The 57,671-nt window shown below is 29.1% G+C and carries 55 protein-coding genes, 2 pseudogenes, 1 riboswitch and 1 other annotated feature (1 of these 59 running past the window's edge); of the genes and pseudogenes, 46 read left to right on the plus strand and 11 right to left on the minus strand.

The window, feature by feature from the left end:
• Positions 1-337 precede the first annotated feature (337 nt).
• Both KIB46_RS00005 and ahpC read right to left on the minus strand, forming a co-directional pair.
• Entirely contained in the window at positions 338-2,011 is a 1,674-nt protein-coding gene (locus tag KIB46_RS00005; protein WP_291669807.1) for an FAD-dependent oxidoreductase, read from the minus strand.
• 107 nt (positions 2,012-2,118) lie between these two features.
• Positions 2,119-2,682: an alkyl hydroperoxide reductase subunit C gene (gene ahpC, locus KIB46_RS00010; protein ID WP_156559522.1), complete on the minus strand. Its 564-nt coding sequence runs from the start codon at positions 2,680-2,682 to the stop codon at positions 2,119-2,121.
• Positions 2,683-2,895: 213 nt separating this feature from the next.
• Between ahpC and KIB46_RS00015 the strand changes: the two genes are divergently transcribed.
• From KIB46_RS00015 to KIB46_RS00025, 3 genes are read left to right on the plus strand one after another with little or no spacing between them, the layout of a single operon-like run.
• Positions 2,896-3,249 carry an arsenate reductase family protein gene (locus KIB46_RS00015; RefSeq protein ID WP_291669812.1) on the plus strand — a complete coding sequence of 118 codons (354 nt, stop codon included), beginning with the start codon at positions 2,896-2,898 and terminating at the stop codon, positions 3,247-3,249.
• An 8-nt stretch (positions 3,250-3,257) separates the two neighbouring features.
• Positions 3,258-4,025 carry a peroxide stress protein YaaA gene (yaaA, locus tag KIB46_RS00020; protein ID WP_291669814.1) on the plus strand — a complete coding sequence of 256 codons (768 nt, stop codon included), beginning with the start codon at positions 3,258-3,260 and terminating at the stop codon, positions 4,023-4,025.
• A gap of 12 nt (positions 4,026-4,037) precedes the next feature.
• Positions 4,038-4,424 (plus strand): DUF3783 domain-containing protein, encoded by a 387-nt coding sequence (locus KIB46_RS00025; RefSeq protein WP_291669816.1) that lies wholly within the window; start codon positions 4,038-4,040, stop codon positions 4,422-4,424.
• 58 nt (positions 4,425-4,482) lie between these two features.
• Here the strand turns inward: KIB46_RS00025 and KIB46_RS00030 are convergent, their stop codons facing one another.
• The 5 genes and pseudogenes from KIB46_RS00030 to KIB46_RS00050 all read right to left on the minus strand — a co-directional run.
• Positions 4,483-5,283: a MurR/RpiR family transcriptional regulator gene (locus tag KIB46_RS00030; RefSeq protein WP_156559530.1), complete on the minus strand. Its 801-nt coding sequence runs from the start codon at positions 5,281-5,283 to the stop codon at positions 4,483-4,485.
• A gap of 107 nt (positions 5,284-5,390) precedes the next feature.
• A complete protein-coding gene (locus tag KIB46_RS00035) occupies positions 5,391-6,035 on the minus strand; it encodes an N-acetylmannosamine-6-phosphate 2-epimerase (protein ID WP_291669818.1) in 645 nt (214 codons plus the stop codon).
• Between the two features lie 19 nt (positions 6,036-6,054).
• Positions 6,055-7,545, minus strand: a complete 1,491-nt coding sequence (locus tag KIB46_RS00040; protein WP_156559534.1) for a PTS transporter subunit EIIC — start codon at positions 7,543-7,545, stop codon at positions 6,055-6,057.
• 298 nt (positions 7,546-7,843) lie between these two features.
• Positions 7,844-8,248, minus strand: a pseudogene (locus tag KIB46_RS00045) (CotH kinase family protein); the annotation flags it as partial.
• A 126-nt stretch (positions 8,249-8,374) separates the two neighbouring features.
• Positions 8,375-8,644 (minus strand): annotated as a pseudogene (locus KIB46_RS00050) (VTC domain-containing protein); the annotation flags it as partial.
• A gap of 238 nt (positions 8,645-8,882) precedes the next feature.
• Here KIB46_RS00050 and licT point away from each other — a divergent pair.
• The 9 genes from licT (at position 8,883) to KIB46_RS00095 (ending at position 19,967) form a co-directional block, all read left to right on the plus strand.
• A complete protein-coding gene (licT, locus tag KIB46_RS00055) occupies positions 8,883-9,716 on the plus strand; it encodes a BglG family transcription antiterminator LicT (RefSeq protein WP_156559540.1) in 834 nt (277 codons plus the stop codon).
• A gap of 196 nt (positions 9,717-9,912) precedes the next feature.
• Positions 9,913-11,769: a beta-glucoside-specific PTS transporter subunit IIABC gene (locus KIB46_RS00060; protein ID WP_156559542.1), complete on the plus strand. Its 1,857-nt coding sequence runs from the start codon at positions 9,913-9,915 to the stop codon at positions 11,767-11,769.
• A gap of 18 nt (positions 11,770-11,787) precedes the next feature.
• A complete protein-coding gene (locus KIB46_RS00065) occupies positions 11,788-13,218 on the plus strand; it encodes a 6-phospho-beta-glucosidase (protein WP_291669823.1) in 1,431 nt (476 codons plus the stop codon).
• Between the two features lie 318 nt (positions 13,219-13,536).
• Positions 13,537-14,337, plus strand: a complete 801-nt coding sequence (locus KIB46_RS00070; RefSeq protein WP_156559547.1) for a DUF368 domain-containing protein — start codon at positions 13,537-13,539, stop codon at positions 14,335-14,337.
• A gap of 498 nt (positions 14,338-14,835) precedes the next feature.
• Entirely contained in the window at positions 14,836-14,973 is a 138-nt protein-coding gene (gene scfA / locus KIB46_RS00075) for a six-cysteine ranthipeptide SCIFF (RefSeq protein ID WP_003371542.1), read from the plus strand.
• A gap of 67 nt (positions 14,974-15,040) precedes the next feature.
• Complete coding sequence (gene scfB, locus KIB46_RS00080) at positions 15,041-16,405, plus strand: thioether cross-link-forming SCIFF peptide maturase (RefSeq protein WP_291669826.1); 1,365 nt, start codon at positions 15,041-15,043, stop codon at positions 16,403-16,405.
• A gap of 11 nt (positions 16,406-16,416) precedes the next feature.
• Entirely contained in the window at positions 16,417-17,643 is a 1,227-nt protein-coding gene (locus KIB46_RS00085) for a pitrilysin family protein (RefSeq protein ID WP_291669828.1), read from the plus strand.
• Entirely contained in the window at positions 17,636-19,051 is a 1,416-nt protein-coding gene (locus KIB46_RS00090; RefSeq protein WP_291669830.1) for an aminotransferase class I/II-fold pyridoxal phosphate-dependent enzyme, read from the plus strand. Before KIB46_RS00085 ends, KIB46_RS00090 begins: the two co-directional genes overlap by 8 nt.
• 73 nt (positions 19,052-19,124) lie before the next feature.
• Positions 19,125-19,967: a protein phosphatase 2C domain-containing protein gene (locus KIB46_RS00095; protein ID WP_291669832.1), complete on the plus strand. Its 843-nt coding sequence runs from the start codon at positions 19,125-19,127 to the stop codon at positions 19,965-19,967.
• A gap of 128 nt (positions 19,968-20,095) precedes the next feature.
• On the opposite strand, the gene KIB46_RS00100 is transcribed toward KIB46_RS00095, so the two are convergent.
• The gene (locus KIB46_RS00100) at positions 20,096-20,992 is read right to left on the minus strand and encodes a LysR family transcriptional regulator (protein ID WP_156559556.1); all 897 of its coding nucleotides are present in this window, start codon (positions 20,990-20,992) and stop codon (positions 20,096-20,098) included.
• Positions 20,993-21,218: 226 nt separating this feature from the next.
• On the opposite strand from KIB46_RS00100, the gene KIB46_RS00105 reads away from it, so the two are divergent.
• From KIB46_RS00105 to KIB46_RS00200, 20 genes are all read left to right on the plus strand, one after another.
• Positions 21,219-22,919: an FAD-dependent oxidoreductase gene (locus tag KIB46_RS00105; protein WP_156559558.1), complete on the plus strand. Its 1,701-nt coding sequence runs from the start codon at positions 21,219-21,221 to the stop codon at positions 22,917-22,919.
• Between the two features lie 95 nt (positions 22,920-23,014).
• Positions 23,015-24,268 carry a YeeE/YedE family protein gene (locus KIB46_RS00110; RefSeq protein WP_156559560.1) on the plus strand — a complete coding sequence of 418 codons (1,254 nt, stop codon included), beginning with the start codon at positions 23,015-23,017 and terminating at the stop codon, positions 24,266-24,268.
• Positions 24,269-24,358: 90 nt separating this feature from the next.
• Complete coding sequence (locus KIB46_RS00115) at positions 24,359-25,681, plus strand: APC family permease (RefSeq protein ID WP_291669840.1); 1,323 nt, start codon at positions 24,359-24,361, stop codon at positions 25,679-25,681.
• 139 nt (positions 25,682-25,820) lie between these two features.
• Positions 25,821-26,612 (plus strand): GDSL-type esterase/lipase family protein, encoded by a 792-nt coding sequence (locus KIB46_RS00120; protein ID WP_291669841.1) that lies wholly within the window; start codon positions 25,821-25,823, stop codon positions 26,610-26,612.
• A gap of 22 nt (positions 26,613-26,634) precedes the next feature.
• Positions 26,635-27,069, plus strand: a complete 435-nt coding sequence (locus KIB46_RS00125) for a DUF4358 domain-containing protein (protein ID WP_291669843.1) — start codon at positions 26,635-26,637, stop codon at positions 27,067-27,069.
• A gap of 14 nt (positions 27,070-27,083) precedes the next feature.
• Positions 27,084-28,484 carry an MBOAT family O-acyltransferase gene (locus KIB46_RS00130; protein WP_291669845.1) on the plus strand — a complete coding sequence of 467 codons (1,401 nt, stop codon included), beginning with the start codon at positions 27,084-27,086 and terminating at the stop codon, positions 28,482-28,484.
• 20 nt (positions 28,485-28,504) lie between these two features.
• The gene (locus tag KIB46_RS00135) at positions 28,505-29,644 is read left to right on the plus strand and encodes a DHHW family protein (protein ID WP_291669847.1); all 1,140 of its coding nucleotides are present in this window, start codon (positions 28,505-28,507) and stop codon (positions 29,642-29,644) included.
• Positions 29,645-29,987: 343 nt separating this feature from the next.
• Positions 29,988-30,413 (plus strand): GNAT family N-acetyltransferase, encoded by a 426-nt coding sequence (locus tag KIB46_RS00140; RefSeq protein WP_291681226.1) that lies wholly within the window; start codon positions 29,988-29,990, stop codon positions 30,411-30,413.
• Positions 30,414-30,895: 482 nt separating this feature from the next.
• Positions 30,896-31,630 carry a LytTR family DNA-binding domain-containing protein gene (locus KIB46_RS00145; RefSeq protein ID WP_156559572.1) on the plus strand — a complete coding sequence of 245 codons (735 nt, stop codon included), beginning with the start codon at positions 30,896-30,898 and terminating at the stop codon, positions 31,628-31,630.
• Complete coding sequence (locus KIB46_RS00150; RefSeq protein ID WP_291669850.1) at positions 31,620-32,843, plus strand: GHKL domain-containing protein; 1,224 nt, start codon at positions 31,620-31,622, stop codon at positions 32,841-32,843. The genes KIB46_RS00145 and KIB46_RS00150 overlap by 11 nt, the downstream gene beginning before the upstream one ends.
• 112 nt (positions 32,844-32,955) lie before the next feature.
• Positions 32,956-34,125 (plus strand): SAM-dependent methyltransferase, encoded by a 1,170-nt coding sequence (locus KIB46_RS00155; protein WP_156559576.1) that lies wholly within the window; start codon positions 32,956-32,958, stop codon positions 34,123-34,125.
• 221 nt (positions 34,126-34,346) lie between these two features.
• Positions 34,347-35,063, plus strand: a complete 717-nt coding sequence (locus tag KIB46_RS00160; protein ID WP_156559578.1) for an AzlC family ABC transporter permease — start codon at positions 34,347-34,349, stop codon at positions 35,061-35,063.
• Entirely contained in the window at positions 35,063-35,368 is a 306-nt protein-coding gene (locus tag KIB46_RS00165; protein WP_156559580.1) for an AzlD domain-containing protein, read from the plus strand. The genes KIB46_RS00160 and KIB46_RS00165 overlap by 1 nt, the downstream gene beginning before the upstream one ends.
• 13 nt (positions 35,369-35,381) lie before the next feature.
• Complete coding sequence (locus KIB46_RS00170) at positions 35,382-36,197, plus strand: helix-turn-helix domain-containing protein (protein WP_291669853.1); 816 nt, start codon at positions 35,382-35,384, stop codon at positions 36,195-36,197.
• A gap of 20 nt (positions 36,198-36,217) precedes the next feature.
• Entirely contained in the window at positions 36,218-37,402 is a 1,185-nt protein-coding gene (locus tag KIB46_RS00175) for a pyridoxal phosphate-dependent aminotransferase (RefSeq protein ID WP_291669855.1), read from the plus strand.
• A 274-nt stretch (positions 37,403-37,676) separates the two neighbouring features.
• Positions 37,677-38,195 carry a hypothetical protein gene (locus KIB46_RS00180; RefSeq protein WP_156559585.1) on the plus strand — a complete coding sequence of 173 codons (519 nt, stop codon included), beginning with the start codon at positions 37,677-37,679 and terminating at the stop codon, positions 38,193-38,195.
• Between the two features lie 21 nt (positions 38,196-38,216).
• Positions 38,217-38,735: a YcxB family protein gene (locus tag KIB46_RS00185; RefSeq protein ID WP_291669859.1), complete on the plus strand. Its 519-nt coding sequence runs from the start codon at positions 38,217-38,219 to the stop codon at positions 38,733-38,735.
• Between the two features lie 43 nt (positions 38,736-38,778).
• Positions 38,779-39,195 carry a hypothetical protein gene (locus tag KIB46_RS00190; RefSeq protein WP_156559589.1) on the plus strand — a complete coding sequence of 139 codons (417 nt, stop codon included), beginning with the start codon at positions 38,779-38,781 and terminating at the stop codon, positions 39,193-39,195.
• Positions 39,196-39,285: 90 nt separating this feature from the next.
• Positions 39,286-39,534: a binding site (T-box leader), on the plus strand.
• 50 nt (positions 39,535-39,584) lie between these two features.
• A complete protein-coding gene (locus KIB46_RS00195) occupies positions 39,585-40,067 on the plus strand; it encodes an Lrp/AsnC family transcriptional regulator (RefSeq protein WP_049177851.1) in 483 nt (160 codons plus the stop codon).
• Positions 40,064-41,233: an aminotransferase class I/II-fold pyridoxal phosphate-dependent enzyme gene (locus KIB46_RS00200; protein ID WP_291670002.1), complete on the plus strand. Its 1,170-nt coding sequence runs from the start codon at positions 40,064-40,066 to the stop codon at positions 41,231-41,233. Before KIB46_RS00195 ends, KIB46_RS00200 begins: the two co-directional genes overlap by 4 nt.
• A 299-nt stretch (positions 41,234-41,532) precedes the next feature.
• Here the strand turns inward: KIB46_RS00200 and KIB46_RS00205 are convergent, their stop codons facing one another.
• A complete protein-coding gene (locus KIB46_RS00205) occupies positions 41,533-42,447 on the minus strand; it encodes a prenyltransferase (RefSeq protein ID WP_156559593.1) in 915 nt (304 codons plus the stop codon).
• A gap of 150 nt (positions 42,448-42,597) precedes the next feature.
• Between KIB46_RS00205 and KIB46_RS00210 the strand changes: the two genes are divergently transcribed.
• The 10 genes from KIB46_RS00210 (at position 42,598) to KIB46_RS00255 (ending at position 52,784) form a co-directional block, all read left to right on the plus strand.
• Positions 42,598-43,527 (plus strand): ABC transporter substrate-binding protein, encoded by a 930-nt coding sequence (locus KIB46_RS00210; protein ID WP_156559595.1) that lies wholly within the window; start codon positions 42,598-42,600, stop codon positions 43,525-43,527.
• Position 43,528: 1 nt separating this feature from the next.
• Entirely contained in the window at positions 43,529-44,227 is a 699-nt protein-coding gene (locus KIB46_RS00215) for an ABC transporter ATP-binding protein (RefSeq protein ID WP_156559597.1), read from the plus strand.
• Positions 44,220-44,957 (plus strand): ABC transporter permease, encoded by a 738-nt coding sequence (locus KIB46_RS00220; RefSeq protein ID WP_156559599.1) that lies wholly within the window; start codon positions 44,220-44,222, stop codon positions 44,955-44,957. The genes KIB46_RS00215 and KIB46_RS00220 overlap by 8 nt, the downstream gene beginning before the upstream one ends.
• A gap of 108 nt (positions 44,958-45,065) precedes the next feature.
• Positions 45,066-46,346: a PTS sugar transporter subunit IIC gene (locus KIB46_RS00225; protein WP_156559601.1), complete on the plus strand. Its 1,281-nt coding sequence runs from the start codon at positions 45,066-45,068 to the stop codon at positions 46,344-46,346.
• 181 nt (positions 46,347-46,527) lie between these two features.
• Positions 46,528-46,629, plus strand: a riboswitch (purine riboswitch).
• A 133-nt stretch (positions 46,630-46,762) separates the two neighbouring features.
• Complete coding sequence (locus KIB46_RS00230; RefSeq protein ID WP_156559603.1) at positions 46,763-48,112, plus strand: nucleobase:cation symporter-2 family protein; 1,350 nt, start codon at positions 46,763-46,765, stop codon at positions 48,110-48,112.
• Positions 48,096-48,665: a xanthine phosphoribosyltransferase gene (locus KIB46_RS00235; RefSeq protein ID WP_156559605.1), complete on the plus strand. Its 570-nt coding sequence runs from the start codon at positions 48,096-48,098 to the stop codon at positions 48,663-48,665. Before KIB46_RS00230 ends, KIB46_RS00235 begins: the two co-directional genes overlap by 17 nt.
• Before the next feature lie 138 nt (positions 48,666-48,803).
• A complete protein-coding gene (locus tag KIB46_RS00240; protein WP_291669868.1) occupies positions 48,804-49,175 on the plus strand; it encodes an ACT domain-containing protein in 372 nt (123 codons plus the stop codon).
• 133 nt (positions 49,176-49,308) lie between these two features.
• Positions 49,309-50,670, plus strand: coding sequence for an MATE family efflux transporter (locus KIB46_RS00245; protein WP_156559607.1), 1,362 nt, complete (start codon positions 49,309-49,311; stop codon positions 50,668-50,670).
• Positions 50,671-50,951: 281 nt separating this feature from the next.
• On the plus strand, positions 50,952-52,460 hold the full coding sequence (locus tag KIB46_RS00250) for a DUF1846 domain-containing protein (RefSeq protein WP_156559609.1): 1,509 nt from the start codon (positions 50,952-50,954) through the stop codon (positions 52,458-52,460).
• A 174-nt stretch (positions 52,461-52,634) separates the two neighbouring features.
• The gene (locus KIB46_RS00255; protein ID WP_165438814.1) at positions 52,635-52,784 is read left to right on the plus strand and encodes a hypothetical protein; all 150 of its coding nucleotides are present in this window, start codon (positions 52,635-52,637) and stop codon (positions 52,782-52,784) included.
• A gap of 17 nt (positions 52,785-52,801) precedes the next feature.
• Here KIB46_RS00255 and KIB46_RS00260 read toward each other — a convergent pair whose 3' ends face one another.
• A complete protein-coding gene (locus KIB46_RS00260; protein ID WP_156559611.1) occupies positions 52,802-53,455 on the minus strand; it encodes a hypothetical protein in 654 nt (217 codons plus the stop codon).
• Between the two features lie 130 nt (positions 53,456-53,585).
• Here KIB46_RS00260 and KIB46_RS00265 point away from each other — a divergent pair, with 130 nt between their 5' ends.
• Complete coding sequence (locus KIB46_RS00265; RefSeq protein WP_156559613.1) at positions 53,586-54,098, plus strand: PaaI family thioesterase; 513 nt, start codon at positions 53,586-53,588, stop codon at positions 54,096-54,098.
• Positions 54,099-54,226: 128 nt separating this feature from the next.
• Here the strand turns inward: KIB46_RS00265 and KIB46_RS00270 are convergent, their stop codons facing one another.
• Positions 54,227-54,904, minus strand: a complete 678-nt coding sequence (locus KIB46_RS00270) for a L,D-transpeptidase family protein (RefSeq protein WP_291669877.1) — start codon at positions 54,902-54,904, stop codon at positions 54,227-54,229.
• Between the two features lie 130 nt (positions 54,905-55,034).
• Here KIB46_RS00270 and KIB46_RS00275 point away from each other — a divergent pair, with 130 nt between their 5' ends.
• From KIB46_RS00275 to KIB46_RS00285, 3 genes are all read left to right on the plus strand, one after another.
• Positions 55,035-55,877 (plus strand): DegV family protein, encoded by an 843-nt coding sequence (locus tag KIB46_RS00275; RefSeq protein ID WP_291669878.1) that lies wholly within the window; start codon positions 55,035-55,037, stop codon positions 55,875-55,877.
• Positions 55,878-56,108: 231 nt separating this feature from the next.
• Complete coding sequence (locus tag KIB46_RS00280; protein ID WP_291669880.1) at positions 56,109-56,822, plus strand: ABC transporter ATP-binding protein; 714 nt, start codon at positions 56,109-56,111, stop codon at positions 56,820-56,822.
• Positions 56,815-57,671 carry the 5' portion of a hypothetical protein gene (locus KIB46_RS00285; protein ID WP_291669882.1) on the plus strand. It continues 739 nt past the right edge of the window, so 857 of the gene's 1,596 nt are visible here — the first part of the coding sequence; the start codon lies at positions 56,815-56,817; the stop codon falls past the right edge of the window. Before KIB46_RS00280 ends, KIB46_RS00285 begins: the two co-directional genes overlap by 8 nt.

Genomic DNA, 57,671 nt, shown 5'->3' on the forward strand with positions numbered 1-57,671 from the left:
AGAAATTAAGCATAGGATTTTGAGAATCCTATGCTTTTGGGGTTTTACTTACAATTAAGTTTCCCGAAGGGAGCGTGGCGCAGCCACTTTTTTTATTTTGTCTAAGGTTATGCTTAATAATAATGTGTATATTTGTTTTTATATTAAAAGAGATAATAAAAAAATTTAATGAATTACCAGTAAACAGGTCAATATATTCATTTAAACTCAATTACGCTTATATATTCTTCTAAAACTTTTTAGTTTCTACTCACCGCTAAAAGCTATTTAGAACCATATCTGCAGCAGATAGGATTCAAAATACAATAAATAATAAGACTCGCTTATGCGAGTCTTATTATTTATTTATTAGATTTATTATTTCATCTATTTTTTTAGCCCCAAAGTATACATCTTTATTATTTACTATTATAGCTGGTACGCTCATAAGTTTATATTTAGTTTTTATTTCATCAAAGTTTGCTAAATCCAACATTTCTGCCTCTACATTAGGATTTTCGATTGCTATTCTTTGAGCAGATGCAACGACATCTGGACAAAGATGACAAGAAAGTGAAACACATACCTTAAGATTGATTTTATTATTAATGTTTTTTATAGCCTTTAAATTTGTAGGATCAATTGCTTGACCAGGTCCTGATAAATTATATATAGCTAATATAAATGAATTTAATTCGTGACCACCAGGAACACCGTGGAATTTAACACCACTATAATTTCTATCTTTATCTAATAATCCTACTACTGGATATTTATCAGCATTTATTTTTTCTTCGATTGACTTAGTATTACCTTTTATATAAACTTCAGCTTTTAGTTTTTCACCTAAGTCAGCCATATCAAGAACTAAATCTCTAAGCTCAATTGACTTACTATTATTAGGATCTACTATAGTTATAAGAGTAACTTCATTTTGCATTTTTGATAATATAGAAGATAATTGGTTTCTTAAAGAATCATTTAATAAATGGCTTCTTCCTGATGAAGATGGCTTTAAAATTTCTTTTTTAGGTTCTTCTTTTTGGGGCAAAATTTTTTCTTTGGTAGGTTCATCAATTATCCCTAAACGTTCTTTTTCTTCCGCAATATATTTTTCAGCATCAGTAGCAGCAATAGCGCCATCAGCTACAGCAGTAACAACTTGTCTTAATGCTTTAGGTCTTAAGTCACCAGCTGCATATATACCATTAATATTAGTTTTCATATTATCATCAGTTAATATATATCCAAAGTTATCTAAATTAACAACATTTTTAAATATTGAAGTTTGAGGAACATATCCAGCAAAAATGAATATTCCAAAAGTTCCATCTTCCTTTGGTGGATGATATTCTGATTTTTCTCCAGTTACATTATTAATTAATTTAACTGAACGTAGTAAATCATCACCAACTGCCTCTATAACTTCAGTGTTAAATTTAACATGAATTTTAGGATGGGATTTAACCTTATCTCCAATAGTTTTTGCACAAGTAAATTCAGGTTCTCTAGCTATTATAGTAACTTTCTTAGCAAATCTAGTTAGATAAATAGCTTCTTCACAAGCAGCAAATCCAGCACCTATAACCAGAACTTCAAGCCCTTTAAAGAACTCACCATCACAAGTAGCACAGTAAGCTACACCTCTTCCTCCAAATTCTTCTTCACCAGGGAAACCAAGTTTTCTTGGACTAGCTCCTGTTGCTATAATAACACTTCTACTTTGGATTTCCCCTATATTAGTTTTTAAAATTTTTACTTCTCCTGAGAAATCTACATCAGTAACTTCAGCTCTTTGAAATTTAACACCAAAGTCTTCAGCTTGCATTCTCATTTCTTCCATTAGTTCATCTCCAGAAGTTTTTCTGAGAGCAGGGTAGTTTACTATTTCAGAGGTTTTAGTTATTTGTCCTCCTGGTTGCCCTTTTTCTAATATCAATGTATTTAACTTTGCCCTACCTGCATATATACTAGCAGAAAGTCCGGCTGGACCAGCCCCTATAACGACTAAATCATATATTTTATTATTCATATTAAAATCCTCCCTTTCAAAAAATATTTAAAACTTTTTTATAAAAAATCTTAAATATTTTTTGAAATAAAAGCGTGGCTCAATTAGCCACGCTTTAGTTAAAAGAATTATAGCTTGCCTACTAAATCTAAGCTTGGTACTAAAGTTTCAGCACCTGGAGTCCACTTAGCTGGGCATACTTGGTCACCATGTTCGGCCACGAATTGAGCAGCTTGAACTTTTCTTAATAATTCTTCTGCATTTCTTCCGATTCCTAAATCATGTACTTCATAAGCTTTAATTTCTCCTTCTGGATTAACAATGAAAGTTCCTCTTAAAGCTAAACCTTCTTCTTCAATCATGACTTCAAATCCTCTAGAAAGAGTTCCAGTTGGATCCCCTAACATTGGATATTGAATTTTAGCTATTGTTTCTGAAGCATCAGCCCATGCTTTGTGTACAAAATGAGTATCAGTAGATACTGAGTAAACTTCACATCCAATTTCTTGGAAGTTTTCATAGTTATCAGCTAAGTCACCTAATTCAGTTGGACAAACAAAAGTGAAGTCTGCTGGATAAAAGAAGAATACTCCCCACTTACCTTTAACATCTGAAGATGTTACTTCCTTAAAATCTCCGTTATGATATGCTTGAACTTTAAATTCTGGTATTTGTTTTCCGATTAAAGACATAATCTAAATCCTCCTAAAAATATATTTTTGCTTTGATAATTATTATCAATTACTTATGTATTAATAATAATTATTAATTAGTAATTTGTCAACATATTTTAGTAAAAAATAATTATTATTAGTTAATAAAATTATATTTACCTATATATAGGCAAATTAAATTTTATATGATAAAATAGATAATAATTATTAAATAATAAAGGAGATTGAAATATGAGTATGATTTTTATAGAATATCCAAAGTGTACAACATGTATAAAGGCAAAAAAATTCTTAAAAGAAAACAATGTAGAATTCATTGATAGACATATAGTAGAAGATAATCCTAGCAAAGAAGAGTTATTAAAGTGGATGGATATGAGTAGTTTAGAAACTAAAAAGTTTTTTAATACTTCAGGAAAACTATATAAAGAAATGAATTTAAAAGATAAGGTTAAGAACATTACAAAGGAAGAAGCTGCAGAGTTATTATCAACAAATGGTATGTTAGTAAAGAGACCTATTCTTATAAAGGGTGATAAGGTGCTTGTTGGTTTTAAGGAAGATTTATATAGGGAAATGCTATAGGTGAAAATATGCTAATGATTTTATCTCCAGCCAAAACTATAAATACAAAGATTAATAATATAGAAACTCCTAATAAGAAATGGGCTTTTGAAGAGGATACTAAAGAGTTAGTTTCTATACTAAAGGAATTTTCATTAGATGAATTATGTTCATTAATGAAAATATCAGATAAATTAGGAATATTGAATTATGATAGATATAGAAATTTTTATAATGAAGATACTAAAGAATATACAGCTATTCTTGCCTTTAAAGGGGAAGCCTATAGAGGTATAGGTGCAGAAGATTTCTCAGAAGAAGATTTTATTCATTCCAATAGTGTACTAAGAATACTATCAGGATTATATGGGGTTATTGAACCGTTAGATAGAATTAAAGAATATAGATTAGAAATGGGTACAAAGCTTAGAAATAATAGGGGCAATGATCTTTATGAATTCTGGGGAGATAAGGTTACTGTTAAGATTATGGAAGCAATAGATGCATCACCAGGAGACAAGGTACTAGTAAACTTAGCTTCAAAAGAATATAGTAGTGTTTTGAATATGTCTATGATAAATGAAAAATATAGAATAGTAGATATTAATTTTTTAGAGTATAAAGATGGAAAACATAAGATGGTTAGCATGTATGCAAAAAAGGCAAGAGGAATGATGGCCAGATATATTATTCAAAATAAAATTAATACAGTAGAAGAAGTTAAAGATTTTGATTTAGATGGATATACTTATAATGAGGTTTTATCTAAAGAAAATGAATTAGTATTTACTAGATAGAGAGGTGAAGATATGAGCAGACCTTGTATAATTATTTGTAACTTTAATGATAAAGAAGTAAAGCTTTTAAAAACCTATGGAAGTATGATGGGACTTAAGGATCAGATAAGAGTTAACTGGACCAATGGAAATACTTTAATAAAAGATATTTTAGAAGATAATATTTCTTCAGAATGTGAAGAAGAAATAAGAGATAGAGCAATTATCTTTAATGATTTACCTAACATGAAGGTAAGTATGTTTATAGATAATATGAAAAAAATGAGAATTGCTCCTGCTATGAAGGCTATTGTAACAGACACATCAATAAATTGGACTTTATCTCATTTATTAAAGAACCTTATAGAAGAAAGAAAGGCTGAAAGGCAAGGAAGAGAAGCAAAACACGTAGAGGAATAGTAAGATATAGGACTAGTTTGAAATTATAATAATTTTTAACTAGTCCTTTTTCTTCACATTATGAATTTATTATGGCATCTATAGTTATTTGCATTTTTTCTTCTAAGTTTTTATCTTCTAATAATACAGTAGATATTAAATCTAAAAGATACATAGTAGAAAACTGAGAGTTTATAAACTTATGTCTACCTATGAAACGAGTATTATAAACTTTTAATATTATATCCGAATAGACTGTTACTGAACTTTCAGCAAAGCTTGTTATACAAGCAGTTTTAGCACCATTTCTTTTAGAAACCTTTAAAGCATTTACAACCTCTTTTGTTTCACCTGATATAGATAATCCTATAACAAGGTCTTCTGAGGATGCTATTGAACTATTAATAATCATCATATGAGAGTCTGAGATACAATGTATATTAAAGCCCATTCTTATTAATCTTTGCATCATTTCAGTAGCTGTTAAACCAGAGCTACCAACTCCATAAAGATATATTTTATTAGCCTTTTTTATTTCTTCAACTATATTAAATATAGCAGATTTATCTATAATTGAATTTGTTCTTTCAATTACTTCATTGTAATGGCTATAGACACTTGAAAAGATATTATCACTATCAATAGGTTCGCTATCATTAGTAATTAAATTAATCTGCATTTTCATTTCAACAAAGCTATCGCAGCCAATTTTTTTAGAAAATCTAGTAATAGTAGCACCAGAAGTGCCTATTATTTTAGCTAATTCTGTTATATTTATATTTTTAATCATCTCAGGTTGATTTAAGATATAATCAGCAATAGCTTTTTCTTTATCTGAAAAGTTATTATATTTTTGTTGTATCTCGCATATAATGTTCAATTAAAAACCTCCATAATACAGTGATATATTTAATGATACCATAATTCTTTTTTTTATAAAATAAGAGATAGGGACTTAATAGTCTCTATCTCTTTGTTATGAGTATTCTATAATGCTTTTTGAATTTCTTCACTAAATTTCTTTGCTATAAGTTGGGGTCTAGTAATAGCTCCACCAACGACTACTGAATAAGCACCCATTGCTAAGGCTTTTCTAGCTTTTTCAGGAGTATCAAAATTACCCTCTGCTATAACTGGAACCTTACAGTTCTCAATTAGTGTAGAAAGAACTTGGAAGTTATTCATACCCTTAGATTGTTCAGTATATCCAATTAATGTTGTTCCTACAAAATGGAAGCCTAATTTTTCGGCTCTTAAACCTTCTTCAACAGTTGAAATATCAGCCATAAATTTTTGGCTTGGATACTTAGCTATAACTTCTTTAAGGAAATTTTCATCTTGATTTATAGTTGCATCTAAAGCTACTACATCTATACCTTCTTTGACTAAAGCATCAACTTCCTTCATTGTAGGAGTAATATATGGAATCATATTATCATAATCCTGTTTTATTATTCCGATGATTGGTAGATCAACTTCTGCTTTTATTGCTTGAATATCGGTTATAGTGTTAGCACGTATACCAATTGCTCCACCTTCTTTAGCTGCTAAAGCCATTCTACCCATTATGAAGGAGCTATGTAGTGGTTCATTTGGTAGTGCTTGACATGATACGATTAATCCTTTGTTCATTACTTTCACTCCTTATAAATTATTCTTTATCGATTATTTCATTAATTTTTTGTTTTAGAGGATCTGCTTTTGCTCCAAATATAGCTTGGATTCCACCTTTAACTTCAAGGACAGCAGTAGCCCCTAGAGCTTTTATCTTATCTTTATCTACTTTACTTACATCTTTTACGGCTACTCTTAATCTTGTAATACAAGCATCAACATCATCTAAGTTTTCTTTTCCACCTAGTGCAGCTAAGATTTCAGCAGCAGTTTCGCTCATAGAATCTTTAGTAATAACTTTAACTTCCTCACCGTCGGATTCTCTACCTGGAGTAGGAACATTGAATTTAGTTATTAAGAATCTAAATGTTACGTAGTATAATACGGCCCATGCAATACCTATTAATATTACATAAATCCAGTTTGTTTTTTCGTTACCTTGTAATACGCCAAATAGTGAGAAGTCAATTAATCCACCAGAGAATGTATTACCAATTGATACATTTAATATATCTGATAAGAAGAATGATAATCCATCGAAGAAAGCATGCACTACATATAGCCAAGGAGCTACGAATAAGAACATGAATTCAATTGGTTCTGTAATACCAGTTACAAATGATGTAATTGCAGCACCTAAGAATAAACCAGCAACAGCCTTTCTCTTATTCTTTGGAACACAATGATACATTGCTAAACAAGCAGCTGGTAGACCAAACATCATTGTTGCAAAACGTCCAGCAAAGAATCTAGTACCTTCAGTAAATAAACCTACGTGATTTGGGTCAGCTAACTCAGCAAAGAATATGTTTTGTGCACCAGTTACAGTTTGTCCAGCAACTTGAGCAACTCCACCTAATTCTGTATACCAGAATAATGGGTAAATCATGTGATGTAATCCAACAGCACCAGTTAATCTTAATAGGAATCCATAAAGGAAAGTTCCTATAGGACCTAAGTTAGCAATACCATTTCCAGCGCTAACTAACCAACCTTGGAAAGTAGGCCAGATTAGGAAGAAGATTGCACCAACACCAATGGCTGCAAATGAAGAAACTATTGGAACAAATCTTGATCCACCAAAGAATCCTAATACTGCAGGTAATTGAATGTTATGATATCTATTATGTAGATATGCAACTAATGAACCTATAACTATGGAACCAACAACCCCTGTATCGATTGATTCAACAGCAGGGTTGAAAGCACCAATCATTCCTTTAATAGAGGCATTCATTACAAGGAATGCAACAGCACCAGCTAGTGCGGCAGTACCTTTATCTTTCTTAGCAAGTCCAACTGAAAGACCAATACACATTATAAGTGCTAAGTTACCGAATACTACGTCTCCAGCAGATGACATTATTTTAAATATACCTTGTAACCAAGGAATATCTAAGAACGGATAAGCTTGTACAGTGTTAGGATTTGATAGTGCACCACCAATTCCAAGTAATAAACCAGCTGCAGGTAATATTGCAATTGGCAACATAAATGATTTTCCGATTTTTTGAAGTTGTTTAAACATAACATCCTCCTTTATTTTATAAAAATTTTTTCGTGATTTCAATATCTGTAAAAATATTTTTCGCTGAATATGTTTACAATATACCATGAAATTATTTTCGTTGCAATAGGAAAAGTGAAAAAAATTTTGAAAAGAATTCCTTCAATGTGATTTTTATTATTAGCTACATTTTTGATAAATATACAAATATGTTTAATCTTAAAAAAACTTGATTTCTTTATAAGAAACCAAGCTTTTAATTATGCCATATATTTTTTTCTTTTAAATTTATTAGCTTTTTGATCTATAATTAATTTTTCTAATAATGGGCTATCTGACAAGTTGGTGCTTGTAGGCTCATCAATAGGAAAATGTATGGTAGATAAATCGCTACTTGTTCTTTTTGAACTAAGTTAGTTCCATTGTTTAAGTTTTTAATCATATCTATAATTTTTTGAAAATCATCATCTGTTATAGATGTAACTGCATTATCTTTAAGTCCAGAATAATTACTTTGAGTTTCTCCAGTGTATTTCAAATTTGTTCCTGTCCCTTCAGCTTTGTATAAATTTCCATGGTCATAGCCATAATTTCTTTCTAGATAAGACTCTTGTAACCCTTCAATAGCCAGATATAGACCATAGTTATTATCATTAATAGTTATATTGGAGAAAGAGTTTTTTGGTGTAGTAACTCCCATAAACTCAAACAAGTCATAGGATAGGTATTCTTTTAAACTCTTTTAGTGGATTAGATAACATGTTTTGCCAGTTCTCGTCAGATATATTAATTTTAATATCAGCAACTTTTGTATTATCGAAAAGTAAGGTTGAATATTAGGCAGAACTTGCATTTGACACTTCCTTTCTAGTCTTATAAAGGATGTATCATTATTATAGAAACGTATTCTAAATTTTTCACGCTTATTGAATCCGTTGATTTTTTCCATTAAAACTTTGTCATAAAGATTATCAAAATATAAACTTCTTATTTTATATCTACCATTAGAAGTGCTAGAGGTATCGATTGATGCAATATGTTTTAATCTATTTCTTATTTGCAAGTAGTCTGAATAATTAATAAAGTGTTTAATTTCATGTCTATATTTTGGAGTGTTCATTTAATTCACCTCCTTTTCTTATGAAGAAATTATATAGTTTAAAGCTTAAATAAAACTTAAAATATTTCTGAAAACTTTGTAGAATAATGTTGACAGGCTATAAATGAGATGATAATATAATAAATATAAAACGTATACACGGATTGTTACTGGTAATGCAGGCAAAACCTATTTCATAATATTTTTTGTTATGGGATGGTTTTGTCTTTTTATGTTTTTGAAGAGTGGAGGTTAGCTAATGAAGATTGAAAAAATACTTAATAATAATGTTGTAGTCTCAATTAATGACAAAGGACAAGAAGTAATTGTCATGGGACGAGGCCTTGCTTTTCAAAAGAAGATTGGAGCAGAAATAAATGAAGGTAATATCGAAAAGATATTTACAATAACTAATAAGGATATTACTGATAAGTTCCAGCAATTACTACAAGAGATTCCAAGTGAATACATGTTGTTATCTGAAAAAATAATTACTTACGCTAAGACAGAACTAGGTAAGAAGTTAAATGAAAGCATATTTATTTCATTAACTGACCATATAAATAGTACAATTGATAGATATAAAAATGGTATTCAATTAAAAAATGCTTTATTATGGGATATAAAAAGACTTTATAAGGATGAGTTTTGTATTGGTGTTGAAGCATTAAAAATGATAAAGGAAGATTTAAATATAGAGCTTCCTGAAGATGAGGCTGCATTTATAGCCCTTCACATAGTTAATGCAGAATTGAATGAAGAAATGCCAAACCTTATGAATATGACTAAGGTTATGCAAGAAATTTTAAACATAGTTAAATATCATTATAGAATAGATTTTGATGAAGAATCATTAAGTTATTACAGATTCATAACTCACTTAAAATTCTTTGCACAAAGATTATTTAATGGGAAGACCTATACTGATAAGGATGATGAAATCTATGATATGATCAAGATTAAATATCCTATTGCATATGAATGTGTAAAGAAAGTAGAAAAATTTATAAAAGAAAAGTATACATATGATTTAACTAAAGAAGAAAAATTATATCTAATGATTCACATACAACGTGTGACAGAAATTAAATAATTAACAGGATTGTTACTGGAACGGCAGGCAAAACCTAAATTATTCTTAGAGCATATATTTCACCCTTTTTGCTCTAGGATTAGTTTAGGTTTTTCTTTTAGCTAAGTACAGACAATATATATTTTTAGGATTGTTACTGGTAAAGCAGGCAAAACCTTCATTATTAATAATTTAAATAAATGGAGGAAAGAAAATTATGAATTACGCAGAATTAGCAAAACAAATTCTAGAGAAAGTTGGAGGAAAAGAAAATGTTGCATTCTTAACTCACTGTGCAACAAGATTAAGATTTAACTTAAAAGATGACACTAAAGCAGATATGGATGCTTTAAAGAAAACAAAAGGCGTTATGGGAGTTGTAAATAAGGGTGGACAATTCCAAGTTATTATAGGAAGTGACGTAGCAAGTGTTTATAAGCCACTTACTGAGCTAGGAAACTTCGCAGATGGAAATGATAATAAAAATGATGAGGAAAAGAAAGGTAAATTAGTACAAGTGTTTGATACAATAGCAGGTATTTTTACACCAATTATACCAGCAATTACTGGTGCAGGTATGATTAAATGTGTATTAGCACTACTAGTATCATTTAATTTAATAGATACATCATCACAAACATATTATATTTTAAACTTTATGGGAGATGCAGCATTCTACTTCTTACCATTCTTGCTTGCAAATTCAGCAGCTAAGAAGTTTAAGTGCAATGCATATTTAGCAATGACAATAGCAGGGGTATTATTACACCCTAACTTTGCAGCATTAAAAACAGCTGGTGATCCAGTTTCATTCTTAGGATTACCAGTAACTTTAGCAGGATATTCTTCATCAGTTATTCCAATAATTCTTGGAGTATGGTTTATGTCGTTTGTAGAACCAATAGCTGATAAAGTATCACCAAAGGTAGTTAAATTCTTTACAAAGCCACTTATTACAATTTTAGTTACAGCACCAGTATTACTTATAGTTTTAGGACCTTTAGGAACTATTTTAGGTGATGGTATAGCAAGTGCAATAGCATTCTTAGATTCATATGCAAGTTGGTTAGTTCCATTTGTTGTTGGTACATTCTCACCATTATTAGTTATGACAGGAATGCATTATGGATTAATTCCAATAGGAATTAATAATGTTGCTACAGCAGGATTTGATACAGTAGTAGGACCTGGTATGTTAGCTTCTAACATAGCTCAAGGTGGAGCAGCATTATGTGTTGCATTAAAATCAAAGAACAAAGACTTAAAGCAATTAGCAGGATCATCAGGACTTACAGCAGTTTGTGGTATTACAGAGCCAGCAATGTATGGTGTTAACTTAGCATTAAAGAAACCTTTATATGCAGCTATGATAGGTGGAGGAGTTTCAGGTTTATACCTTGGAATTACAGGAGTAGGTAGATTCGTTACAGGTTCTCCAGGATTACTAGCATTACCAGGATATATTGGTGGAGAAGGATCAGCTAATATAGTAAATGCATGTATAGGTGCAGTAATTGCTTTTGTAGTTTCTTTCATAGCAGCATGGATTATAGGATTTGATGACCCAGTAGAAGAAGGAAAAGAAGAGATAGCAGCAACAGAAACTGTAGATAGATTAGTAGAAAAAGTTGAAATAGCATGTCCGGTTAACGGAGAAGTTATTGATTTAGATAAAGTAGAAGATGAAACATTTGCATCAGGAATTATGGGGAAGGGTGTTGCAATTATACCTGTTGATGGGAAAGTAGTTTCACCTATAAATGGAACAGTTCAAACAATATTTAAAACTAAGCATGCAATAGGATTATTATCAGATGAAGGTGTAGAAGTATTAATTCATATAGGTATGGATACAGTTCAGTTAAATGGGGAGCATTTCACAGCTCACGTTAAAGATGGAGATAGAGTAAAGGTTGGAGATTTATTAGTAGATGTAGACTTAGAAGCTGTAAGAGCAAAAGGATATGAAACAGTAACTCCAGTTATAATAACAAATTCAGATAAATATTTAGACATAGTAGGGAAATGTGATGAAAAGGCTAAGGTAGGAGAAACAGTAATCACAATTCTATAAGTAGTAAGGAGATTAATCATGAAAAATATAATTCCAGAAAATTTCTTATGGGGTGGCGCTATAGCAGCTAACCAATGTGAAGGAGCTTATCTTGAAGACGGAAAGGGTATGTCACCGGTAGATATTCTACCGGGAGGTGCCTTAAGAAAGGAAGCTTTAGCAGATGCTAAAAAAGCTATGGAGAAGGATTATGGATATTATCCATCCCATGTATCAATAGATTTTTATCACAGATATAAAGAGGATATAAAGCTATTTAAGGAGATGGGGTTTAAGTGTTTAAGAACTTCAATATCTTGGGCTAGAGTATTCCCAAATGGAGATGATCAAGCTCCAAATGAAGAAGGATTAAAGTTCTATGATTCATTAATAGATGAGTTAATAGCTAATGATATTGAACCAGTTATTACTATTAATCATTTTGATACACCATTAGAATTAACAAAGAAATATGGTGGGTGGAAGAACAGAAAGCTAATTGATTTCTACTTAAATTACTGTAATGTTATATTTAACCGTTATAAAGGTAAAGTTAAGTATTGGATGACATTCAATGAAATAAACATGATTCTTCATATACCTTCTTTTGGTGGAGGACTTATATTTGAAGAAGGAGAAAATGTAAATCAAATTAAGTATCAAGGAGCACATCATCAATTAGTAGCAAGTGCTTTAGCAACTAAGCTAGGTCATGAAATAGATCCAGAAAATAAAATAGGGTGTATGCTTGCAGCAGGACAAATATATCCATATACTTGTAATCCGGAAGATATTCTAGAAGCTCAAGCTAGAAATAGAGATAACTATTTCTTTATTGATGTACAAGCAAGAGGTAAATATCCATCTTATGCCAATAGAATGTTTGAAGAAATGGGATTCAATATAGAAATTACTGAAGAAGAAAAGAAGATATTAGCTGAAAATACAGTAGATTATGTAGCTTTTAGTTATTATTCAAGTAGATTAAGAAGTGCAGATCCAGTTGTTATGAGTCAAAAGCTTACAGGAAATGCCTTTAAGAGTTTACCAAACCCATACCTAAAGCAATCAGAATGGGGATGGACAATAGATCCAGTTGGATTAAGAATTACAATGAATGAATTATATGATAGATATCAAAAACCATTATTCATTGTTGAAAATGGACTAGGCGCTGTGGACAAAGTTGAAGAAGATGGTTCAATAAATGATGACTATCGTATTGAATATTTAAGAAAACATATTGAGCAAATGAAAGAAGGAATCAAAGATGGAGTTGAACTTATCGGGTACACTCCTTGGGGATGTATTGATTTAGTAAGTGCATCTACTGGTGAAATGAGCAAAAGATATGGTTTCATATATGTTGATAAAGATGACAATGGAAATGGTACATTAGAAAGAACAAAGAAAAAGAGTTTTGATTGGTACAAAAAGGTTATATCAAGTAACGGAGAGAATCTTGAGTAATTGTTTAAGGAATGAAGAATAGAAATAGGCTTACACTTGTAAGCCTATTTTTAACATTTAGGAAAGTATAAATCAAAGGTATTATTACATTTTTATATTAAAAAATATAAAATAAAGGATAGTAATTTTATAATTTCCTTACCTTAAGTAAGAAGGGAATAAATATCTATGGACTGTGCGACGGAACAAGCAAAATAAATATCCACCCCATATTTTTTCTTTATAATAGGTTGATATTGTTAAATGTAGGTTAATATATATAAGTTATGTTAAAAATAGTGATATAATTGTTAAAAAAATAATATTTTGGAGGGAGTTATGGGATTTTTAAAGGAGTTTATTTATGGAGTGATAATAAGTATATCTCAAATAGTACCTGGTATTAGCGGTGGGTCTATTGCGATGATCTTAGGTATATACGATAAGTTAATACATGCAGTAAATAATATAGTTAAAGACTTTAAAAATCAATATAAGATTTTATTTAGAGTAGGACTTGGGGCAATAGTAGGAATAATTTTATTTAGTAATATATTTAAAACTTTATTGGAGAGATATCCTATTCCATTGGGATATATGTTTATAGGAATTATTTTAGGTGGAGCTCCATTAATGTTTAGAAAAGCTACTGCAAAGAAGTCATTTAGTCAAAGGTCTTTAGTGTATTTAGTTATTGGATTTGTAATTGTGCTACTTATGTCAGGAGATTATAATGGATATTCAGATGCTATAGTTAGTTTAACACCATTTATATTTATGTGGTTGTTTGTTGGAGGAGTAGTTATAGCTATAGCACTAATACTACCAGGAATAAGTGGGTCATTTATGTTATTAATTTTAGGGTTATATAATACGGTAATAACAGCAATAACTGATTTTAATATTCCAATACTTATACCTATTGCCTTAGGAGGAATAGTTGGAACAGTTTTAAGTGCAAGATTAATAGAGATGCTATTAAATAGATATCCTGAACAAACTTATATGATAATTTTTGGATTTATTTTAGGTTCTGTCTTTGGAGTATTTCCAGGCTTTGATGGAATAAATAGTTTAATAGGAATTGCTCTTGGAATAATTGGTTTTATAGTAACAAGTTATATATCTAAAGAAGAATAGGAAGGATAATAGAAATAATAAAGATAATAATTATGAAGAAGAAACATTACTAAAGTTGGTGTTTCTTCTTTGATTTTATGGAGAAGTATGAAAAGTTTAAATTTTAGTTGAGCTCTATGAAAATTTATAAGTTCTAAGAAATAAGAAGAGGGAATTTCATTAATGCTTTATTAGATTATTTATATATTTATATGAACTTAAAAATATATAAATATACAAATATATAAATATATAGGAAAATTGTGTGATGAGTTGTATATAAGATAGATGCTCCTATCAGTATTATTTTCCAAAGGAAAATATAGAAGAGATTTGATGAAAACTACATAGCTTTTCTGAACTTAAAACTAGAAAAAGAAATATTAGTAATAAATAAGAATAAAAAAATATATATTTTATTAATAACATGATAACATGGAAAAATTAGAAAAGTGTTTTGTACCAATGGTAGTTGTGGTATAATATTCACGTTAATTAAGGAAAGCGGGGGATAAGCTAATGAAACATATTAAGACTATTAACAAGACTAACATCAAAAACAGCTTATGCAAACCAGGTTGTAAGGAGTGCGCTAACTCATGTCAATCTGCTTGTAAGACTTCTTGCACAGTTGCAAACTTAGAGTGCGAAAACTAATCATCAGAAGCAGTAACTTTAGTACAGAAGTTACTGCTTCTTTACTAAGAGTTTGGAGGAAAAATAAATGTCATTAATTCATAAATTTGAACAAGGTGGAAACTACTTTATACTAGATGTTAATACAGGTGCTGTTCACGTGGTGGACGAGCTTGTTTATGACATATTAGATGATTCAAATCTAAAGTCAAAGGAAGAAGTATTAACTAATCTAAAAGGAAAGTACGAAGAAAGTGTTATTGGAGAAGCATACGATGAAATAGAGGAACTAGTTAAAGAAGGAATCCTTTATTCTGAAGATCAATATGAAGAAATAGCTCATGGATCAATGGATGATAGAGACTACATAAAGGCTGTTTGTTTAAACATAATTCATGGATGTAACTTAAGATGTAAGTATTGTTTTGCTGATGAGGGGGAATACCATGGACACAAAGGTGTTATGGATATAGACACAGCAAAGAAGGCCATAGATTATGTTGTTAAAAGAAGTGGTCCAAGAAGAAATATTGAAATAGATCTATTTGGTGGGGAGCCAACTATGATTATGGATACTATAAAAGAAATCATTGCTTATGCTAGAGAGCATGAAAAGGAGTGGAAGAAGAACATTAGATTTACTATGACTACTAATGCTACTCTTTTAAATGATGAAATGATGGAATTCATGGATAAGGAAATGGGTAATATAATCCTTTCTTTAGATGGAAGAAAAGAAGTAAATGATAATGTAAGAATTAAGGTTGATGGAAGCGGTTCTTATGATGATATACTTCCTAACATAAAGAAGATGATTGATAAGAGAACAGAAGGAAAGATGTACTTTGTAAGAGGAACATTTACTAGAGCAAATACTGATTTTTATGAAGATGTTAAAGCTATGGTAAATGAAGGCTTTAGAGAAATATCAATAGAACCAGTTGTTCTTGAAAATGGACATCCATTAGCTTTAAGAGAAGAAGACCTTCCAACTATATTTGATAACTATGATAAGTTATATGAAGAAATGAGAAGAAGAAAGGTAGAGGGAGACGAGTTTAAATTCTACCACTTTAATATAGACCTACAAGGTGGACCATGTGTCTATAAGAGAATTTCAGGTTGTGGAGCAGGATTTGAATATGTTGCAATAACACCACAAGGTGAAGTTTACCCATGTCACCAATTTGTAGGTAAAGAAGAGTACAAGTTAGGAAGCATTTGGGATGATACTTATGATGCTGAATTAGGTAAGAAGTTTAAGAAGGCTCATATCTACAATAAACCAAAATGTAAGGATTGTTGGGCAAGATTCTACTGTAGTGGTGGATGCCAAGCTAACAATGTAAACTTTAATGGAGATATGAATATTCCATATGAAATAGGTTGTAAAATGCAAAAGAAGAGAATTGAATGTGCAATAGCTTTAAAAGCTGAAGAATTACAATCTTAGGAGAAAAGTTTATGAAGGAATTCATCTTAGATAATGGAATGAAATTAATTTATGAGAATAGACCTTCAATGTTAACCTCAGTTTCTATTGGTTTAGAAGCTGGGGCTTCTGTTGAGGAGGGGCTTTTAGGTTTAGCACATGCTACAGAACATATGATATTTAAGGGCACTAAAACTAGAAGCGAAAAAACAATAAATGAAGAGTTAAGTAAAATATTTGGATTTTCTAATGCTATGACAAATTTTCCTTATGTAATTTATTATGGAACTTTATTAGGAGAAGATTTATATAAGGGGTTAGATATTTTTAGTGATATTTTACTAAACCCAAGTTTTCCAATAGAGGGATTTAAGGAAGAGATGGATTCAATCAAGGAAGAATTAAATGAATGGGATGAGGAGCTACAACAATTTTGTGAGGATAAGCTTCTCATCCATTCTTTTAATAAAAATAGATTGAAGTACCCTATAATAGGAAGAATGGAAGATTTAAATAAAATTACTTTAGAGGATATTAAAGATTTCTACAAAAGATATTATTCTCCTAAAAATGCGATAATAAGTATAGTATCAGATCTAACTTTTGAAGAAGTAAAAGAAAAAGTTGAAAGATACTTTGGAGATTGGCAGGGGGAAGAAATAGAAGTACAAGCTTCTATTGAAATTCCTAGACTAGGAGAATATATAGACTTTAGAGAAGGGATAAACTCCTGTAGAGTAGAGATTATTTTTACTATAAGTAATTTAACTCATGAAGAAATTAAGTCTTTTAGAATATTTAATGAATTCTTTGGAGAAGGAATGAACTCTATACTTTTTGATACCTTAAGAACTAAAAATGGGCTAGTTTATGATGTTATAACAACAATATCAAATGAAAAGCATATAGGACTTTATAAAATAGAGTTTAGTACATCTAAAGAAAAGTTAGATAAATCACTAACTTTAGTAAAAGAGGCTTTTAATAATGTAGAGAAATATGAGAAAGATTTCACTAAGGAGAAAATAGAGGAACTCTATAAGAGTATAAAGTTAAAGAAATTATTTAAAGAAGAACAAAGCATTAGATTAGCAAACAGCATGACTACTTATGCCATAATGTTTAAAGATACTAATATTTTCACAGATATATTAGAAGGAATAGAAAAATTAACATCCAAAGAAATAATTCATGTAGCTAAAAAGGTTTTGAAAAATCCTTCTATAGAAATTATTATGCCAAGGGGGATTTATGAATAAAGAATTGCCATTATTACAAGCATTAATAGATTATCATAAAGAAGAAAACACTATTTTTTCTATGCCAGGAAATAAGTGTGGTCTTGCTTTTTCTAGAGATGAAATAGGGAGTTACCTAAGAGAAAATTTAGGAAGATTAGATATAACTGAAGTAGATCCATTAGATAATCTTCACCATCCAGAAGGAGTAATTAAAGAGTCACAAGAACTGTTAGCAAAGTACTATGGAGTTAAAAAAGCATATTTTTTAGTAAATGGAAGTTCAAGCGGAAATTTATCTTCAATATTTGCTACCTTTAATGAAGGTGATGAAGTATTGGTAGAAAGAAACTGCCATAAATCAGTTTATAATGGACTGATATTAAGAAAACTGAAGGTAAGATATATTGAACCGGTGGTCTTTGGTGATGGGGGATTATTCTTACCTCCAGATAAGAATAATATATATTCTGCTCTTCAAAAGTGTGACAATCCTAAGGGAATTATCTTAACTTATCCTAATTACTTTGGAATATCTTATGATATGGAAGAGATAATTAAAGACTTAAAGAAAAGAGGATTAAAGATAATTATTGATGAAGCTCATGGAGCACATTATGGAGTTTGTGAAAACTTACCTAAAAATATTGCACCCATTGCAGATTATACTGTAGTAAGTGCTCATAAGACTTTACCAGCATTAACAGGAGGTGCTTACCTATTAGTTAATGATGAAAATGATAATATTGATTTCTATATAAGTGCATTTATGACTACATCACCTTCTTATTTAATAATGGCATCTTTAGACTATGCAAGATTTTACTTAAGTAAATATGGAGAAGAGGATTATAGAAGCTTAATTAACAAGGCTGAAAAAGGAAAGAAGAAAGTTAATGAATTATGTAAGGTAAGAGTTCTTTCAAAGGAAGAGTTACCTAAAGGGTATGATATAGATTTAAGTAGATACGTATTGGTTTTACCTAAAGGATATAGTGGTGGTAAACTTCAAGACTATTTAAGAAGTAAGAAAATACAATGCGAAATGAGCTTTTTCTCTGGAGTAGTATTACTTCTATCACCTGTTAATGTCGATAGTGGTTTAGAAAAGCTTTATAAAGCTTTAGAAGAATTAGATATGGATTTAATTAAGAATGAGGAAAAGTCTATAAAGTTCAATTACGTTATTCCTGAAAAAGGAATGGAACCTTATGAGGTGTTTAATCACAAAGGAGAATTGGTTAAGCTTGATTATGCAAATGGGAAAATTATTAAGGAAGCTATTGTACCTTATCCACCTGGTATACCACTAGTTTCTAGTGGGGAGAAGATTACCCAGGAAATAATTGAAGAAATAAAGGGATATTTGAATGAAGGAATAAGTATTTTAGGAGTTCATGGGGATAAAGTTTTAGTTGTTAATAAATAGATTAATATAACAAAAATATAACTTTACATATAGTAAAATATAGTGCTCTAGAATAAAAAATAGGAGGAGTTATATGAGTAAATTTCAATGGGAGATAATCAACAAGTCAATTAAGAAGGTCAATGAGGATATTGCCTATGCAGATGAAAACATGGCATGGGTATTAGATGGAGCTACAGGATTAACAGATAAAAAATTAACTTCATTTGAAAGTGATGCAAGATGGTTTGTAAATGAATGGGATAAATATTTAAAATATAATTTAAATGATAAATGTAAAACTATAAGAGATATAGTTTTAGAAGGGATAGGAATAATTAGGAATAAATTTTATAAAGAGAGTGGCTTAGAGTATATAGAAGAAATAAAAAGGCCATCAGCATCTATATCAATAGTTAGAAAAAATGAAGATATAATTGAATACTTTATGCTTGGAGATTGTACACTTCTAATAAAGGATGTGGATAATAATGTAACTAAGATTAAAGATACATCATTAGAGAAGTTTGATAATAGGGCTATAAGTGAAATGCTTAAGGTAAGAGATGAAAAAAATATAAGTTGGGTAGAAGCAAGGAAGATTATTAATCCAATTTTAATAGAAAATAGATTGTTGAAAAATACTCAAGATGGGTATTGGATATTAGAGTTTAATGAAGAGGCTGTTAATCATTGTATTGAAGGAAAGTTCTTAGATAAGGAAATTAAAAACTTAGCTCTAATGAGTGATGGTTTTGCTGCAATAGTTGATACTTATAAGTATTTTAATGAAGGCCAATTAATAGAAAGATTAATAGAGTTTGGAAGTGAAAAAACTTATAAGTTAATAAGAGAAGTTGAAGAAGATGATAAGGATATATTAAAGTATCCTAGATTAAAAAAGGGTGATGACTGCACTATAGTTTTTATAAAATAATATTTTAAAGCACCAATCATAATGATTAGTGCTTTTTCCTTACCATTAGTACGGGTGGGGGATATTTGTTTTGATGTGACTTGGAGCTTGCCACGGAACAAGCAAAATAAATATCCGCTACCCCTTTTTTAATAACAAAAACATCTCTTTTTTGAAGTAAGAAAAGATAAGAACTTTTCTTCTGCATCAGATAAACAATAATTTTTTCTTACAACAATGTTATAGTTAAAGTCTGTATTAAAGTCTTTTATATTAATCTTCTTTAAAGATCCTGTTCTAAGCTCATGAGTAATTGATAGTTCAGGCATAAAAGCAAATCCTCTACCTGATATAACCGATGATTTTATAGCTTCCGATGAATTTAATGAAAGTAATACATTTAAGTTATTAGTTGAAATGTTCTTCTCACTTAATGACTTTTTTAATATTGCTAATGTTCCAGAGCCATCTTCTCTTAAAATTATAGGTAGTGTTGTTAGTTCATCTATAGTAATATTCTTAAGCTCTGACTTATTACTTCCTACTAAAATAAGTTTGTCTGATATTATCTTTTCTGTAACTACATTGTCAGGAATATTATCTAATTCATGTATTATACCTAAATTTGTATCATGGTTAAGTAGCTTTTTTAATATATTTTCAGAGTTATCTATATCCATTGAAACATTTATATTAAAGTAAATTTCTTTGAAGGTATAAATGCTACAAGGAAGTATTTGTTCCCCAAGACTACTACAAGCTGAAAGAAATAGTCTAGATTTCTTTTCCTTTAGGTTTTTAAGTTTTTTATCCAAATTATGTTGCAATGAAAGCATTGATTCTGCAAATTCAAAGACAACTTGTCCTTCCTCCGTAAGAGAAACACCCTTATTACTTCTTATTAATAGTTTTTCTCCAATTTCATTCTCAAAGTTTTGCAATTGCATACTTAATCCAGGTTGTGTTAAATGTAGTTCTTTTGCTGCTTTTGAAATACTATTACATTTAACCGTTGTATAGAACGATTGCATATAGGATAAATTCATATATACTCCTCCACCCTTTTCTTTTAGTATTTATCAACATAATTATATCATTAATTTTAATTAAATTTATTATATATAATAAATTATTATTGTGCATAAGGGATTCTTATTATGCAAGGGGAAACTTGAATGATAATATAGAGATAAGAAGACAAGAAAAGACAAATATAATCTTGAAAGATAAAAAAATAACAAACTATAAATAAAGTTAGAGGGATGATAAAAAATGGGGAAGAAAATTGTTATAGTTGGTGGAGTAGCTGGAGGAGCATCTGTTGCAGCTAGATCCAGAAGACTAGATGAAAGTAATGAAATAGTGATGTTTGAAAGAGGGCCACACGTTTCTTTTTCAAATTGTTGTTTACCATATCATTTAAGTGGCAAAGTAGAGGATCATGAAGATTTAGTGTTAATGAAACCTGAACAATTTTTTAATCAATATAGAATTGATGCGAGAGTTTTCACAGAAGTAGTATTTATAGACAGAGAAAATAAAGAAGTAACAGTTAGAAACGTTGTTACAGGAAAAGAATATAAGGAAAGCTATGATAAGTTAATCTTATCTCCAGGGGCTAAGCCTATAGTTCCACCTATTCCAGGCATAAATAATGCTGATATCTTTACTGTAAGAAATGTTGTTGATATAGCTAAGCTTAATACTTTTATAAAGGAAAAGAAGTGCAAGAATGTTTCTGTAATCGGTGGAGGGTTCATTGGAGTTGAAGTAGCTGAGAATTTAAAAGAATCTGGTTATAATGTATCTCTTATAGAAGCTATGGATCAAATAATGAAGCCATTTGATGCTGATATGGTACAAGTTTTACATAAAGAAATTTATGATAAGGGAATTAATTTAATTTTAGGGGATAAGGTTGAGGCCTTTGAAGGAAATAATGTTGTTTTAGCTTCAGGAAAGAGAATTGAATCTGATGCTATAGTTATGGCTATTGGAGTAGTTCCAGAAACTGATTTAGCTAGAGAAGCAGGACTAGAAATTGGAGTTACAGGAGCAATAAAAGTAAATCAAAACTACATGACTAATGATAAGGATATATATGCTGTTGGAGATGCAATAGAGGTATTCAGTGCATTAACTAGAACAGCTACAAAGCTTCCACTTGCAGGACCAGCACAAAAGCAAGCAAGAGCAGTAGCAAATCATATTCATGGTATACCAGTTAGAAACACAGGATTCATTGGGTCATCATGTATTAAAGTGTTTGATTACAACGGAGCTTCAACTGGTTTAACAGAAGGTCAAATTAAAGCTCAAAAATTAGATATTAATTATGATATAGTGAGAGTTATACCTCAAGATAAGGTTGGGTTAATGCCAGAAAGTGAACCGCTTCACTTCAAACTTATATTTGAAGTACCAACAGGTAGAATTTTAGGAGCACAAGCAATAGGTAAGGGAAATGTAGATAAGAGAGTTGATATTATAGCAACTTTAATTAAGTTCAATGGTACAGTTGAAGATTTAGCGGATTTAGAACTTTGCTACGCACCACCATTTGGAACTGCAAAGGATGTAGTTAATCATGCAGCCTTAGTAGCATCAAACATCCTACAAGGAACTTTTAAACAAGTATATGTTCAAAATATAAGAGAATTAGTAGAATCTGGTGCATTCATAGTTGATGTTAGAGAAAAAGATGAATATGAATTAAGTCATATTGTTGGAGCTAAAAATATTCCTTTAAGTGAAATAAGAGATAGATTAGATGAAATTCCAAGGGATAAAAAGGTTTATTTACATTGTAGAAGTGCTCAAAGAAGCTATAATGCTTGCTTAGCATTAGGACACTTAGGATTTGATAATATATATAATGTTTCGGGTGGATTTATGGGAATAAGCTTCTATGAATATTTCCATGATCAAGTAACAGATAGAGAAAAGATAGTTACAGATTATAACTTTGACTAAGTTTATTATAAAGGATAGTTATTACTATCCTTTGAAATATAAAAATAATGATTGATAATTAACAAACAAAAACTAATGATTTTAGGGGGAAGAAAATGAAAAAAGGACAAGTTTTTATTGGGCTAGGTGTATTAGCAGCAGTTACTGCATTTGGTGCAATACAGTATAAGGAAAATAGTAAATTAGCTTTATTTCTATTAACAGGTTTATTACTAGGTTATGTTTTACAAAGAAGTAGATTCGGATTCGCCGGTGGAGTTAGAAAGATTGCTATGACTGGTGATGGAAAATTATCAAAGGCATTATTATTCTTATTTGCTATAACAACAATAGGAGCTGCTGGTATACATTATGGAGCTTTTTCTAAAGGTGCAGAAGCAGCATTTAGAGCAGCTGAGGGAGTTGCAACAATTCCAGGTACAGGAAGCGTATCTGCAATTAATTTAGCATTCATAATTGGTGGTTTACTATTTGGTATTGGTATGATTATAGGTGGAGGATGTGCATCTGGTACATTATCTGATACAGGTGAAGGTTCTGTAAGAGGTATTATAGTATTGTTCTTCTTCTGTATAGGTGGTATGCTTGGAACATGGCATTTACCAAAGTTAAAGAAGACTTTCCTTTTTGAAAATGGATATACACTTTATTTACCAGATAAGTTTGGATACATAGGAGCAGTAGTTGTTTCATTACTTTTATTAACTGTATTATATGCAATTGTTAAAACTTATGAAAATAAGAGAAAAAATGCTGGAACTCAAGTTTTAGAAGTGATTCCAGAGGATGAAAGACCAATGGAAGAAGCTAAAGTATATAAGTTCTTTAGTAAAGAAACTTACCACAAATTCTTTGTAGAAAGATGGTCATTCTATGTTTCAGCAGTATTAATTGGAATATTATTCTTATTTATAATAAATACATCAGGTTCAAGTTGGGGAGCATCAGGTCCTTACACTCATTGGGGAGTTGCGTTATTTAGTAAGTTAGGAATTGATTTCTCTGCTATTGATGGATTTGCAGGAAGTGTTAAGGTTGTTAATGGTGGAATATTAAATGATCCAGTTTCAGTTAGAAATATAGGTATTATATTAGGAGCATTAATCTGCATGCTATTAGCTGGAAAGTGGAAGTTCTATGTAAACTTTAAAGCTAAAGATACAGTATTCTATGCTTTAGCAGGTATATTAATGGGATATGGAGCTAAATTAGCAGGTGGATGCAACGTTGGAGCATTATTCTCAGGTATTGCTAACATGTCATTATCAGGATGGGTATTCCTTGTTATGTTAGTAATTGGAGGATTAATAGGTATACAAATAGTTAAGAAGTTTGATATACCAGCTTAATATTTAAATTAATAAGGCAGAGCAAGGAAACTTGTTCCTGCCTTTTAGTGCTATATAACATAAGATAATTCAGTGTTGGAGGAAGAGTAAGTGAAGAGAAGTCTTGGGAAATTTGATATTTTTGCAATTGTACTTGGAGCAATTATTGGATGGGGATCCTTTATGCTGCCTGGAACAAAGTTTTTAAAAGAGGCTGGAGTAATTAATACAGCTTTAGGGCTTATTCTAGGAGCCATTTGTATAATATTAATTGAAAAAAATTATGCTGTTATGATAAATTCACAAGATGAAGAGGGAGGAGAATTTTCTTACACATATAATAATATGGGAAAGAAGCATGGTTTTATAGTAGGATGGTTTTTAATATTAGCTTATCTTAGCTTGATTCCATTAAATGCTACTGCATTTCCTTTAGTAGTCAAAAAGTTAATAGGTCCAGTATTTGAAGTAGGGTATTTGTATACTATTGCTGGATATGATGTATATTTAGGAGAAATCATATTATCTACATTTATTATTTGTTTATTTGCTTATGTAAATATAAAAGGAATAGGTGGAACTAGTAAAATTCAAAACATAATAATAATAGCATTGATATCAAGTATTTCTATAGTATTTATTGGAATGGTACTTAAAAGTGATAAGATAACCTTTATGAATAACTATATATCTAATTATCAATTCGATTTAGGGGGAATAGCTAAGGTATTTTCAATAACACCCTTTGCTTTTATAGGATTTGATGCTATACCACAGCTATCAAAAGAGTTTAAATTTTCTAAAAAGAAAGCTTCATTTGTAGCCATAGTATCATTATTAATTGGAACTTTAATATATAATCTTTTAAATATAATTACTGCATTAGCATTTTCGCCATCAGAAGCTGTTGCATTAGATTGGGCAGCTGGTAGCGCTGTTATACAAGTTCTTGGTAAGTGGGCTTTCTTTCTACTTATAATAGCTTTATGTGCAGCTGTATGGGGAGGGATAAATGGATTTATGGTTTGTAGTTCTAAACTTTTAGGATCTATTGCTAATTATGGATTAGTTCCATCATCTATAGGCAATATAAATAATAATGGAGTGTTTAGTAACTCTGTTAAGTTTGTAACAATTGTTAGCTTGATTGCACCTTGGTTTGGTAGAGAGGTAATAATCTGGATAGTGGATATGTCATCTTTAGGAGCCGCTATTGCATATTTTTATGTATCATATATTTCAATTAAAAAGGTTAAAACTAAATGCGGTAAATTAATAGGATGTATTGGGGTATTAGTTAGTATTTTGTTTATGTTACTTTTATTATTGCCAATATCTCCAGCTGCTTTAGGAATTGAACCTATGGTTGCTTTAATAATGTGGTCTTGTTTAGGGATTATATTTTATAGAGTAAAAATAGGAAAAAAAGAATAGATAAATTTAAAAAATTACAATCATGTATCAAATTAAAGTTAAATTGATACATGATTGTAATTTTTTTTAAACTATATATTAAATTTTATTATATATACTAAGTAAGTGAGAGAACTAATAAGATATGTGGGTGAGAAAAATGATAAAGAAGTACAAAAGAGTGGTCATATTATGTACAATTTTCCTATTGTTAATTAGTAGGTTTGTAAAAACCTCATATGTATCCAGTAGAGAATCTGTAAGTGGTGAACTAGAGCATGGAGTACATATGTTAAAGGAATTAGAGGAGAAAGACGTTTCAAAGATACAAACAAAAATTGATAATATGCATAGAGAAGAGGAACTAAAAAAGAGAAGAGAAGAAATTAAAAAAATGGTAGGAGAGAAGAAAATAGACTATAAAATTATTTTTAAAAGAGATATTTTTTGGGGTGATTCTATTGTTGAAGCATTATCAGAATATGAATATTTAAATAATTATTCAGTAGTAGCAAAGAAGGGGAAGGATGTTTTAAAAGCTAGAGAAGATATAAATACCATAATAAAATTATCTCCAGAAAGATTATTTATTCTTTTAGGGATGAATGATTTGTTAGTTTTTGAAGACTTAAGTTTATTTATTGATAATTATAAAGTGCTTATTGATAAAGTAAAAGAAGGAAGTCCTAATACAAAAATATATATAAATTCTATCTTGCCTGTAATAGACAAGGTTAGTTCTAAAAATCCTTTGTATAAAAAAGAGAGAATTATAGAAGCTAATAAAAGATTAAATGAACTAGCTATTAATGAAGGAGCTACATTTGTTGATATAAGGTACATAATTGAAGAAAATAAAATGTTGTATGAACCAGATGGAATTCATGTAAAAAGCTCATTTTATCCAAAGTGGCTTAATGAATTGATTAAATATAACTTAGAAGGTGAATAAATTGAGGAAGCTGTCTTTTCTTATGATTGTATTAGCTATGTTCACTATAAGTGGATGTACTAAAAGTTATAAGAATATTACCACAGATGAAATATCTAATAATATTTTGCATGAAGATGAAAAATTACAAAAATCAGGTAAAAAGATGTTAAAAAGACTTTATGGTTTAAATAGTGATGATTATGAGGAAGTTTCATTAGGTATTTCTAAATCTACCATGGAAGTTAATGAATTTTTGATTATAAAAGTAAAAGATAAAAATCAAATAGAATCTATAGAAAGTGCAATGGAACAAAGAGTTAGTAATCAATTAAATAATTTTGGTGGATACTCCCCAGAGCAGACAAAAATCATAGAAGATTATGAATTAATAGCAAGAGATAAATTTGTATTTTTATGTATTGGAGAAAATGCAGAAAATAATAAACAAATATTTATAGAAAGTATAAAAGTTTAGAAAGAGGGGACAAGATGGTATTTAGTAGTATTATTTTTATGTTTACATTTTTGCCTATTATTTTAGTTACATATTATCTGTCTCCTAGAAAATTAAGAAACTTTATTTTACTATTAGGAAGTTTAGTTTTTTATGCTTGGGGAGAACCAGTATATATAATTTTGATGATATTAACAATAGTTATTAATTATGTTTTAGCTTTATTAATTAAAAAACAAAAAGGGAGAAGAAAAAAGTGTATATTTATATTAACTTTGGTTCTTAATGTTGGGATGCTTGGAGTCTTCAAGTATTATGATTTTATAGTAGGGAATATAAATAGTATTTTTTCTTTAGATATACAATATAACAATCTATCATTACCTATTGGTATATCCTTTTATACATTTCAAACTATATCATACATAGTAGATGTTTATTTAAATAAAGTAGAAGTTCAGAAAAACATAATATCATTTGCTACATATATTTCAATGTTTCCTCAGTTAGTAGCAGGTCCTATAGTAAAATATACTGATATAAATGATAAGCTTGAAAAAAGAAAAGAATCAATAGATGAATTTGGATATGGTGTTGAGAGATTCATTACAGGACTTGGGAAAAAAGTTTTGTTAGCCAATAATATAGGATACTTATGGAGTGTAATTAGTGTATTGGATATTAATAATATTTCTGTAGCTACATCATGGATAGGGATAGCTGCGTATACATTTCAAATATATTTTGATTTTAGTGGTTATTCAGACATGGCAATTGGTTTAGGGCATATGTTTGGTTTTACATTTAAAGAGAATTTTAAATATCCATATATAGCAAGAAGTGTTACTGAGTTTTGGAGAAGATGGCATATATCATTAAGTACATGGTTTAAAGAATATATATATATTCCCTTTGGAGGAAATAGAGAAGGAATAAAAAAACAGTGTAGAAATTTAATGATAGTTTGGACATTGACTGGGTTATGGCATGGAGCAAGTTATAACTTTATTATTTGGGGAATGTACTATGGTGTAATTTTGATTATAGAAAAGTTCATTATAGGAAGATATATTAAAAACTTGCCAACTATATTTAGAAGAATATATACACTTGTTATAGTTATGGTTGGATGGGTATTCTTTGGTATGAATACATTATATGAAGCTCTAAATTATTTAAAAGTTATGTTTTTTATATCCAGTAATTCAATAATTGATGATACAGCTTTATATTACTTAAGTACTAATATAATATTATTCATTATATTAATAATGGCTTCAACACCAATTCCAGCATATATAGTAAAAAAGGTAAAGTCTTACAATTCGATAATATGCTATACAATGATAGGAACTGTAAATGTGCTTATTCTTATAATAGCTACTGCATATTTATTAAGCTCAACATACAATCCATTTATATATTTTAGATTTTAAATATGCTTGGAGTGAAATTAATGAGAAAGAAATATAGAAATGTCTTAGTTATAGTTTTCGTAATATTTATCTTTGGATTCTTTATTATTAATATATTTAGTAAAGACAAGGAGCTTTCTAACTTAGAAAATAGGTCATTGGCTAAAATGCCTACTTTTAAAATAGATAGACTAATTGAAGGTAGATATACAAAAAATTATGAGAAGTATAAAAACGATCAGTTTTTTATGAGAGATACATTTATAAAACTGAAGAGTGAGATTGATGTTTTATTAGGGAAAAAAGAGAATAACAATATATACTTGTGTTCAGATGGTTTTTTAATTGAAAAATTTCTAGAGCCTAATAAAGAAAGCTTAGAGAAGAATATTAGGGCTATAAATGAATTCTCTAACAAGCATTCAGAGATAAAAATAAATTTTATGATGATTCCTAATGCTATTAGTATATATAATGAAAAACTACCTAGATATGTATCTGAATCTAAGCAGAGAGAGTATATAAATAACTTTTCTAATAAGTTAGATAGAAATATTTCATTTATAAATCCATACAACTACTTTATAGAAAATAAGGAAGAAGAAATTTTTTATAGAACAGATCATCATTGGACAACTAAGGGGGCTTACTATGGATACCTAGCACTTTGTGATAAGATGAACTTAAAGAAGAATGAAGAGAGTTATTACGATATTGAACTAGTATCAAATGATTTTAAAGGTACTTTATATTCACGTAGTTTATTTGATATTAATAAAGAGGATGAGATAAAAGTATATATTCCTAAAAATAAAGATGATGAAGTTGTAGTGAACCAATTAGAAGAAAAGAAAGTAATTCCATCATTATATGATAGTTTAAAGCTTGGTACCAATGATAAATATGGAGTATTTCTTGGAGGTAATAAGCCTATAATTAAAATTCAAACTACAGCTAAATATAATAAAAAATTACTTTTAATTAAAGATTCTTATGCAAATAGTATAGTTCAGTTCTTAACTCCTTATTTTGAAGAAATCGTAATGGTAGATCCAAGATATTATTATGGAGATATTGAGGAATTAATTAAAGAAGAGAAGTTCAGTGAAGTTTTATTTCTATATAATGCAAATACTTTTTTTCAAGATAATTCGTTATATGGAGTATTAGAAAATTATTAAAAAGTACAAATAGTATAAAAATGCAAACTTAAAGTATGATTTTTATTAAATCATACTTTTTTCACTAAGCATAACTGTACATAAAACATAACATAAATAGCAATTAAAATAGATTCATTATGTTTATATAATAATACTATACAGAAAACAAATTTCTGTATGGGAGGTAATATTTTTGAAAAAGGTTAAAATTAGAAAAGCAAAAAAACAAGACGTAGACACGGTAGCTCACCTGATATACTATACAGAAGTGAATCCTCATGATGTATGAGGTGGAGATTCTAAGCAGGAGTGTTTAGAAAATTTAAAAGAACTTATAAAAGATGAAGAATCAAGATATAGTTTGAATTATATTATGGTTGCAGAGATGGATGAAAAAGTACTAGGAGCAATTGTTCTAATACCTTATGATGAATTAGATAGATTAAGTCTAGAAACTGAGTTTAAGCAATTTAAGAGAGTAGATGGATTATTAGATAAACTATATTTTATATTTAATGATTTTAAGTATATATTCTTAAGGGAATGTAGAAGAGGGGACCTTTATATAGCAAACATAGCTACTTCTAAAGAAGCAAGGGGTCTTGGAATCGGAAAGAAATTGATGAAATATGCAGAACAGGTTGCAAAGAAAGAAGAGTATGAAGGTATATCACTTTTAGCCAAGGATGAAAATGTAACTAAGTTCTACGAAAAGCTAGATTACAATAAAGTTTTTGATAAGGTTCTTTTTGGTGAGAGAATAATAAAAATGGTTAAATGTATTTAAAAGAAAGTTGTACTTGTTATAAAAATAAGTACAACTTTTTTTATATATTAAATAATAAGGGAATAAAAATATTTGGATTAATTATAGATAAAAAAATTAAAATTATCATAATATCTTCCTACTTTGAAATGAGAAATATATATACAAAAGCAATAAGTAAAAAAACAAAAATAATATTTAAGGATGTGCTTATTTGAACGTAATTTAGAAAGTAAGCAATATAGTTAAGTATTATTGCTAATATTCCAATGAAAGAAAGAATTCTTGATGCTTTTTTAAAATCTAAGTTCATAGTTAGACCCCCTTAAATATTGTGTATTAATATAATAAATTTTAGTTTGGAAATTGTTAGAAAACAATGGTTTTGGTATAAAAGTATAAAAATTGAACACAAAATTCTAAAAAACTAAATTTGAAATATAATTTTACAGTAATTTGTAAAATAAGTAAAAATTAAATATAATAATGTTGGAGGGAAGAAAATGAGGATTTTAATTGTAGAAGATGATGTTGTTCAGAGAAAAAATTTAATAAAAATAATAGAAAATAATTTTAAAAATGTACAAGTTCTATATTCCGATACTATAAAAGAGAGTCTCTTTTTGTTGAAAGAAGGAAAATTTGATTTATTCTTGTTAGATATAAAACTTAAGGATGGGTCTGGTATAGAGCTTGCAGAGAAAATAAGGAAAATTAAAGGATATGAATTAACAGGAATTATATTTTTAACTACTGAAAAGCAATTAATATTAGATGCTTTTAAAAAAACGCATTGTTATGAATTCATTGTGAAGCCTTATGAAAGTAAAGATGTTGTAGATATAATAAATATCTTTAATGAAAATATAAAAATGGATAATAAAAAAGTAGATGAATTTTTACTTATTACCTTAGAGAATAAGGTGAAATATAAATTGAGAATTAAGGATATTATTTTTATAGAGTATTTATCAAGAAGATGTGTAATAAATACAACAAAGGGAGTACTTACTACAAGAGAATATACTTTAAATAAAATTAGTACTTTAATTAATTGTGAAAATATAGTTCAAACTCATAAGTCTTTCTTAGTTAATTACACTTATATTCAAAAAATAGAAAAAGAATATTATAAACTTTGGAAAATTTATTTTGATAGAATAAATGATGTAGCATTGTTATCGCTAAATTATAAGAATAATTTAATGGAATTATTAGGAGAGTATAATGTGGATTAATTTGTTTATACAATTCATTTCTTTGGGGATTATTTACAATATAGTATCTAAAAGAAGAAGTATTAGAGATTATATTGTAATAGTAATTATATCTTTGATTTTTTCAACTATAGGTAGCAACATGAATATATGGATTTTTTTTATTAATTTTATGTATGGACTAGTTTTATCATTAGTTAATAAAGAAAAAGTAATTGATAATCAAATAAAGCTATTTATGGCCTTTATAAGCTTAGTAGTTGCAGAAAGTATATTAACAATAATGTATCAATTTTTAAAGATTAATATTACCGCTAGTAATATAATAATATCTCAAAGCGTTATCAATATATTAGTAATATTACTTATATATTTTTTTAACAAAGAAATGACTATCAATTTTATAGATATAATAAAGAAGAATATAAAAATATTTATTATGGTTATTTTACAGTGTTTTATGATTTTCTTTTTATTTCAATATATAAATACAACAACATGGTTAACTAGTATGGAAAAAGTACTAATATTACTTTCAATATTAAGCTTTGTTTTACTGGTGATATTTTTATCTGTTGATATATTTAAGCAATTTAAGAAGACAGAAGAGGATAAATTAAGGTCAAGATATAATGAAGTTCTTGAAGAGTATTTTGAAAAAATGAGAGCAGATTCACATGAGTATAAAAATCATCTTAATGCTATATATGGAGTATTGCAGGTTGGTGATTATGATCAGATAAAGGATTTAGTTAAGGGGTATATTCAAAATGTATCAAATGAGGATCACTTAATAGAATTATCAAAGATAAATAATCAACTAATAAGGGCATTAATCTATAGTAAAATATCATACGCAACTTCAATAGGAATTAATTTTAAGTATTACATAAAAAGTAGTTTGAAAGATATAAATGTTTCTGATTCAGAACTTGTTATTATTATTTCAAACCTTTTAAATAATGCTATAGAGGCAAGCTCCGGAAGTGACGATAAATATGTAGAACTAACTTTGAGTAAAAAAAATAATAAATATGATATAATGGTTAAAAATTCAGTTAATAATGGTTATTTCATAAATGTTTCAGAAATGTTTAACTATGGGTATTCTAGCAAAGGAGATGAAAGAGGAGTTGGACTATATAATGTTAAGAACATAGTTCAGAATAATGGAGGAGAAATATTAATAGATATTGATGAAGATATTTTTACTATAGAAATAAAAATTTCATAAGGTATACATAATTAGTCTAGATATAGAAATTCAAGTTTTGTGCTTGGGTTTCTTTTTATTTTATATGTGATATAATATGCTATTAGAAAATACATAGATAAGGTGTGTAGTTATGGAAGATTTAAAAAAATCAATTGAAGAAATGATAAAAGAAGAATTAATTAAAATAGTTATAAGCAATAAACTTAATAAAGAGGTTAAATACAATAAGATTACTTTTCTATTAAAGGAAAATAAAAAAGAAAAGTATTATCAAATAGAGCAATATACAGATAAACAAGTATTTCATGAAAATATAAAATTTGATGAAATATCTTCAAAACTTTTAGAGTGCATTGAAGGAAAGTATAAACAGGTTTCTGCATGGTCAAATGATACAACATTTGATATGAAGATATCTAAAAAAGGTAAGATATTCTTAGGTAAAAAGAAGAGTAATAATGAAAAGCTAGCTAATAAAAGTCACAACAGAGAGAAAAATTATATCTTAAAAGAAGGTATGATAATTGAACCTCTTATAGACTTAGGCGTATTTACTAAAGAAGGAAAAGTAGTTAATGCTAAGTATGATAAATATAAGCAAATAAATAGATTTGTAGAGATAATAGATGATGAAATAAAGAAAAATGATTATAAAGAACTTACTATATTAGACTTTGGATGTGGAAAATCCTATTTAACTTTTGTACTTTATTATTACTTTGTAGAAATAAAGAAAATCAATGTAAAGATGATTGGACTAGATTTAAAGGAAGATGTAATTAAGAAGTGTAATGATATAGCTAAAAGATACAAATATGATAATTTACATTTTGAACTTGGAGATATAAATGGCTTTAAGTATAACAACAAGGTGGATATGGTTATAACATTACATGCATGTGATACTGCAACAGATTATGCTTTGTATAATGCAATAAAGTGGAATAGTAAGATGATATTTTCTGTTCCATGTTGTCAACATGAATTTAATAAACAGATGAAATCAGATGAGTTTTCTATATTAACTAAGTATGGAATAATTCAAGAAAGAATGGCAGCTCTTATGACTGATTCTGTTAGGGCAAATCTTTTAGAGGTAATGGGGTACAAAACACAGTTGTTAGAATTTATTGATATAGCACATTCTCCAAAAAATATATTAATTAGGGCATCTAAGGGGAAAATATCTCTTGATAAGAAGAAAGCGGCTTTAGATGAGATAAATAGATTAAATAAAGAATTTAATTTTAATCCAACATTATATAAGTTGTTGGAAAGTGACTTGGAAAACTTGAAATAGCACCATAAATATTTACTGTTATTACATAAAAAAATATATATTTAGGAAATTAATTTTTTTTATTGCCATAGTTCTCTTTGTACTTTGAAGAAAGTAGTGAGAGTGATATTGTGAAAACTCCTAGGTTTACTAGGAGTTTTCATTGACTTTCAAACTAGTGACTACTATAATAACTACTTGTAGGTAGTTACTAAAGTAGTTACTAGTTAGGGGGGTAAAAAGTGTTAGCAGAAAAATTAATCTTACATGAGAAACGAGAAGAAGGAATAAAAGAAGGGTTAAGGGCGGCAGCTCCATTAATTATAGGATACATACCAATAGCCATGGCCTTTGGTATTTTAGGAAAAACTGCAGGAATAACATTTAGTGAGACAGTAATGTTTTCAGCCTTTGTATCAGCAGGTGCAAGTCAATTTATGGCTTTAAATCTATTTATGGCAGGGGCAGGGCTACTACAAATTATATTAACTACGTTTTTGGTAAACTCTAGACATTTTTTAATGAGTGCATCTCTTTCAAGAAAGGTTAATGATAAGCTTCAAAAGTGGACACCTTTTGTGGCTTTTGCAATGACAGATGAAATATTTTCAATTGCCTCTTTTAAGAAAGAGGAATTAACTCCTAAATTTATGTTAGGATTTGAAGGATCAACATATTTAGTATGGGTTTTAGCTACAGCTGGAGGATTTTTATTAGGTGAAGTTTTACCGCCAGTGGTTCAAGATAGTATGGGAATAGCTTTATATGCAATGTTTATAGGTATACTAATACCAGAAGGAAAAAAGAGTAGAAAATTATTAGGACTAGCTATTTTAGCTGGAATTTTAAATACAATATTATCTTCAATTTCTTTTTTACCAGCAGGATGGAGTGTTATTATTTCAATAATATCAATATCAGCTTTAGGAGCATTTACGAAAGAGGAGGTTCAAAGTTAATGAGTAAAGTTATTATTTTAATATTTGGAATGATGATAGTAACTTATCTGCCAAGACTTATTCCGTTTTTAATGGGAAATCAAAAGGAACTTCCAGAAAAGTTTAATAAGTTTTTGTCATATATTCCAGCAACAGCTCTTGGTGCACTTATTTTACCAGGGGTTTTTAACGCTACACCAGATAAACCAGTAGCAGGAATAGTAGGAATTTTATTTGCTATTGGATATTCATGGTACAAAGGTGGTATAATATTACCAGTAATAGGAGCAATATTATCTACTTTTATTGTATTAGTGGCGTTTTAACGTAGGAGGGAACATGGGAGATAATTCATCAGTAATTCAAGAAATGAAGTCTTTAGGATTAAGTGAGTATGAAGTTAAGGCATATTTAAGTCTTTTAGAAAAGAATCCTCTAAATGGATACAGCTTAAGTAAGGAATCAGGCATACCAAGGTCAAGAATTTATGAAGTTTTAGATATGCTAAAAACTAAAGGAATGGTATTTGAGCAAAGTGATGAAAAGACTACAATTTACTATCCATTAGAGCCAAAGCTTTTAATTTCAAAACTTGAAAAGAATTTTACTCAAACCTTAAGTAGTGTTGATAAATATGTTAATAGTATTTATAACAAGAAGGAGCAAAAAAATACTCTTACTATTTTAGAGGGAAGAGAGAAGATTATTGAGGCGTTAAATTTATTGCTTTCTCATGCTAAAAAGAGAATAGCTCTTTCAATATGGGAAGAGGAAGTAAAAGAAATTGAAGATGAGTTAATTAAAGCAAAAGAAAGAGGAGTAATTATTAAGGGGATATACTTTGGAACAAGTAATGCTTTTAATGAACTTACGCCTCATAGAGATATAGAAACCTATTTGCAAGAAAAAAAGGAAAGATATATGACTGTTACTATTGATGGAGAACACGCTTTGTATGGCGTAATCTCAAGAGGGGAAGATAGTAGAGTTACTTGGACTCAAGATGAAAGCTTAATTGATGTAAGTGAAGATTACATATGTCATGATCTGATGGTTAATGAATATTTCTATCAGCTTAATGAAAAAAAACAAGGTGGGTATGAGAACTTCATGAATGAAGTTAGAAAAGATTATTTTGGATATAGTGATATCTAAATATAAAAAGGGGGCAAAAAATGATATCAAAAAAGATGAATGAACTTGTAAAAAATAGCTCTGTAATAAGAGCAATGTTTGAAGAAGGCAAAAGGTTAGCAGCTATATATGGTGAAGAAAATGTTTTTGATTATAGCATTGGTAATCCTAATGTAGAACCACCACAAGAAATAAAGGATGCAATTGTTCAGATACTAAATGAAGAATCACCTAATCTTGTACATGGATATATGAATAACTCAGGTTATGAAGACGTACGAGAGGAAATTGCTCAATTCATAAACAAGAAAAATAATATGAATTTATCTTGTGAAAACATAGTTATGACTTGTGGTGCAGCTGGTGGCTTAAATGTTATATTAAAAACATTATTAAATCCAGGTGATGAAGTTGTAGTTCTTGCACCATACTTTGGGGAGTATGGAAATTATGTAGCTAATTTTGATGGTAAACTTGTTGTTGTACCAGCTGAAACTAAGACATTTCAACCTAATATTCAAGGATTGAAAGAAGCTATAACGCCTAGAACTAAGGCGGTAATAATAAATACTCCTAATAATCCAACAGGGGTTGTTTATTCAGATGAGTCATTAAAGAGAATGGCTAAGGTTTTAGAGGAAAAGGAAGAGGAATTTGGAATTAGTATTTATCTTATTTCTGATGAACCATACAAAGAGATAGTATATGATGGAGTAGAGGTACCATATGTACTTAAGTATTATAAAAATTCCTTCATAGGTTATTCCTATAGTAAATCATTATCTCTTCCAGGAGAGAGAATTGGGTATATTGTAGTAAATAGTGTAATGGATGATTTTAATGATGTAATTGCATCATTAAATGTAGCAAATAGAATATTAGGATTTGTTAATGCACCATCCCTATTTCAAAGAGTAATAGGAAAAACATTAGGCGCAGAAGTAGATGTTAATATATATAAGAAGAATAGGGATTTATTATATAATCATTTGATAGGTTTAGGGTTTGAATGTATAAAGCCAGAGGGAGCATTTTATTTATTCCCTAAAGCATTAATTGAAGATGATAAGAAGTTTGCAGAAGAAGCAAAGAAATTTAATTTGCTTATAGTTCCAGGGGCATCATTTGGATGTCCAGGTTATTTTAGGCTTTCTTATTGTATTGGATATGATAAGATTGAAAAATCTTTGGAGGCCTTTAGTAAGCTGGCGAAGCAGTTTGCTTGATGAATAATAATTTATAAGTAAGTATTTATCATTAACAACAAAAGTAATTTTAAAATTCAATGTTATAGCTAATAAAGACAATTAATAATTATAAAAAGTTAAATTTAGCATAGTTGAAAAGACCAATGGTTTATTATCATAGGTCTTTTTTTCATTAAAGATACTTTTGCAAGTTAAAGATTATAACAGTTTAAAAAATAGATTTTATAAATATTTTGATGGATTACATTATATGGTAAAATAATCCTAGGTGATTACATTAGGAGGAAATAGTATGCATTTAAAATATTCTAATAATTTAAGTGATTTTTTAGAAGGAGATAAAATTCTTGAAAGTAAATTTAAATTTTTTGGATATAAATCTAGAGTAACTCTTATTAGCATTATATATGCATTTTGTTTTATTAGGAGTCTTGTTGTTTACAATATATATCTTAAATTAATTTTTGCGTCCATAATCATAATTTCTTGGATTTTATTTTTAAAAGCGTATAAATATGAATATTTTAGAGATAGGGAAGAATATTATTTAAGTACTCCAGATATATTTAAAGAAATTAACTTATATATTAATGAAACAAATCTTGTAGTTGAAATTAGCCATGCAAGTTTAAGTGTTGAAATTAGTGATATATCTAAGGTTATTGAAAGTAAGAGTAGAATAATAGTTTTGAGTGATAAATATAAGGCATTTGTTATAGCCATAATACCTAAATATATTTTTAAAGAAAATGAGAAAGAGTTATTTATAAAAAAGATTGGAGCGAATAAGGTTATATACAGGAATATATAGAATATAAAATGGAGGATATATATGGAGTTTGAATTTAATAATACGCTTCGTGAGTTATTAGAATTACGATTAAATACTATAAAAAAGAGAAAATTAAGAACAAGTAATATTTTATATTTTACAATTGCAGCTATATTTATAGTTGGTGTTTTATGGGAAGTTATTGTAAATAGGAATGATAGTACTATTATTATTATTTTGGGCATATTCCTTGTTATTTTATATTTTGTTTTTAAGATGGTTATAAAAGTAAGAAATATATCTCTTATTCAATATATAATTGAGCAAGATAGCCATTTAGTTTCAAATAAACTTGTAAAATTTGATGAGGATAAAATAACTATACGACAGGATGGTAAAGAAGAAATAATCTTTATAGAAGATATAACTAAAATCATAGAAAACAGATTAAGTTTGTGTATTTATGTACGTAGCAATGGTGATAAAAATAAAGATTATGTTGGATTAATAATTCCATTAAATATTTTAAATAGTGAAGAAAAAATAAAAATATGTAATAAAATAAAGAGTGTAAAGTAAAATGAAATTAAAATTGATATGGAAAAAAGAGGGGATTATAAAAGTGAAAAAAGTAATGCTACTACTGTTTTTATTAATTTCTACTATATTCGTTGGTTGTAGCGGAAGCAATAGAGAGGACAATACTAAGGGGAATATAATAAGTGATAATTTTTACATGGTTGAAGAAATAAGTAATAATTTTCTGGATAAAAACATCTCTGATTTTAAGATTGAGGGAGTAACAGAGGATAAACTAAAACAAGAATTAAATAAACCAAGATATAGCATTACTTATAACAAGAAAAAAGATGGTAAAGAAATATTAAACGGTAAAATATTAATATACATGATAAAAGATGAGTCAACAGCAGTATATATAGACATTAAGAATAATGAGGCAAATAAATATTATATTGGAGAATGTAATGGCCTAGATCTTGAAAAAGTTAAGCAAATAGTAGACGAACTAAATAAATGAAATATAAAAATGATAATTAAATCATCATTCATCGAATCTACTTGACTAAATTCTCCATATATTAGATAATTAGTATAACAAAATTATAGGATAAAGATAGTGATAAGGAAGAGTATATAAGTTAAGTCTTTTAGAGAGCTAGGGGGAGGTGGAACCTAGTAGATTACTTTATAGAAAGCAGCCTTTGAATCGCGTATTGAGAACTAAGATTAATTCTTAATGTAGATACAGACGTGTCCCTTACGTTATAGAGGAGAGGATAAGAAATTATCCTTACTGAGTGAGTAAAAATATTTTACTTATTAGGGTGGTACCGCGAATTTTAGCTTCGTCCCTTATTTGGGATTGGAGCTTTTTTTATTCTTTAGAAAATTATAGGAGGTATAAGTATGGAGGAAATTTTAGAGATATTAGAACAAAATAGTAGATATACTGATGAGCAGATAGCATTAATGGTTGGAAAAACAGTAGAAGAGGTTAGAGAAGCCATTAGAGATTACGAAGAAAAGAATATAATAGCTGGGTATACAACTCTTATAAATTGGGAAAATACAGGGAAGGAAACAGTAACAGCTCTTATTGAAGTAAAAATAACACCTCAAAGAGATGTTGGATTTGATAAGGTAGCTGAAAGAATATATAAGTTTGATCAGGTTAAGGCATGTTATTTAATGTCCTCAGGAGGCTTTGATTTAACAGTAATAGTGGAAGGAAAAACAATGAAAGAGGTAGCATTATTTGTTTCAGAAAAGCTTGCATGCCAAGAAGCTGTTACAGGTACTGCAACACACTTTGTTTTAAAGAAGTACAAAGATCATGGGACAATATTTAAAGAGAAGAAGATTCAAGATAGGGAGGCTATATTTGTATAATGTTAGAAAATATGATTAGAGATGATGTAAAGAATATGCCACCATCTGGCATTAGAAAATATTTTGATTTGATAAATGAGATGGAAGATGTTATTTCATTGGGAGTTGGAGAACCTGATTTTATAACACCTTGGAATGTGAGAGAAGCAGGAATATACTCTTTAGAGCAAGGTCATACTCATTATTCTTCTAATGCAGGCTTTATAGAACTAAGAGAAGAAATAGCAAACTATTTAAATAGAAGATTTGACTTAACTTATGACCCTAAAAATGAAATTATAGTAACTGTTGGTGGTAGTGAAGGAATTGATATAGCTTTAAGAGCATTAGTTGAAACAGGAGATGAAGTTATTGTGCCAGAACCAAGCTTTGTAGCTTATAAAGGGTGTACTGCTTTTACTGGTGCTACTTCCAAGGTTATAAATTTAAAAGCAGAAAATAATTTTAAACTTACAGCTGAAGAGCTTGAAGAAGCAATAACAGATAAAACTAAAGTTGTTATAATTCCATTTCCTAATAATCCAACTGGGGCAATAATGACTAGAGAGGATTTGCAACCTATAGTTGATGTCTTAAAGGATAAAGATATAATAATCCTTTCAGATGAAATTTATGCAGAATTAACTTATGGGGAAAATCATGTTTCTATAGCAAGTTTTCCAGAAGTTAGAGATAAAACTATAGTTATAAGTGGATTTTCAAAGGCATATGCAATGACTGGATGGAGATTAGGTTATATTTGTGGACATCCTATTTTAATAGATGCTATGAAGAAGATTCATCAATATGCATTAATGTGTTCTCCTACTACTGCACAATATGCAGCAATTGAAGCCTTGAAAAATGGGGATGAAAGCGTAGGAAAGATGGTAAGGGAATATAATAGAAGAAGAAGAGTATTATTAGATGGATTTAGGAAACTTGGATTAGAATGTTTTGAACCACATGGTGCGTTCTATATGTTCCCTTGTATAAAATCTACAGGAATGACTTCTGATGAATTCTGTGAAAAACTACTTATGAGTGAAAAAGTATTAGCAGTTCCAGGTAATGCATTTGGAGATTGTGGTGAAGGATTTATTAGGACATGCTATGCTTCCTCTATGGATAATATTATTGAAGCATTAAAGAGAATAGAAAGATTTTTAGAAAAACAAAGAAAATAAAGGCAAAGGCTATATTAAAATAAGATTTATTTTAATATAGCCTTTTTTAAATTATAGTGCCATCGCAGAACTCCAAAAGCAAGTTTTGAAATCTGTGGCATGGTTAAAAAAAGAGACAAGATCCTGGGGGGAACTTGTCTTAAATAAGGTTTTAATTTATGAATTAATTTAGCTAATTTTATTATATGGTATTTTGATGAAAATGATAGTCATCGTTTTTATCCTAAATAGTGTTAATTTTTTGCATACTACTTTGATTATATATGGAAAAAGGAGCTTTGAAAAAAAGCTCCTTTAAATTACCCTAATAGTAAAGAAACTATAAGGATTAATGTAAATGTCCAATGTAGGTTGTTTGTATATGGAATTCCAAGTTTTTGGAATGTAGTAACAGCTCTAAGTGCTTTAACAGCAAGAGGAAGAGTTATAAATACAACTAGTGTATGCAGAGGGTATAGTCCATTAAAAACAAATAATAGGGATAATACATAAACTCCATAAATAAGTGATCTATATAAAATTGAACTAAATCTGCTTCCAAGTCTAACGCTTAATGTTCCTAGGCTTAGTTTAGTATCTCTTTGAAAGTCTCTCATTTCATTACTAATCATTAATGCTGGTATTATTAATGATGCTGGTAAAGCTATTAATATAGGATATACATTTAAGCTTTGGCTAAATGGAAAATATGCACCAAGAACCATTAGTGGACCCATTAATATAAATGAAAGGGGTACTCCTAATCCTTTAGTTTTATATACAAAAGGTTCTCCTGTATAGGCATAAGCTCCTATTATTCCAACAAGTCCAATCCAAAGCATCCTTATATCTGTAAGATATATAAGAGCTAGTCCAATTAATGCTGCACCAGCAAAACATGCCATAGCAAGTAAGAATACATAAATGTCGAAGTAAGTTCTTTCTACACCTAAAAATTTTCTCTTTCTTCCTGAAGGTCTATAATATCTAAAGTCACCTTCAAAATAATCATTAACAAGGTTGGCTCCACCTTGAGCAAGTATTCCGGCTATAGTAATTATAGTAATAAGGAAAATGTTATATCCTAAAGAATAATTTTTCATAGAACCATCCAAATATGCTGCTATTATTCCAAGGGTTGTGGAACCAACAGCTAAGGTTAAAGATAATGGTCTAAATGCTATCCAACTATCTTTTATAAATTTCTTTAAGTAATCTTTCGTTAAATTTTTCATAATAATTCATCCTATCTCTTTAAAATAACTAATACATTATTACATATAATTTGACAAATTTAAAGAGTAAATGTTTAAATTTCCTTGAATTATTAAATATACTTAAATATAATGGTAAATGGATTAAAAAGTTTGTAGGAGGATTAACAAATGAAAAACTTAAAAGGGTGGATAGTATTGCTTCTTATAGCAGTATTTTCTTTAACTGCTATAGGGTGTACAAGTAAGGATGATCCATCAAAAGAAAGTGAAGAAAATAGAACCTTAAAAATAGGGTTAATGCCAGCAGTAGATACTGCACCAATATTAATAGCAGAAAAAAATGGCTACTTTAAAGATGCTGGAATCAATGTGGAGATAGAAATTTATTCTAATGCTCAAAATAGACAAAGTGCACTTCAAAGTTACCAAATAGATGGTGCTATGACAGATTTTATTGCAGTTGCTACAAATGTTGATGGCGGATTTGATATAAAAGCTACTACTATGACAGATGGTATGTTTCCTGTTCTTTCAAAGGGAGATGTATCTGGCAAAAAGGATATTAAGGTTGGAATGATGGAAGTAAGTGTATCAAACTATCTTATAGATAAGTGGCTTGGTAAGGACCATAATATAGAAAAAGTATTTATAAATGAAATACCAGCAAGACTTGCAGCTATACAAAGCGGTGAATTAGATATGGGGTTATTCCCAGAGCCAGTTGCTTCAAACGGAGAGTTGAAAGGATTAAAGAAAAATTTATATGGTATGGATGATGAGTTCTCACCAGATTGTTTGGTATTTACAGGAAAAGCAATAGCTGAAAAAGAAAAGGCTATAAAGGCTTTCCATGAAGCTTATAATAAGGCCGTTGATGAGATAAATAAAAACCCTCAAATAGCAAGAGATATTCTTGTAGAAAAAATACCAAATACTAGTCCAGAAGTTAAGGATATTATGGTATTACCAACATACAAGAAGGCAGCTATTCCAAGCGATGAGTACTTACAAAGTATTATTGATTGGACATCAAAGACTTTAAATAAAGATTTAACTGTAAAACCAGAAGCTTTATTAGAAGGAAAGTTTGTAAAATAGAATGATTAAAATAACTGATTTAACAGTAAGGTATAAAGAAGAAGTAGCAATAGATGGAGTTAATTTATCTATTGAAAAAGGAAAGTCTTATGCCATTATAGGAGAATCAGGATGTGGAAAAACAACCCTGCTATTTACTATGGCAGGGCTTGTTTCTAATTATGAGGGAAAATTAGAAATAGAGGGAAACACATCTTTAATACTTCAAAATTTAGGTCTTTTTAATTGGTTTACAGTAGAAAAAAATATAGAGCTTGGTTTAAATAATATAAAGATGGACAAAGAAGAAAAAAAAGAGTTGGTTGATAGAATTCTTAAGGAATTAGGGTTATATCAGTATAAAAATAAATATCCAAAAGCATTAAGTGGAGGACAGAAACAAAGGGTTGCAATAGGAAGAACACTTATAAGTAATCCTGAAATTTTACTTTTAGATGAAGCAACATCTGCATTGGATTCTATAAATAAGGAAAAGATACAAGATTTACTTTTAGATATAAAGAAAACTAGGAACAGTACAATGGTATTAGTTACTCATAGTATTGAAGAAGCTGTATTTTTAGGGGAAGAAATTGTTGTTATGAAAAAAGGAAAAATTCATAGAATAATTTTTAATAGGTATTTTGGAGATAAAGATATAAGGTGTAAAAAAGAGTATATAGAAATATGCAGTAAGGTGAGGGAGGAACTATATGATTAAAAAGATTGTAACACCGTTATATGGTATAGCTATGATTGTTATATTATGGTGGATATTAAGTTTTGTCATAGGTTCTAATATGGTTCCAACACCCTATGATACTCTTAAAGAGCTTGTTGAATTATTTCAACAGGATTTTTTATTTCATATAATATACAGTTTTTATAGAATAATGTCTTCAGTAACAATGTCCCTACTTATAGGAATACCAATAGGAATTCTGTTAGGTGTAAATAAATATATAGATAAAATAGTGTCACCTATTACTTATTTACTTTATCCAATACCTAAAATAGCATTTCTTCCTATTTTTATGGTAGTGTTTGGAATAGGAGATAAATCAAAAATTATTCTTATGATTACCATAATAATATTTCAAATCATAATTGTAACAAAAGATGGAGTAAAAGAAATAGATAAGGATATATTAATATCAGCAAAGGTAATGCGTTTTAATGGAATAAATATGATTACAAAGGTTATTTTACCAGCAATATTACCAAAGGTTTTTTCAGCTTTAAGAGTTAGCATTGGAATAGCTATTTCTGCATTATTCTTTAGTGAAAACTATGCAACTAGATATGGGCTAGGATATTTTATAATGAATTCTTGGTCTATGGTTGATTACAAGGGAATGTTTGCAGGAGTTTTGGCATTAAGTATTATGTCTTTGATAATATTTAAAATTATTGATTATTTAGAGAAGAAAATATGCCTTTGGAATAGCTAGAAATTAACATTGACATAAAAAGTGAGAGAAGTTATCATATAAAAGTTAAAAACAGAGTTAAATAATTATTTACTTTTGCACTATTAAACGAACTAGGAGGACGCACTAATGAGACAATTTTCAGAAAAACTAGCAGAAATACTAGGACCTATAGCAAACAAATTCTCGTCAAATAGATATCTATCTGCTATTAGAGATGGATTTATAACTGTAATGCCACTTGTAATTATAGCTTCATTCTTTGTTTTAATTAACAATGTAGTTTTAGATTCAACAAATGGATTATTAGGTAACTTAGGAAACTTTGATACTTATAAGGATATCGGGGTAAGTGTTTATAACGGAACTTTAGGATTTTTATCAATATTTTTAGCATTTGGAGTTGCTTACAAACTTGCTAACCACTATGATATGGATGGAATAGGAACAGGTTTTGTAGGTGTTGCATCAACTGTAGCGTTAATGCCAGGAGCTATAACAGTAGGTGGAGAAACTGTAGGAGCTTTCTCAAGTACATTTACATCTCCAACAGGATTATTTGTTGCAATTATAGCTTCAATATTATCAACTGAGATTTTAAGAGTATTACAAAAATCTAATGCTTTAAAGATAAGTATGCCAGAGTCAGTACCACCAACAGTATCTAAGAGCTTTAATTTATTAATTCCAGCTACATTTACACTAACTATATTTGGATTAGTTTCATTCTTAACTATAAAGTTTACAGGTATTGATGTATATGAAATTATAACTAATGTTATTCAAACACCTATTAAGGCAGCATTCCAAGGGCTACCAGGTATAATAATAGTTGTTATGCTTCAAGGTATATTATGGAGTTTTGGTTTACATGGATCTTTCGTATTAAGTCCAATTACAGAACCTACATTACTTACTGCTATAGATGAAAATATAAAAGCTTTAGAAGCTCACCAGGTTATACCAAACATAGTTACAAAGCCGTTTTTAGATGTGTTTGTAAATATGGGTGGAACAGGTACAACTATAGGTTTAGTTATAGCGTTATTAATATTCAGTAAAAAAGAATCTGATAGAGCAATATCTAAATTAGCTTTTGCTCCATCATGCTTTAACATAAATGAGCCATTAATGTTTGGGTTGCCAGTTGTACTAAATCCTATATATACTCTTCCATTAATATTAATTCCAGTAATTTGTTTAGTTATTGCATACTTAGCAACATCAGCAGGAATTATAGCTAAGACAGTAGTTATGGTTCCATGGACTACACCACCAGTAATTTCAGCATTCTTAGCTACAGGTGGAGACTGGAAAGCAGCTGTGCTTGCAATATTATTAATTGCATTATCAGTTATCTTATATATGCCGTTTGTAATTGCTGCAAATAAGATGAAGGATGAATATTAAAATATTTATATTAGGAACTATATCATAATTTGGTATAGTTCCTTACTTTTAGTATGTTATTAACATTATTTTTAAATTATCCAACTTAAATTTTAAAGTATCATATGAAAACATTTAAATTTTAAGTATTTGTCAAAAAATATCTAAATGTGTATAAAGTGAATATTTTTATGCTATAATGTTCGCATATAATAAATATGCTCGTATATCATCGGAAATAGGGTCCGAAAGTTTCTACCTGCTAACCGTAAATTAGCAGACTACGAGGTGAGATTGGTTAAGAAAAATATTTAACTGGAATTTCTGCACCTCAAATTGTTATTAATTTGAGGTGCTTATTATTTTTCATTAATCTTCCACTAATACGTATAAACGAGCTATTGATAAAAATACATTTAGATGGGAGATAAAACGTAATGGAAAAACACAGACAAGCAGTTGGTAGCGATGAACTATTATATGGAATAAATGATAAGCCCAAACTAGCTACTCAAATTTTATTAGGATTTCAAAATATATTTGCAGCTTTTGGAGGAATAATAGCAGTACCACTTGTAATTTCAAGTGCTTTAGGACTTGATGGGGCAACATCTACAGCTATTTTAAGTGCAACAATATTAGCATCTGGTATAGCAACAATAATACAATCAAAAGGTATCGGAAGAATAGGAGCGAGAGTTCCATGTATAATGGGGACAGATTTTACATTTGTTTCTCCAGCAATTACAGTAGGGGCAGTGGCAGGTTTACCAGGAATAATTGGTGCAACTATTTTAGGATCCATTGTAGAAATAGTACTAAGCTTTTTTATTAAACCTTTAATGAAGCTTTTTCCACCATTAGTTACAGGAACAGTTGTATGCTTAATTGGTTTAACTTTAATACCAGTATCTATGGATTGGGCTGCAGGAGGAGTAGGAGCTGCAGATTATGGTAGTTTAAGAAATGTTGTAATAGCAATGATAGTTTTAGTAATAACATTACTTCTAAATAGATATGGAAAAGGAATGGTAAGTACAGCTTCGGTTCTTATTGGTATGGTTGTTGGATATATTATTTGTATTCCACTTGGCATGGTTGATTTTTCTTTAGTAAATGAAGCAAAGTGGTTTGCACTTCCTAACATATTTGAATATGGAGTAAACTTTGACTTTAAAAATGTTATTGCATTTATACCAGCTTATATAGTAACAACTATTGAAACAGTAGGATGTTTAGCAACTATATGTCAAGTATCAAAGATTAAAGCGGATGATAAGACAATTGGTAGAGGAGTTTTATCTGATGGTATTGGAAGTGCTATGGCAGGTGTATTAGGTACTTTCCCTAATACAACATTTAGTCAAAATGTAGGGCTTATACCTCTTACAAGAAATGCTAGCCGCTCAGTGGCAATAATGGCTGGTATACTATTAGTAGGGTTAGGATTCTTCCCTAAATTTGCAGCATTAATTAATATTATGCCTCAACCTGTATTAGGGGGAGTTGGTATAGTAATGTTTGGTACAATAGCAGCTGCTGGTATAAGAACATTAAGCACAGTTGAAATAAATAATAGAAATTTATTAATTATTGCTACATCAATTGGATTAGGATTAGGTGTAACATTCCGTCCTGATTTTATAGCTAATTTACCAGAAGGATTAAGAATGATATTTGCATCAGGAATATCTACTGGAACAATAGTAGCTCTTGTTTTAAATAAGGTGTTAAAAGAGGATAAAAAAGTTATAGAGGAGAATATAGAAAATGGAAAAGTTGCATAATAAGATTTTATCAGAAGGTAGAGCTTTAAATGAAAGTGTACTAAAGGTTGATTCATTTTTAAATCATGGAGTTGACGCTAAATTAATGTACGAAATAGGTACATGCTTTAGAGAATATTTTAATAGCAAAGGAATTACAAAGATATTTACTATTGAAAGCTCTGGAATTGCACCAGCAGTTATGACTGCATTGCAAATGAATTTACCAATGGTAACTCTAAAAAAACAAACATCTAAAATATTAAATGGAGAAGTTTACCAAACAACAGTACATTCATTTACAAAGGGTAGTGACTATGAATTAACTCTTTCAAAGAAGTACATAAGTGAAGATGATAATGTTCTTATAATAGATGATTTTTTAGCTAATGGTGAGGCGGCTTTAGGAGCTATAAGATTAGTAGAGGAAGCTGGAGCTAAAGTTGGGGGAATTGGTATTGTAATAGAGAAATCTTTCCAACCAGGAAGAAAGATGCTTGATGACAAAGGATATGATGTGTATTCTTTAGCTAGAATTAAGAAATTAGGAAAAGATTTAATAGAATTCCTATAGGGTAAAAAGATAATAAATATAAGTAAGAAGCTCTGCAATTTGCTAGAGTTTCTTTTTTGTAATCTTGTTTTACATAATAGAGATTAAGAGATATAATAAAAGTGAAGATTTTGGAAATCTTATAGGGAGGTAATATAGGTGAATATTAAAGTGTTAAAGGATAGATATGCTATATGCAGATTAGAATCTGAGGATATGGTTCCTTTATGGGTAGACACAAAAAATTTTATTTCTATTACAAGAACAGAGGATGAGCTTAGTATTGTATGTATAGATAAGAATATTCCAAATGAGATAAAGAGTGAAAAAGGGTGGCGAGTATTAAAAGTAGAAGGTCCTTTAGATTTTTCACTAATAGGTATACTATCAAAGATAAGTGGTATATTAGCTAAAGAAAAAATAAGTATATTTGTGGTATCTACATTTGATACAGATTATATACTAGTAAAAGAAGAAAGTTTAGAAAATAGTATAAAAGTTTTATCAGATAACAATATAAATATTATTTAAATTAAGATCACAGAAATGTGATTTTTATTTTTGAGGATATGTTTATAGAGAATTAAAATAATAATTATTGTAAATAATTAAATAAATAACTATAATATTACATGAATTGAAATTCAGAAAAAGAGGGATATGTATGAAAAAAACAAATAATTTAGGAAAAGGTAATATTAGTAAATTACTAATATCTTTAGCTGCTCCAGCTATAGTTGCACAATTAGTTAATGTTCTATATAACATTGTAGATAGAATATTCATTGGTAGAATGGACAATGGAGAATTAGCTATGGCAGGTGTAGGTGTAGCATTTCCAATACTTATGCTTATTTCAGCATTTAGTGCTTTAATTGGTATGGGAGGAGCACCACTTTGTGCTATAAAAATGGGAGAAAAAAATAATGAGGAAGCAGAAAAGATTATGAGTAATAGTTTTGCTATGCTTCTTATCATAGCAGTTGTATTGACTACAGGATTTCTTATATTTAAAGAACCTATTTTATGGGCATTTGGTGCTAGTGAAGCCACTATAGGATATGCCTTAGATTATTTATCTATTTATGTTCTTGGAACAATTTTTGTACAAATTGCTTTAGGTATGAACTCATATATTAATACACAAGGATTTGCTAAAATTGGTATGATGACAGTAGTGATTGGTGCAATAATAAATATAGTTTTAGATCCTATATTTATATTTGTATTAGATATGGGGGTTAAAGGTGCAGCATTAGCAACTGTTGCAGGGCAAATGGTATCTGCTTTATGGGTATTAAAGTTCCTGTTTGGAAAGCAAAGTATATTAAAGATAAGAAAAAAGTACATGGTTCCAGATTTAAAAGTTGTAGGGGCAACTATGGCATTAGGAGTATCTCCATTTATAATGCAATCAACAGAAAGTTTAGTACTTATATCATTAAATACAAGACTATCTATGTTCGGTGGAGACCTTGCAGTAGGTGCAATGACAATTATGAGTAGTATAATGCAAATAGTTGTTATGCCACTTCAAGGGTTAGCTCAAGGTGCACAACCAATAGTAAGTTACAATTATGGAGCTAAGCAAATGGATAGAGTTAAGAAAACATTTAAGTTAACACTAATTAGTTGTTTGGGCTTTACTGTGATTATGTGTTCATTATTAATGATATTCCCTAATATTTTTGTAGCCATATTTAATAATAAGCCAGAACTTGTAGAAATTACTACATGGGCAATAAGAATTTACTTCTTGGGAATATTTGTATTTGGTGCGCAAATAGCTTGCCAACAAACATTCTTAGCCTTAGGACAAGCAAAGATATCCTTATTTTTAGCACTATTAAGAAAAGTAGTTTTATTAGTACCTTTAATATATATATTGCCTAACTTCTTCCAGGATAAATTAATGGGAGTACTTGTTGCGGAACCTATAGCGGATATAATAGCAACATTAACTACAGTTACTTGTTTTATGATATTTTATAAAAAGAAATTTAGAGATGTTGATAAAACAGAATAAGAAAGTTATAAAAAGTATTTAATAAAAAAGAGCAGAGAAATATATTTCCTGCTCTTTTTGCTATCCTTAAAAAAGGGGTGATACGTATAACATAATATCACTAATAAAGTTTAATTGCAATGTTTAAGTAGGTATGTATAATAAGGTAATAATTAAAGAAAAGAGTAGAATTAACACTAATAAACTCAGATTGTATTCAAGTAAAATTTACACTGTAATTACTTTATGCAATAATATGAAAATGTGATTTCTGAGAAAAAATTATTTTAGTGAGGTAAGGTATGAAAATAGGATTTGATCATGTAAAATATTTAGAAGAGCAATCAAAGTATATTTTAGAGAGAGTTAATAATTATGATAAGCTTTATTTAGAGTTTGGTGGAAAACTTATGTTTGATAAACATGCTGCAAGAGTTTTACCAGGCTTTGATGAAAATGCAAAAATAAAGTTATTACATAAATTAAGAGAAAAAGTTGAAGTTGTAATATGTGTATATGCTGGAGATATTGAAAGAAATAAGATAAGAGGCGACTTTGGTATAACATATGACATGGATGTTCTTAGACTTATTGATGACTTAAGAGCATATGATTTAGATGTGAATAGTGTTGTTATTACTAGATTTAATGACCAACCTGCAACTACAGTATTTATAAACAAACTTGAGAGAAGAGGAATTAAGGTTTATAAACATAGAGCAACTAAAGGATATCCAACAGATGTAGATACTATAGTAAGTGATGAAGGATATGGTAAGAATCCATATATTGAAACTACGAAACCAATAGTTGTGGTAACAGCGCCAGGACCAGGAAGTGGAAAACTTGCTACATGTTTAAGTCAGCTATATCACGAATTTAAAAGAGGAAATACAGCAGGATACTCTAAATTTGAAACATTCCCAGTATGGAATGTTCCATTAAAACATCCTTTAAATATAGCATATGAAGCTGCCACAGTTGATTTAAAAGACGTAAATATGATTGATTCATTCCACATGGATGCATATGGTGAAGTAGCTGTTAACTATAATAGAGATATAGAAACATTCCCAGTATTAAAGAGAATAATTGAAAAGATAACAGGTAAAGAATCTATTTATAAATCGCCAACAGATATGGGGGTTAATAGAGTTGGATTTGGTATTATTGATGATGAAGTAGTTAAAGAAGCTTCAAATCAAGAAATTATAAGTAGATACTTTAAGACTGGCTGTGAATATAAGAAAGGTTATGTTGATAAGGAAACTTACGATAGAGCTAAACTTATAATGGAAGAAGTTAATCTTAAGGAAACTGATAGAAGGGTTGTTGTTCCTGCAAGAGAAAAGTCAGCTAAATTGAAGCTTATGGCTGGTGAAAACGAGATTTGCCCAGCAGTAGCGTTAGAATTACACGATGGAACTATAGTAACAGGTAAGAGTTCATCATTAATGGATGCAGCAGCTGCTGCAACTATAAATGCTATTAAACATTTAGCTAAGATTGATGATGATATATTCTTAATTTCGCCAGTTATATTAGAACCTATTAAAAATTTAAAGGGAAATACTTTGAAGGAAAGAAATGTTGCGTTAAGTTGCCAAGAGGTACTTATGGCGTTAAGTATATCAGCAGCAACAAATCCTACAGCACAAGTTGCAATGAGTAAGTTAGGTGAATTAAGAGGTTGTCAAGCTCATTCTACAACAATACTTTCAAGAAGTGATGATCAAACATTTGGTAAGTTAGGCATAGATGTTACATGTGATGCTGAATATCCAAGTGCAAATCTATTTGATAATAATTAAGAAGCTGCCAATGGCGGCTTCTATTATTAAAAATATATAAATATAAGTTCTTATATTTATATATTTTTATATTTATATATTTTTGGTATTAAATATTATGAATAGAAGAGGGCCTGTATTACAAATAATATCATTGAGTAAAGTTGTTTAAGAATAATAGAGGAGAGTGATATTATGGCTAAGGCAGGTATGAGAAGACCAGACGTTAATGAGCCTCATGGAACAGAAAGCAATCATAAACAAAGATATGGAAAAGGAGATCCTGTTGTTCCGGAGATACAAGGAAAAGCTAAGACAGGAAATAAAAAAGCAGGACCTATTTAAGAATTTAAAATACCAGGTTATAAACCTGGTATTTGAATTTTATAAGTATTTTTTCTATCTTCTAATTTAAATTCATAAGTTATAAGTAAATCCTTGATGTTAGTAGCTGGAAATGAAATTATATCAGATGTATAAGGACCATTAGTATAATTTTCTTTAGTGAAGTAAGAAAAAAATAATTCATCTGTTCCAGGTGCGATTGAAAATGCGGAATTACATTCTGCTATTATCTTTAAGTTAGAATTATTTATTATTTTTCTTTTAATATTAGAGGTATCTACAGCTTTAGAATTATTCAATGAAATTTGATATTTATCAAATTTTATAGGATTATGAATCCAAAGGTAGGAGAAAAATATATTATATTTTTCCTGGCTCACCATTTCTTTAGATATTACTAAAACTATGTCTCTATCTTCTTGTGAAGCTTCGACTATATTTTTATTTTTAATTTTATAATTATAGTAGTTTGTTTCTATATTTTTACTACTAGTATTTTTAGAGATATAATTAAGATAGTTCCTGTTCCAGTCCTGGAAGGAAATATTATAAAATGGTTTAGCTTTATAAAACATAAATACTAAAATAAAAATAATAGGAATTAATAAAATAAAATATTTTCTTTTATTCTTAGGTTCAATAATAATTGATTTATTATAATCTTTTTTCATATAGTTCTCCAAAATAAAATATATTAATTAGATTTTAACAGAAAAACTATAAGATAAAAAGTTTTATGTATTTTGAGTGTCAAACAAAAAATGATATAATGGTATTATATTACTTTTTGGGAGGTTACATATGAAGTACAAAGTTTTAAAGAAACAAAATGTAGGAAAAATGTGTTTTGTTTGTGGAGCAGAAAATGATTTGGGATTAAAAACAGATTTTTATGAATTAGAAAATGGAGAATTAGTAGGTATATGTAAGTTTAAAGAGGGGCACCAAAGCTTCCCGGGAAGAGGACATGGAGGTGTGTCAGCTGCTTTATTAGATGAAACTATAGGAAGAGCAGCTGCAATTAATAATCCTGATTTATGGGGAGTAACAATAGAACTATCAACAAAGTATAGAAAACCAGTACCTTTAGAAGGCGAAATAAAGATAGTTGGAAGAATAACAAAAGAAACTAATAGAATGTTTGAAGGAACAGGAGAAATTATATTACCTAATGGAGAGGTTGCAGTAACTGCAAAAGGAAGGTATATAAAAATGCCTATTGAAAAAATAGCTGATTTTGATACAAATGAGGAGACTAGTGAAGAATGGTTTCCTAACTTAAAGGATACTGATCCAACTGAAATTGAATTATAAATTAATAAATATATTAAAGAGAGGGAACACCTCTCTTCCTTACTTTAAGTATGAGTTTGGTGGATATTTGTTTTGATGTGACTTGGAGCGTAGGTACGGAACAAGCAAAATAAATATCCACCACTTTTTTATTCAAACTTATATAATCCAATAGAGTCTAGAAAACTTTTATCTATTATTGGAGTATCATCCATTTGGTGTTCTTTTTTATATTTTATTACTGCTAATTCTAGTGGATAGCCATAAATACCATCTACAGTTCCAGAATAATAATTTAAATATTTTAAAGTCCTTTGAACATAATAAACATCAGTGCCTTTATCATTTGGCTCTATGTCTCTAGCATAAGGTGAAAATAGCCAACTAGGTCCACTGTAAATAATAACAGGTGTATCATAATTAACAGCATAGAAGACTTCTTTTATATTTGAATTATACATTCTTATGCAACCATTAGATGCAAGGCTACCAATTGAACTAGGATTACTAGTACCATGTATACCAAAGGTGTCCCAAGGGGCATTTAATCCTAACCAGTAACCACCAAAAGGACCATCCTTTAAAGCTTTGCTAGTTATTCTCCAATTGCCTATAGGGGATGGAGTTTCTCTTTTTCCTATAGCAATAGGATATTTCTTTACTAATGTTTTAGTTTCCTTATCAAGTAATGAAAGGGATAATTCATTGATATCTATAAAAATAATATAGTCTTTATTTTCTAAAGTAGTATCAAATGCATAGCTATAAGATGAGGAAAATAAAGTCATAAAAAAGATAAAAAAACAACAAACTCTTTTAATTTTCATATAATCACCTTTTTATATTTATATATATAAGATTAGAAAAAATGTAATAAAATATACAGTGGAAAATAATTGTTAACGTAAACATATTATGTTATTCTAAGAGAGAGATATAACTAAGGAGGATTAGCCATTGCAAAAAATAGCTTTAGTAACTGATAGTAGTTGTGATTTAGGGGAAAAGACAAGAAGAGATAATAATATAGAAATGCTACCTTTTAGAATTATTTACAAAGATAAAGAGTTTTTGGATCAAGTAAATATTACACATGATGAGTTATATAAGTCATTAAGTGAGGAAGTTCCAACAACTTCTCTACCTGATCTAGAATATACGGAAAACTTAGTATGCAGATTAAAAGAAGAAGGGTATACAGATGTTATAGTAATTACAGTTTCAAGCAGGTTATCTGGTACTCTAAATAGTATAAAGTTATTGGTGGAAGATCACAAAGAATTAAACTTTCACTTTTATGACAGTAAGACCTTAGGGTTCCCGGTTGGAGCATTGGTGTTAGAAGCATCCTTGATGATAAGAGCAGGACTAACTCCTGAAGAAATAATAGACAAGCTACATGAAGTAAAAACAAAACTACATGCATATGTTACTTTAAACACTTTAGAATTTTTAAGAAAAGGTGGAAGAATAGGTAGAGTAGCAGGAGCAGTAGGTGAAATATTACATTTAAAGCCAATAATTTCCGCAAATGAAGAAGGGGAATTATATCCATGGGGTAAGTGTAGAGGTAGAAAACAAGCAATATCCAAGTTAAGATCAATTATCCATGAGCGTTTAGAGAATTCTAGATGCAAGGTTTGGATATTAAGTGGTGCTTCACATGATGAAGCTGTTGCCTTATATGAAAGTGTAAAAAGCCATACAAACATATCTCATATATCATTAGAGATGATAGGAGCCACTATGGGAGTACATACTGGACCAGGAGCGCTGGGAGTTTGCATATTAGAAGAATAAATTATAAGAAGGAAAGATTGCTTTGCAATTTTCCTTCTTTTTTCTTACCTTAAGTACGAAGGGAATAGATATTTATTTTTCTGTGACTTGGAGCTTGCGATGGAACAAGCAAAATAAATACCCACTCCACCTTTTTATTGCCTAGAAAAGTATGAAATTTAATAATAATTATATTGAAGTTTTGATAGTGTTGTTATATATTATATATAACAGATAAATGGAGGGGTAATTATGTTAAAGATAAATAATTTTTCTAAAATATACAAAGGTAATAAAAGAGCAGTAGATAATATTTCATTAGAGGTTAAAGAGGGAGAAATATTTGGGTTTATTGGACATAATGGGGCAGGTAAAACTACAACTATAAAATCAATTGTTGGAATAAATGAATTTGATGAGGGTGACATATTAATAAATGGAATATCTATAAAGGATAATCCAATTGAATGTAAAAAGATTATGGCATATATACCTGATAATCCAGATTTATATGAATCATTAACAGCAATACAGTATTTAAATTTTATGGCAGATGTTTATGGAGTATCAGAAGCTCAAAGAGAAGAGTTAATAAAAAAATATGGAGATGCATTTGAGATAACTAATAATTTAGGTAGTTTAATATCATCATACTCACATGGTATGAAGCAAAAGTTAGCAATAATATCTGCATTAATTCATAAGCCTAAACTATTAGTATTAGATGAACCTTTTGTTGGGTTAGACCCAAAGGCTTCTCATATTTTAAAAGGGATAATGAAGGAAATGTGTGAAGAAGGAACATGTATATTCTTCTCAAGTCATGTATTAGAAGTGGTAGAAAAACTATGTGGAAGAATAGCCATTATAAAAGACGGAAAGATAGCTGCATATGGTACTGTTGAGGAAGTTAAGGGTACAAGTTCCTTAGAAGATGTGTTTATGGAGTTGATTGATAATGAATAGTTTATTTAGATTATTAAAGATAAATTATATAAATAACTTTGGATTAAATGCAGTAATTAATAAAAAAATAGCAAAAGAAGATAAAAGCAAAAGTATTAAGAGTTTTGGAATGATGCTAGTTATAGCTTTATCTGTAATAATCATGGCAACAGTTTATGCAGAAATAATAGGAGAGGCTTTAGCTCAAATTAACTTAGTACATTTATTACCAATGGTAGCTTCGTTAATAACTGTAATAATTACATTTATGCTTTCAATATTCAAAGCTGATGGAACAATCTTTGGCAGTAAGGATTTGGATTTTCTATTATCATTGCCATTAAGTTCAAGAGCTATTTTAGCAAGTAAGCTAATAGAATTATTATCATTAAATATTGGTATAAGTGCATTGGTTATGATACCTTCTACAATTGTCTATTATATAAAAAGTACAGCTAGTATAAGTTGTTTTTTATATATGATAGTAGGAATAGCTATTTTGCCGCTAATACCTATAATACTAGCATCCATAGTAGCTTTTATTCTTAATATTATGTCTTCAAAATTTAGATTTAGCAAGATTATATATAGTATTGGAATGATTGGTATAATAATAGTAATCTTTATAGGTTCATTAAAGGCACAAGATTTTATGTCTTATTTGATGATGAATGCAAGTAGTATAGAAAATATTTTTGAAAAGGCATATATTCCATCTGCTTGGTTTGCATCTTCATTAATTAATGGGAATATAATTGATTTATTAAAGTTTATAGTTATTTCTATAGTTCCATTTATTTTATTTGTATTTATATTTAGTAGAAGCTTTAAGAAAATAAATTCTAACTTAGGAGAGAGTTATCAAAAATC

The sequence above is a fragment of the Clostridium sp. genome, assembly GCF_018372875.1.
Classification (GTDB): Bacteria; Bacillota; Clostridia; order Clostridiales; family Clostridiaceae; genus Clostridium.

Coding starts and splice junctions, on each gene's coding strand:
- KIB46_RS00005 (WP_291669807.1), bottom strand. CDS start 2,011: ATGAATAATAAAATATATGATTTAGTCGTTATAGGGGCTGGTCCAGCC.
- ahpC (WP_156559522.1), bottom strand. CDS start 2,682: ATGTCTTTAATCGGAAAACAAATACCAGAATTTAAAGTTCAAGCATAT.
- KIB46_RS00015 (WP_291669812.1), top strand. CDS start 2,896: ATGAGTATGATTTTTATAGAATATCCAAAGTGTACAACATGTATAAAG.
- yaaA (WP_291669814.1), top strand. CDS start 3,258: ATGCTAATGATTTTATCTCCAGCCAAAACTATAAATACAAAGATTAAT.
- KIB46_RS00025 (WP_291669816.1), top strand. CDS start 4,038: ATGAGCAGACCTTGTATAATTATTTGTAACTTTAATGATAAAGAAGTA.
- KIB46_RS00035 (WP_291669818.1), bottom strand. CDS start 6,035: ATGAACAAAGGATTAATCGTATCATGTCAAGCACTACCAAATGAACCA.
- KIB46_RS00040 (WP_156559534.1), bottom strand. CDS start 7,545: ATGTTTAAACAACTTCAAAAAATCGGAAAATCATTTATGTTGCCAATT.
- licT (WP_156559540.1), top strand. CDS start 8,883: ATGAAGATTGAAAAAATACTTAATAATAATGTTGTAGTCTCAATTAAT.
- KIB46_RS00060 (WP_156559542.1), top strand. CDS start 9,913: ATGAATTACGCAGAATTAGCAAAACAAATTCTAGAGAAAGTTGGAGGA.
- KIB46_RS00065 (WP_291669823.1), top strand. CDS start 11,788: ATGAAAAATATAATTCCAGAAAATTTCTTATGGGGTGGCGCTATAGCA.
- KIB46_RS00070 (WP_156559547.1), top strand. CDS start 13,537: ATGGGATTTTTAAAGGAGTTTATTTATGGAGTGATAATAAGTATATCT.
- scfA (WP_003371542.1), top strand. CDS start 14,836: ATGAAACATATTAAGACTATTAACAAGACTAACATCAAAAACAGCTTA.
- scfB (WP_291669826.1), top strand. CDS start 15,041: ATGTCATTAATTCATAAATTTGAACAAGGTGGAAACTACTTTATACTA.
- KIB46_RS00085 (WP_291669828.1), top strand. CDS start 16,417: ATGAAGGAATTCATCTTAGATAATGGAATGAAATTAATTTATGAGAAT.
- KIB46_RS00090 (WP_291669830.1), top strand. CDS start 17,636: ATGAATAAAGAATTGCCATTATTACAAGCATTAATAGATTATCATAAA.
- KIB46_RS00095 (WP_291669832.1), top strand. CDS start 19,125: ATGAGTAAATTTCAATGGGAGATAATCAACAAGTCAATTAAGAAGGTC.
- KIB46_RS00100 (WP_156559556.1), bottom strand. CDS start 20,992: ATGAATTTATCCTATATGCAATCGTTCTATACAACGGTTAAATGTAAT.
- KIB46_RS00105 (WP_156559558.1), top strand. CDS start 21,219: ATGGGGAAGAAAATTGTTATAGTTGGTGGAGTAGCTGGAGGAGCATCT.
- KIB46_RS00110 (WP_156559560.1), top strand. CDS start 23,015: ATGAAAAAAGGACAAGTTTTTATTGGGCTAGGTGTATTAGCAGCAGTT.
- KIB46_RS00120 (WP_291669841.1), top strand. CDS start 25,821: ATGATAAAGAAGTACAAAAGAGTGGTCATATTATGTACAATTTTCCTA.
- KIB46_RS00125 (WP_291669843.1), top strand. CDS start 26,635: ATGATTGTATTAGCTATGTTCACTATAAGTGGATGTACTAAAAGTTAT.
- KIB46_RS00130 (WP_291669845.1), top strand. CDS start 27,084: ATGGTATTTAGTAGTATTATTTTTATGTTTACATTTTTGCCTATTATT.
- KIB46_RS00135 (WP_291669847.1), top strand. CDS start 28,505: ATGAGAAAGAAATATAGAAATGTCTTAGTTATAGTTTTCGTAATATTT.
- KIB46_RS00145 (WP_156559572.1), top strand. CDS start 30,896: ATGAGGATTTTAATTGTAGAAGATGATGTTGTTCAGAGAAAAAATTTA.
- KIB46_RS00150 (WP_291669850.1), top strand. CDS start 31,620: ATGTGGATTAATTTGTTTATACAATTCATTTCTTTGGGGATTATTTAC.
- KIB46_RS00155 (WP_156559576.1), top strand. CDS start 32,956: ATGGAAGATTTAAAAAAATCAATTGAAGAAATGATAAAAGAAGAATTA.
- KIB46_RS00165 (WP_156559580.1), top strand. CDS start 35,063: ATGAGTAAAGTTATTATTTTAATATTTGGAATGATGATAGTAACTTAT.
- KIB46_RS00170 (WP_291669853.1), top strand. CDS start 35,382: ATGGGAGATAATTCATCAGTAATTCAAGAAATGAAGTCTTTAGGATTA.
- KIB46_RS00175 (WP_291669855.1), top strand. CDS start 36,218: ATGATATCAAAAAAGATGAATGAACTTGTAAAAAATAGCTCTGTAATA.
- KIB46_RS00180 (WP_156559585.1), top strand. CDS start 37,677: ATGCATTTAAAATATTCTAATAATTTAAGTGATTTTTTAGAAGGAGAT.
- KIB46_RS00185 (WP_291669859.1), top strand. CDS start 38,217: ATGGAGTTTGAATTTAATAATACGCTTCGTGAGTTATTAGAATTACGA.
- KIB46_RS00195 (WP_049177851.1), top strand. CDS start 39,585: ATGGAGGAAATTTTAGAGATATTAGAACAAAATAGTAGATATACTGAT.
- KIB46_RS00205 (WP_156559593.1), bottom strand. CDS start 42,447: ATGAAAAATTTAACGAAAGATTACTTAAAGAAATTTATAAAAGATAGT.
- KIB46_RS00210 (WP_156559595.1), top strand. CDS start 42,598: ATGAAAAACTTAAAAGGGTGGATAGTATTGCTTCTTATAGCAGTATTT.
- KIB46_RS00215 (WP_156559597.1), top strand. CDS start 43,529: ATGATTAAAATAACTGATTTAACAGTAAGGTATAAAGAAGAAGTAGCA.
- KIB46_RS00220 (WP_156559599.1), top strand. CDS start 44,220: ATGATTAAAAAGATTGTAACACCGTTATATGGTATAGCTATGATTGTT.
- KIB46_RS00225 (WP_156559601.1), top strand. CDS start 45,066: ATGAGACAATTTTCAGAAAAACTAGCAGAAATACTAGGACCTATAGCA.
- KIB46_RS00230 (WP_156559603.1), top strand. CDS start 46,763: ATGGAAAAACACAGACAAGCAGTTGGTAGCGATGAACTATTATATGGA.
- KIB46_RS00235 (WP_156559605.1), top strand. CDS start 48,096: ATGGAAAAGTTGCATAATAAGATTTTATCAGAAGGTAGAGCTTTAAAT.
- KIB46_RS00245 (WP_156559607.1), top strand. CDS start 49,309: ATGAAAAAAACAAATAATTTAGGAAAAGGTAATATTAGTAAATTACTA.
- KIB46_RS00250 (WP_156559609.1), top strand. CDS start 50,952: ATGAAAATAGGATTTGATCATGTAAAATATTTAGAAGAGCAATCAAAG.
- KIB46_RS00255 (WP_165438814.1), top strand. CDS start 52,635: ATGGCTAAGGCAGGTATGAGAAGACCAGACGTTAATGAGCCTCATGGA.
- KIB46_RS00260 (WP_156559611.1), bottom strand. CDS start 53,455: ATGAAAAAAGATTATAATAAATCAATTATTATTGAACCTAAGAATAAA.
- KIB46_RS00265 (WP_156559613.1), top strand. CDS start 53,586: ATGAAGTACAAAGTTTTAAAGAAACAAAATGTAGGAAAAATGTGTTTT.
- KIB46_RS00270 (WP_291669877.1), bottom strand. CDS start 54,904: ATGAAAATTAAAAGAGTTTGTTGTTTTTTTATCTTTTTTATGACTTTA.
- KIB46_RS00280 (WP_291669880.1), top strand. CDS start 56,109: ATGTTAAAGATAAATAATTTTTCTAAAATATACAAAGGTAATAAAAGA.